Below are 57,671 nucleotides of genomic sequence, written 5' to 3' on the forward strand. Positions count from 1 at the left end.
CTTTGTTTATCTAAAAAAATTGGAAGAAATAGCCCGGCTGGATATCGTAGCGATGTATTGCGATGAGGATCCTGTAACACCCGAATCAAATACCTTGCATGTGATTGGCCGTACGTTCGGCTTTCCCCATAAGTATTTTTATCGCAGGTATGCCCAGCAGATGTGGACACCCTGGGAATCTGTAGACGCCCAGATTGATGGCGATCATATAGTTGTAGTAATGTGGCGAGGACGATTGCATATTTTGTGGGTAACATTTATTGAAAAAATGGATGCCACCGGCGGCCCTAATGCCGGATCATCTTCTGCTACAAAACTGAGCGACTGGCAGGTAGGCAGTGCTTTAAGTACAATTACCAGCGGCGCACAGCTAAAAACAATGGAAGCACATTTGCATTGGACCGATTATTACCAGGGCCAATGGAGCGAAAAAAAATCAGGAGGCCTCGACAATCCAATCTCCGCGCAAGTGTCGGTATCCTACCAATCAAGCTATGTTGATATTATTGTTACCAAAGAGACAAATATTGATGATAGCCTTGATGGTGCGCTTCATATCAGCCTGAGCGGATTGAATCAGGCGTTCCGCCTGGTAAACAAAAACAGTCCGCCCGAAATAATTGCATCAGAGAGCTTTCCCGCCTGGAAATTCACATCTAATTATTATGTTATCAATCGTTTAAATGTAGACAGGAATAACCTGGCGGTTAGTTACCCTCATAGTGTTACCACATTAAACGGAACTGTTCAGAATTTACAATCTGATCCGCAAACTATTTTAGGCAAAACGCCGGGCCGGTTTAACCTTGTTCCCTGTAGCCAACCGGTTACTATGGGTGGCGCCGAATTTGGCCCTTTGATCACCCCGTTTTTCTATCAGGATAATTGGTACACCTTCTACGTGGAACCCACCTTATCCGAAACTCAAACCATTAATGAATGGGATGAATGGGTAGGCGGCCCGCCGGTAATTTACGAACCACCTAAAATTGACTGGTCAACCATTCCCATCCAACCTTATTATCCATGGCCTAAAAACGTACCGGTGCCAAAAGTTGGCGATCCAGGACACATTGACATTGGCGACACCCGTATAAAGGTTCAGCCCCAAACGAGGGCAGACTGGACCACAAACCCCAATGTTTACATCAAATATGATCAACGTGTTATAGGCAAGGATACCGGAATGAATGTATTTCTCAATAAAACCAACAGTAAATCACCCGTATTGGTTAAGGAAAGTGATCAGCTAAATAGTGTGTTACATGGTTCAGGTACCGCTGGCAGCGTCATACTTGTTCCAACAAGTGGAGGCACTAAAATTTCGGATTCAGTGATAACCAATACACCCGTACTAACAAATACTCCTGTGCTAACTAATACCGGTGTAATTACTAACGCACCAAGTAATACGGTACTCGCAAATACCGGCATTACAAGTGTTTTGGGGCCTGGTTCGGGAACTGTGTTAGTAGGTGGCGGCGGTATTTCCGGAATACAAAAGACCATCCCCTCTCAGCACCTGGGCGGCATTTTTGCAGAAAACATCATAAAACGTTAACAGTTCTAAAAACTATAAGTCATGGCAACTCAATATAAATCTTTTCACGATTCATATATTAATTCGCTTTATTATAAACCATTTGTAAATAATTTACCGCAAGGACCAACCTCCATCCATTATACCCAGATAATAAAGGAGCGGCGCTTGAGCTATGCTTTTACCCCCCATTTTCACCCCTATGTATCGGCCTTGCTTAACCGGTTAATACAGCGGTCTGTCCCAGGGTTGCAGGCTGCAGACACTGAATACAAAACCAACGCGGATGGTTCTCCGGCTCTTTTTGATGCAGCTTATGATGATGTAAACAAACGTGGTAAAAGGATACCGGTTTTGCATGAGGATTTTTTCAAATCAACTTATACGCCTAATGCTGATAATATTCCTGATTTTGTGGCATCCCCTCTACCCGTAAAAGAGCTGGACTTCTCCTCACACGGGGCATACTCTGTATTCAATTGGGAACTATTTTTTCATGTTCCCTTAACAATAGCCATGAACCTAAGTAAAAACGGGCGTTACGAAGAGGCAAGGCAATGGTTCCATTATATTTTTGATCCTACCGACGACAGTGATGGGCCTACTCCCGAACGTTTTTGGAAAGTACAGCCTTTTCAAACCACACATATCAAATCTATTGAGGAGATCATGATCAACTTGTCTACCGGGGATGATGAACAATTACGCCAGGATACTATCAATAGCATGATGGCCTGGAAAAACAACCCATTCCGCCCACACGTTGTGGCCAGGTACAGACAGTCCTCATACATGTATAAAACTGTTTTTGCCTATATCGATAATCTGATTGCCTGGGGCGATGCCGATTTCAGAAATGATCAGCCCGAGGATGTAGACGCCGCTTTATTAAAATATGTGCTTGCAGCAAACATACTGGGCCCCCGCCCGCAAGAAGTGCCATCAAAAGGCAGCGTAAGGCCGCAAACTTATGCTAACTTAAAAAAGGATCTTGACGCTATGGGCAATGCGTTAAGGCCGCTTGAAACAGATATACTTTTCAACGTTGCTCCCCCAGCCACTGATGACAGTGATGACGATAAGCTTAGCCTGATCCATAGTCTGGGGAATACATTATATTTTTCAGTTCCGCGCAACGAAAAATTATTGTCGTACTGGGATACTGTTGCCGACAGGTTGTTTAAAATACGCAACAGTCTTAATTTACAGGGAATTTTCAGACAGCTACCCCTGTTTGCCCCTCCTATTGATCCCGCCCTGCTTGCAAAAGCTGCTGCTGCCGGACTTGATATATCAGCAGTGGTTGCTGGCTTGAACGCACCTTTACCCATCGTACGTTTTCAGTTACTCATTCAAAAAGCCACCGAAATATGCCAGGAGGTAAAATCACTGGGAAATAACTTGCTCTCGGCTATTGAAAAGCAAGATAATGAATCTTTATCCGTGCTGCGGGCACATCATGAAAGCCTTATCCTCAGCATGTCCGAAAGCGTTAAATATGCGCAGCTACAGGATACTATTAAATCGAGAGAAAGCTTACTGGTATCATTAAATAGCGCAGCTGAGCAATACATTTATTATGAACGTCAGTTAGGAAAGGAAACCAGTGATATTAAGCTGCCTGAGTTAAGTGAGCTTGATCGCGACGGGCTTATTAACATGAAGGCGATGATGCAGGAGCCTACTGTTAGTTTGCGGGATGTGGATATAGACATTTCAAAGGATTTAGGTGCGTCGTTAGGCAAGATCGTAAACAGTTTTGAGGCCGAAGAGTTAAACAAATTAAGCTCGGCCCGTGATATGCAGGATGCTGTTCATGGATTACGAATAGCAGCCCAGGCAGTGGCCCTTATACCCGAGTTTGGTATTGACCTGCACTTTTGGGGAATGGGTGGCCATGTTGAATTTGGCGGAAAGGAACTTTCTAAACTGGCCCAGTTTACAGCCGATGTAACCTCAGCAATAGCCGATCATACCACCTACGAGGCCGGAAATGCTTCAAAGATCGGCAACTACACGCGCAGGCAACAGGACTGGGCCTTTCAAAGCAATGTCATTTCGGGCCAGATCAACCAGATATTTAAACAGATTCGCAGCGCGCAAATAAGGGAGGCTATTGCCGAAAAAGAATGGAAAAACCATCAACAGCAAATAAAAAATGCAGAGGAAATTGAAAACTTCCTTACTGATGAAAAAGTAGGTAAAAAAACGAGTCAGGCCTTTTATGCCTACATGAACGGTGCCGTTAAAGATCTTTATAATCAGTGCTTTCAGTTTGCTTTTGATCTGGCAAAAAAGGCGGAACGCAGCCTGCAGCAGGAACTTGGCGACAACACGCTAAGCTTTGTACAAACAGGTTATACAAGTGGGAAGGAAGGGTTGCTGGCCGGCGAAAAATTATACATGGACTTGAAGCGCATGGAAATGTCATACATGGAATTAAACCAGCGCGAATACGAAATTACCAAGCATATCAGCTTGATGCAGTTAAACCCAACGGCTTTACTGGCGCTTCGCACCACCGGTCGTTGTACCATAAAACTGCCCGAAGAGTTTTTTGATATAGACGGTCCTGGTCATTACTTCCGGCGTATAAAACATGTATCGATAAGTATTCCGTGCATCGTAGGTCCATATACCAGCGTTAATTGCACGCTTACGTTAACCAAAAGTACTATACGTACCAAACCTGTGTTGAGCAATGGCGCATACGCTTCTACCGGCGATAATGATGATCGTTTTGATATACACTTTGGTTCTATGCAGTCTATTGTTACCAGCAACGCTCAGGATGACAGCGGCATGTTTGAAACAAACATGCGCGACGAACGAAAACTACCATTTGAGTATTCGGGAGTAGAAAGCGAATGGCAGATATCGTTACCTGGCCGGTTAAACGAGATCCACCAATTTAATTACGATACCATAACCGATGTAATTATTCACATGCGCTACACTGCAAGGGAAGGCGGTGAATTATTGCGTGCTGCGGCAATGAAAAACTTAAAGGCCCAGATTGATTCGTCTGAAGCCGCAGGTACTGTAAGGTTGTTTTCTGTGAGGCAGGAATTTCCTAATGAGTGGGAAAAATTCAAATCGGTAAAACTTGGTACTAATGCACCATTTGCCGGGCTAACCTTGCCTCTGAAGGAAGAACATTATCCGTTTTGGAGTAAAGGATCAGTAGCAGCCATAAAGCAAGTAAATGTATATGCCAGGTCTGCCAAAAATAATATTACGATGCGTCCTTCGGCTGCAGATAATACTAAGGAAGATGCTTTGACCAATGCCGACAAATCATTCGGCAACTTAGTAAGTGGTAAATTATCAAAAATACCTTTACCCGCTCCTGTTGGCAATTTCACCTTGTTTTTTAATGATAATACGATGAGCGATTTGTGGATAACCGCAAGCTGGGGAAAATAAAACTTCAGCCGGTAACAATTATTGAAGTTGCAGTAGAGCATCTGCTTTACTGTAGCTGTGTCAAACACGAATCTATTATAAAGTTATTGTAAACCTTGCAATATTACTCATGAAGACATCTGATAACAACGGCGCGAATGATAAAAAAACCGGTGGCGACAACAAGCTTCAAATTCCGTCAATAAGTCTCCCTAAAGGCGGGGGTGCCTTAAAAAACATTGACGAAAAGTTCCAGGTTAATGCGGTTAATGGTACAGCCTCATTTTCAATTGCGTTGCCATTTTCAAAAACGCGTGGCGAGTTCATTCCTGCTATATCGCTTAATTATAATTCGGGAAGCGGAAACGGCCCCTATGGCCAGGGTTGGCATCTTGATTACGCCAGCATTCAGCGAAAAACTGATCAAATGCTGCCAAATTACCAGGATGCTGATGATGGCGATGTTTTCATGTTCAGCGGCGCGGAAGATCTGGTTCCCGAATTAAAACAAGATGCATCCGGCAACTGGGTATCTACCGCGTTTACATCGTCGGATGGCTATCAGATAAAAACATACAGACCACGTATTGAAAGCGGATTTAGCCGTATTGAACAGATCAGACCTGCCGGTTCAACCGCTTTTTACTGGAAGGTTACCAGCCGCAATAATATTGCAACCTTTTATGGGCGATCTGCCGCGGCCCGTATTGCCGATCCCGCCAATCCGGACAGAATATTTTCATGGCTGCCCGAAATAAGTTATGACGATAAGGGAAATTGCATTGAATGGGGCTATATAAACGAAGATTTTAAGAATGTACCGGATGCCATATTTGAGACTAACCGCTTAAATAATAAAGCTCCATGCACCAGCACCTATATTAAGCGCATAAAATATGGCAATAAATTGCCTTACTATCCCGCACCAGATCAGCCTTATGATCCCCCTGCCCCTGCCGATCTTCAATATTTTTTTGAGACAGTTTTCGACTATGGTGATCATAATGTTGCCGCTCCGGCGCCGGCCGTACAACAAAATTGGCCGTGTCGCACCGAGCCTTTTTCTAATTATAAACCGGGTTTCGAGATCAGGACTTACAGGCTATGTCAGCGTGTTCTGTTTTTTCATAATTTTAAAGAATTGGGCGATGGAGTTATCCCTTCCCCCTGCCTTGTACGTTCTATTGACTTTAGTTATCGCATATTTGGCAATGCCGCTGTCACATCTTCTGATCAACTCAATTCGGAGGTGGATTATATTATCTCGATTGCTCAGACAGGGTATTTAAAAAACAGTGCCGGTGGTTATGATAAAAAAAGCATGCCCCCTGTTGCCTTTGATTACCAGGAGTTAAATTGGAATACTCAATTGCAATCAATAGATCCGGACAATATTGTTAACGCGCCTGCTGGCATTACGGGAACCTATCAATGGGTTGACCTATGGAACGAAGGCGTGGCAGGCATATTATTGGAACAATCTGACGGCTGGTATTATAAAAGCAATTTAGGCGACGGAAAATTTACCGTTATGCAACAGGCTATCAGTAAACCCTCATTCAACGGGCTTTCAGATGGCAGCCTTCAATTGCAGGACCTGGATGCCGACGGGCGAAAATTTGCGGTAAGCAAGCGAGGCGCGGTGAAGGGTTATTTTGAATTGGCCGATACCAACGCCTGGGAACCATTTCAGCCATTCACCTCATATCCAAATATTAACTTTAATGATCCATCTACCAGATTGATCGATCTTAACGGAGATGGCATTCCCGAGGTGGTAATTTCAGATGAAAATGTATTCACCTGGTATCCAAATTATGGCACCAAAGGCTACCAGCAGGCGCAAACATCTTCCAAACTCTATGACCAGGAAGATGGAACATCCATTATGTTTCGAGATCCTGATCAATGCCTTTTTTTAGCCGATATGAGCGGAGACGGAATGACCGACGTGGTAAGGATAAGAAACGGCGAGGTATGTTACTGGCCAAATTTGGGATATGGAAGGTTCGGGGCAAAAGTGTCGATGGCCGGCGCCCCTACCTTTGATCACCAGGATACTTTTAATCCAGTTTATTTGCAATTGGCAGATATTAACGGGACAGGAACTACAGACATTATATACCGGGGCAGGGATCATGTCAAAATATGGCTGAACAGATCTGGCAATGCGTTAACAGAACCTGTTGTAATTAACGCCTTACCTGCGATAGAAAACCCTGACAGTTTATCTGTAATTGACCTGCTTGGCAACGGAACAGCTTGCCTGGTATGGTCGTCGCCGCTGGCCGGCAACATTAATGCGCCCCTGAAATACATTGATCTGATGGGTGGCAACAAACCCTACATCATGAAGGGATACAAAAACAATTTCGGTAAACAGGTTAGCTGGAATTATAAGAGCTCGACATATTATTACCTCGCCGATAAAAAAGCCGGAACTCCCTGGGTTACAAGACTGCCGTTCCCGGTACAATGCATAAGCGACACCACCACCAGCGACGATATCACCCAAACAAAACAAACCTGCAAATATGCCTACCATCATGGTTTTTATGATCACCAGGAAAAGGAGTTCCGCGGCTTTGGAATGGTTGAGCAGGCTGATGCGGATAGCTTTGAGGATTATATTTTAGGCCAGGGCAATCTTGTTACCGAAAAAACCTTGTTCCAGATGCCCGTGCTTACTAAAACGTGGTATCATCCCGGGGCCTTTGCTGCAGAAAACAGTATTCTCACTAAGTTTTCTGCTGAATATTTTCAGAATCCGGATTTTGCCGAGCATCATGTTTTAGAGCCGATCATTCCATCTGGACTGACACTACAGGCAAACAGGGAAGCTTACAGAGCTTGTAAGGGTAACATTTTAAGGCAGGAAGTATATGGGCTCGACGATTCAGCGTTGGCAACCATTCCCTATTCGGTAGCTGAGCATAATATCCAGATACGATTGTTACAGGAGGTTAATGATAACCGAAATGCTACGTTTCTCGTAATTGAAGGGGAGGCGATTACTTATCATTATGAACGGAATACAAGCGACCCAAGAGTCACTCATTCTCTCACTTTAGATACCGACGAGTTGGGTAATACTCTGCAGGTAGCCTCAATAGCCTACCCAAGGCAGGTACAGGATCCATCGTTGCCGGCGGCTGTCGCTGCCGGGCAGCAAAAGCAATACATTATATATTCGGTTAGTCAATTTTCTAATGATTGTTTCGATCCGGCTTATTACCGCTTGAGGATATGTACCGATGCGCAGTCATATGAACTAACAGGCATAAAACCCGCTAAAGGATATTTTACTGTAGATGAACTAAAAACTGGTTTTGCTAACGCGGCGATCATTCCTTACGAAGCAGTTGCGACAGAATCCATTCAGAAAAGACTGATCGGACATCAACGACAATTATTTTTAGCTAACAATACTACAACGCCGCTTCCTTTGGGGAAGATCGAATCTTTGGGATTGCTTTTTGAAGCGTACCGTAAGGCATTTACACCATCGTTGCTTACTTCGCTGTACGGCAACCTGGCTACACCTGCAGAACTTACCGGCTATCTTACCAAGGGTCATTACCTGCTATCCGACAAATACAAACAAAACTCGTTATATCCCCAAACTGATGCAAATGGCGAATGGTGGATACCTTCAGGCAAAACTGGTTTCAACGCCGATCCACGCGCTTCCTTTTATCTTCCGGTTAAGTTTTTTGATCCGGTCGGCAACAATATATCGGTAACTTACTATGAGGACTATAACCTGCTTATATCTAAAACTACCGACGGGGTTGAAAACACAATAAGTGTCGATCAGTTCGATTGGCGCGTTCTTTCTCCTCAAATAATCAGGGATAGTAATAACAATAAGTCGGCAGTGCGGTTTGACATTTTAGGCTACATCGCCGGATCGGCTATTATGGGTAAAGGAGATGAAGCAGACGACTTCGAAAACTTCAGTACTAATATCAGCGACCCGGAAACCCTCGCTTTTTTTACTGATCCTGAAACAAACGGTCCCGGTTTGTTAAAAAATGCAAGCAGCCGCTTTGTATATGACTTTTCTGTAACACCTGTACGTGTAGGCACCATAGTGCGCGAAACACACGCCAAACAAGCCATAAGTGATGCTAAACCCTCACCACTGCAATATAGCTTTGAATACTCTGATGGCGAAGGTCGTGTAGTGCTTAAAAAAATACAGGCCGAACCTGGGGAAGCAAAACAGTTAAATGCGGCCAACGAGGTAACAACTGTTCAAACCGGGCAAAAACTTCGCTGGATAGGTAATGGCAGAGCCGTACTGAATAATAAAGGCAAGCCCATAAAACAATTTCAGCCATACTTTAGTGTAACACCGGCCTACGAAAATGATAATCAGTTAGTTGCTATTGGAACCAGTCCTGTTTTATATTATGACCCTCCGGGCAGATTGATCAAATCTGAATTTCCAAATGGTACTTTTTCAAAGACAAAGTGGGATGCCTGGCAGCAATTAAGCTACGACCCTAATGATACGGTTGAAAACTCTGATTGGTATGCTGAGAGAACTACAGGGAGCCTGAAAGCAAACCTGCTTGAAAATGGAGCAGCTCAAAAAGCTGACATGCATCATGATACACCGGTCCAGGTTTATCTCGATTCTTTAGGCCGTTCTTTTTATGCCACTGCTCATAACCGGTTTAAAGATCATAAAACCGGCCAGATAGTTAACGAGTTTTATGATACGCACACAGTGTTGGATGCACAAGGGCACGAATTATTAGTTATTGATGCACGTGGAAACAATGTGGTTGGCTATAAATACGATATGTCAGGATGCAAAGCCACTCTGAACAGTATGGATTCGTCATCCAGATGGGTACTTAATAACTGCATGGGCAAACCACTTTACGCCTGGGATAGCAAAGGCCAGCAATTTGAAACCGAATATGATGCTATTCACCGCCCCAAACAGTCTACAGTAAAAAAGGACGGCCAGGCAATTATTGTTTTCGAGAAATTCGTTTACGGAGAAGGTCAGGCCAATGATCTTGTAAACAATTTACGCGGGCAATTGTACCAGCACTTTGACCAGGCAGGACTTACTACCAGCCAACAAGTTGATTTTAAGGGCAATTTGCTTATCCGTACGCTGCAACTGACCCAGGAATTTAAAACTGCAATTAACTGGGGTTCAAACCCTGCCCTTCAACCAGACATATACACTTCTCAAACCTTCTTTGATGCTTTAAATCGCCCGGTGAAGCAGATCACGCCTCATAAAGACCCTGCGCTTGCAAATACAATGGTTCCCGTGTACGGAGAGTCAGGTATGGTGAGGGCAGTGAATGTTTTTTTAAAAGGATCGGCCCAAGCGGCAACTTTCGTAAAGAATATAGCGTACGATGAAAAGGGGCAGCGGATTCATATTCAATACGGAAATGATACAGTTACCAATTATACTTATGACGAGCACTCATTCAGGATCACCCGGTTGGTAACTACCCGTAAGAGCGGCGCTGATATTTTACAGGACCTGAATTACACTTATGACCCGGTAGGTAATATTACCCATCTGCAGGATAATGCGCAGGACACATTCTTCTTCGCCAATAAAAAGGTAGATCCGGATGGCGACTATACCTATGATGCTGTTTACCGACTTACAGAAGCACTCGGACGGGAACAAATGGCTCAGCAACTGACGCCCGATCCTTACGATTCGTTCAGAACCAATTTCATTCAACCGGGTGATGGTAACGGGATGCAGACCTATAAACAGCAACTCACTTACGACCCTGTAGGTAATTTGCTCCAGATGAACAATGTTGGCGGCTGGAACCGGCAATATACTTATGCTGCCAACAGTAACCGGTTATTGACCGCCCCATCAAGCAACCCGGCAGTTGCTCAATCGCCTTTTAATTATGATGAGCACGGCAATATGCTCAATATGCCCCATCTGCCGCAAATAGACTGGAATTTTAAGGATCAGCTGTCACATCTGAATATTTTAGCCTCAGCCGAAAATAACCAGTCACAGCAATGCTGGTATGTTTACAATGCCGAAGGGCAAAGGATACGGAAAGTCGTAGTTAAAAACAATATAACTGAAGAAAGGCTATACCTGGGGGAAATTGAAATATTCACCCAAACCGTTAATAATACGGTAGCACTGGAACGGGAAACAATGCATTTGATGGACGGAACCAGACGTGTAGCCCTGGTAGACACGCTGATCTCCGATGCCGCCAATAGCCCTAAAACTCCACTAATCCGGTATCAGCTCTCCAACCACCTCGGTACAGCTTGTCTTGAACTGGATGCCGCTGCAAATATTATTTCTTATGAAGAATATTATCCCTTTGGCAGCTCCAGCTACGTAGCTACGGGAAATAGTGTGGAAGTACCTGCTAAGCGTTACCGTTACACCGGCAAAGAAAGGGATGGGGAAAGCGGTTTATACTATCACGGTTCCAGGTACTATGCACCATGGCTTGCCCGATGGACGGCGGCTGATCCAACGGGCACGAGTGACGGAGTGAACGTTTATATTTACGCTAAAAACAACCCGATATTATTTTTAGACCCAACCGGGAATAGCTCATCAGGGGATGACGAAAAACCGAGTCAGGTGTTAGATCTCCTGAGTAAATTTGGCGTTGGGACCGATAAGGGAAGTGATGACAGTCCGGGGTTTTTCCAAAGCATTTTAGATACTTTCAGCGAAATTGGCAAAGGCATAGCGAATGCTGTAAGCAGTGCGGCCAATTGGATAGCTGGCGCTGCCAGCACAGCCTGGAACTGGATAAAAGGGGCAGTTACCACTGCCGGAGAATGGGTAAAAGAAGCAGCAGTCACCGCCTGGAATTGGGCTAAGGGTGCAGTAAACACCGCCTGGAACTGGATAAAAGGCGCTGCCGTTACAGCCTGGAACGCAACAACATCAGCAATAAGTACCGCCTGGAACTGGGTTACCGGAGCAATAAGTACCGCCTGGAACTGGATAAAAGGTGCCGCCAGTACCGCCTGGAATTGGATAAAAGGCGCTGCCAGTACAGTGTGGCAAGGCATTAAAGCAGCCGCGAGATTTACCTGGAACTGGATCATAGCCCCTGTTATCAGGACAATTAGCAACACCCTTGTAGGAGCCGCGCTCGGGTTTTTGATTGGAGGATTACCCGGCGCTATTGCAGGTGGTGCCGTAGGTATGGTTTCCGGAGCTATACACGGATGGGCAATGGCCAGCGCGCATTCATATGATTGGTCGAGCGCGGGCGGCTGGGCGAGTTTTATTCTGGATAATACGTGGAGTGCCCCAAATTCGTTTATAGGTTCATTATGGGCTTCCATCAATATATTCAGAAGCCCTATTGATAAGAAAAGCAAGGATTCAAATGCGTTGGTATTTACAAATGGCTTGATTCCTGGTTACGCCACTACGTTTGGGAATGTCATAGCCGGTACTAATCCTTTAGATCATGAATTAAGTCATACCCTTCAAGCCAGGATATTCGGCCCCACATTTTATCCTTTAATGGCTGCGCATTACGTCATAAATACTGTTCTTCCATATTGGCTTTTGTATCATAAAAAACAATATCCTACCAAGCCAATTACCAGCTTCGGCCAATACTTTTCACGGGGGGTTTATCCGCACACCTGGGCCGAAGAATGGGGTTACAGTATTGAAGGGGAGCCACAATAAAAGTGACGGAATTATGGAGCCGGCTCATTTTAAAGCGGCCAATAATAAGTTCAAGTGGAACGAAAAGCTATCATTTAAACTCAAACCCACCTATTTCCTAAAAATAGGTGGGTTTGAGTTTCTTTAACAATCAATTCGAATACCGTATAAGTTATTATGCGGCCAGCGACGGTAATAATCCAAGATATAGTTTATCCTGACCTAACATTCAGTTAAAGATGTAGGTTTAAGTTTGCCACATGATAAATGGCAGGTTTATTTCCGATGTTGATTTACTAAGCCAAATTCAATCTGATGATGAACAGGCTTTGCTGGTATTGATGCAGAAATATGACCGCAGTCTTTTTCGCTATATCCGTTCTAAAACAAACTCACTTGAAAGTGCTGAGGAAGCTGTGCAGGATATTTTTATATCACTCTGGAATAATCGCCACAGTATAGTGATCAATGATAGTCTGTCCCCATATTTGTTCAAATCGGCAAAGCATAAAGTAATTGATTTTTATATCGCCAACAGTAAAAACATCACTTGTCATGATATTTTGTTGCCGGAATATGATCACCTCACTGTCCCTTCTGCAGAAAACCTGATTATTGATTTAGAGCTTAACGACTGGCTGTCGGGCGAAGTAAATAAAATGCCTGACAATATCCGGAATGTATTTCGCCTAAGCCGCATCGAACAGCTACCGGTAAAAGAAATTGCCAGTAAACTATCCCTGTCTGAACAAACCGTTAAAAACAATCTCTCTATTGCACTGAAGCGTTTGCATGCCCGCTTACAACGAATGGAAAGCATTAGTATGTTGTTGGTAGCTTTTAAGATTTTTTTTTATTTTAAATAGTTCAGGTATCCATCCTATAATTAGATAACCATTAATTTAATAAACAATTGATAATTATTTAACGGTACTAATTTCAATAAACGCCGATTATAGGTGCAGATGAACACAAACAAATCTGCAACTATTAAATTATTATTGCAAAAGTACAAGGCAGGCCAGTGTACGCCAGATGAGCAAGCCCGCGTTGAAGCCTGGCTGCAACGGTTGGGCGACGAAAGCCAGACAAACGTAACCGATATTCAGGAACAACGCGTACTGCGCAGGATCCGGAAAGGGGTTTTAAGTAATATTAAACCATCCGCCAAGCCGGTAAGGTTAGGCTTATTGCAGTACATTAAAATAGCAGCCGCGTTGCTATTAATCCCAATTGGTATTGTGCTTTACTCAAAATACAATAAGCCAAATCAACAGGCGCTGCAGCAATATTCTACCGCCCGGGGCGAAAGAAAAACGCTCATTCTGCCCGATAGTACCATCGTTGTGCTTAATTCTTCGTCTGTTTTAACCATCGGCAATGAATTTAACCAAACTATCCGTAATGTGTCATTAACAGGTGAGGGTTATTTTCACGTTAAGCATAATGCCTCAAAACCTTTTATTGTAACCACCGGGAAGTTGCAAACCCGTGTACTGGGTACCCAATTCAATGTGCATGCATACGCTAACGAGGATGATTATAAAATTGCAGTTGTTGACGGCCGTGTAAGGGTAAGCGAAAGTCGTTCTTCCCAAAATATTATTCCTTTAGGAAAAGTACTTACCCGTAATTTTATGCTTACCTACAGCCAAAAAACGCATAAGCATATCATTACAACGGCCAATGCCGATAAGCTCAGTGCCTGGCAGCGCGGCGAACTTTATTTTGAAGACGCGTCCATATCGGAGATTGCATTTACGCTTTCCAGGACTTACAATATCAATGTACAACTTGCCAGCAAGCCCGGCCATGAATACAGATATACTATAGGTTTTAACCGGCAGCCAATAGAAAAAGTGCTGCGTGTACTCAGTGAACTTACCAGTATTACCTATCAATTAAACCCCAATCAAGTCATTATTAACTCAAAAAATTGTCATTAACCTATGCAATAACCCCTAAACAAAAAACAGGCAGGTGCGCTAACACCCGGCCTGCTCAATGGCTGCTGAAGCAGCAGACCATGTCATTTCATCGATTCTTTTTATCACAGTAAAATAACTCTATAAAAATGGGAAATCTATATCATATATTTTCTTTAAAAAAACATATAAAATGGCTTGCAACCTACTGCATTACGGTATTGGTTATTATGCTTTGCAATATGCCGTCATTTTCGGCATCGGCACAAACCATGAATACAGTACGTATCAGTCTAACAGCCAAAAACTTAAGCATCAAAAATGTTTTCAGGCTGATCGAAGAAAAAACCTCTTTTAAAATAGGTTACAACTCCACCAGTTTTGATGCAAACAAAGAAATTTCTATATCGGCCAACAATGAGCTGTTGATCGATGTGTTGAAAGAACTCATCAAAGGTTACAAAGGCAATATCAGGCAGGTTGATGAAGAGCATATATTATTACAGGTTGAAAAACAACAGCCGGTAGTAAAAACCAAACAAAAAGAGCTGGTGGTAAAGGCCATCACCGTTACAGGCAAGGTAACCGACGAAAGAGGCGAAGCCCTGATAGGAGTCAGCGTTGCTGTAAAAGGAACAGGAACAGGCACCATGACCGATGCTGAAGGTAAATACTCCCTGAGTACCGACGAGAGCTCGATAATGGTTTTTAAATATATTGGTTATGACAGCCAGGAGATCGCGGTAAAGGGTCAGCAGAATATTGACGTTGTTTTAAAAGCCAACAGCCAGTCGTTAAAAGAAGTGGTAGTAGTAGGGTACGGTACGCAAACCCGTTCTTCCATAACAGGAGCCGTATCAAGCGTTGGTTTGGATAAAGTGAGTTCACGCTCATTCAATAACCTGCAGGAAGCCTTACAGGGTAAAGCAGCTGGTGTGGTAGTGAATAATAATGGCGGCGACCCAACCGATGTACCCCAGGTAAATATCCGCGGTCTGGGTGGTATCAATGGCGAACAGCCCCTGTATGTTATCGATGGTTCGGTTTTTTACCCGGGCACGCCTGTGGTTAATCCTAATGATGTAGAATCTATTTCGGTATTGAAAGATGCTTCGGCAGCTATTTATGGTGCCCGTGCATCTGGCGGTGTTATCCTCATCACTACTAAAAAAGGTACCAAAGGCAAAATGAATATCTCTTTTGATGCCAAACAAGGTTTCGCGAATGCCTGGAGAAAACTGGAGGCATTGGATGCCAAAGAGTATGCTGATGTATACAATACTGCTGCTGATAATGCTGGCAAGCCACGCCTCCCGGCTTTTGATGCTACCAAATATCCCGACGGACAAATAACCCGTACCAACTGGGTTGATGCCGTATTTAGAACAGGGCATACCCAGGATTATAATGTGAACTTGAACGGTGGTAACGATAAATCCAACTACTTTATGAGTTTTAATTATCGCAAAGGAACGGGTACATTATTGAATACCTATTCTGAGCGCTACGCTTATCGTATCAATTCTACCCATCAGTTGAATAACTGGTTAAAAGTTGGCGAAAATTTATCTTACACTTATTCTGATGGCCGTGGCACCAATACTTTCAGCGGTTATACCGGCGCTATCCAGGCTGCTATATTTTATCCGCCAAGCATTGCGGTGCGTACACCATCGGGCGCTTACTCAGGTTTGCCTATTGACTACGCCGGTTCATATGGCGACGTCGTAAACCCGGTTGCCAACCTGGAACGTATTGACACCAGTAACCCGGTAAATACCATTATTGCTAACCCATATTTTGAAGCCAGTATTATTCCCGGCCTTAAATTCAGGTCGAACTATTCGGTTACCAAAAGCTTCTATTATTTTAAAAGGTTTACACCCATAGTGCCCGAGGTTGGTAAACCCAGTTTTACCAATACCCTGGATGAAACATCAGCACAGGACAACCGTTTCCTGATGGAGCAAACCTTAAACTATAAAAAATCACTTGGCAAGAACAACCTGGATGTACTGGCAGGTTATACTTATCAGAAAAACAGCAGCACGGGACTGTCGGCTTCACTTTCAGGTTTTAGCAATGAAGATCCCCTGTTCCGCTATTTTGTTAATGGTACTGGCACTCCGGTTAGGCCCGACGATAGTGAGGCGCAAATCGGTAATATCCCCAACATTGCCCGTGAAGAAGCTTTGATCTCATACCTTGCCCGTGTTAATTATGATTACGATGGTAAATACCTGTTATCATTTACCGGTCGCAGGGACGGTTCATCGTTGGTGGCATCTCAGAACAAGTTCAAAAACTACGGTTCGGTGTCGGCCGGGTGGGTAGTAAGCCGCGAGGATTTTATGCAAAAACTAACCTGGCTGAGCAATTTAAAGATCAGAGGAAGCTATGGCGTGCTGGGTAATTTATCAACTGTTAAAAATACGGCTGTGAGTCCTCCACTTAACGTAGGTAATATCTATTTAGGCTCGGACCCCGCCCTGTTACCTGGCTATTATGCTTATGACAGAGCCAACCCTGATTTGACCTGGGCTCAATCCAAACAAACCGATATAGGTTTGGATCTGGGTTTCCTGAACGAACGGATCACCTTAACTGCCGACTACTTTGTTAAAAAAACTGAAAAGATGCTCATGTCCATACCTGCAGGTATAGGATTAGGTAATATATGGGTTAATGGCGGTGATGCACAGGATAAGGGTATTGAAGTGAGCCTGGGTTATAACAGCGATCCCCAAAAGGCATTCCGTTATGGTATCAACGCCAACGTTAGCACACTCACCAATAAATTACTGTCTTTACCTAATGGCAATACCACCATCCCTGGTGTAAGCCCGAGTGTGCGTGGTTTGCTGGCTCCTGCCTGGGTGCAGGTTGGTCAGCCCTTGTATTCTTACTACTCCATCAAAACCAACGGTTTGTTCCAGAGTCAGGCAGAGGTGGATGCTTATAAAGACCCGAACGGACAGCTTATTCAACCCAATGCCAAGCCAGGCGATATTCGTTTTGTTGATGCCAATGGCGATGGTAAAATTAATGATAGCGACCGTCAATTCCTGGGTAGCGCGTACCCTAAATTTACCTATGGCCTGAGCCTGAACGCCAGCTACAAAGGTTTTGATTTGAACATTTTCCTGCAAGGCGTACAGGGCAACAAGCTGTACAATGCCTTAAAATACACCAGTTTAAACGCCGGTGGTCTTGGCCAGAACTACAACCTGCTGAAAGATGTGCTGAATGCCTGGACTCCGCAGCATACCAATACTACTATTCCGCGTGTAACGGCCAGCGATGCCAACGGTAACTTTGGTACCAACTCCGATTTTTATATCGAGAACGGCTCATACCTGCGCTTTAAGAACGTAACCCTGGGTTATACCTTCTCGCCATCGGTGTTAACCCGTGCCGGTATCAGCAGCCTGCGTGTATATGCTACATCAAACAACCTGTTCACCGTAACCAAATACAAAGGTTTTGATCCGGAAGTTGGCTTTGATAACTACGGTATCGATGTGGGCCGTTACCCGCAATCGCGCTCATTTATTTTCGGTATCAATTTAAATCTGTAAGTAAAGCAATCATGAAAAAGATCAGCAATATTATATTAGCAATATCGGCAAGCGTGCTTTTGGGCGCCTGCTCCAAAAACCTGGATATTAAGCCAAAAGGCGCCGTATCTGAAAATAATTTCTGGCAAACCGCCGACGATGCCCTATTGGGCGTGAACGGTATGTATGAGCCTTTTGACGGCGAGGAATTTTATGGTCGTGGTTATATGTGGTTTATCAACGCCAGCGACGATATGGTTACCGGCCGTATCAATACTAATGCCGATGCCATCAAAAATTTCAGTCCAACTTATTACTCTGGTGGTTACACGGTTGACCAATGGGATATGCGCTATCAGGTAATCAGGCGCGCCAATGACGTGATCAACAAAGTACCTGCCATTAGCATGGATGCCACCCTAAAAAACCGTTACCTGGGCGAGGCCTATTTTTTAAGCGGATTGATGTATTTTCAAATGGCTTATAACTATGGCGACGATCGGGCCGGGTTGCCTATCATTACCCGTGCCAATAACAACGATCCGAACCCTACGCCAAGAGCAGCTAACGTTAACGAAAACTACACTTACATTGAAGGTGAACTGAAAAAAGCAGCCAACCTGCTGCCATATTTCGACCAACTGAGTCCTGCCGATCAAGGCCGGCCGCATAAGGTGGCTGCATGGGGTTATCTGGCAAAAATGTACCTGTACAAGAAGGATTACCCTAATGCCCAAAAATATGCCGACTCGGTGATCAACCAGGGTAAGCGTGCCTTATTGCCCAACTATGCCGATGTATTTAAAGCGGCCAATAACTTTAGCACAGAATACATCTGGTCGGCGGTGAGCACGGCAAAAGGTTCTGCAGGCTGGGGTAGTATTTTACCGGGCGTAATGCTCGAGAACAAAGGCTGGGGATTATATAACGGCTGGGGCTACTATCAGCCAACCAAAGAGTTGTATGACGCTTTTGAAGCAGGCGACAAACGCCGTGAAGTTACCATCCTAAAGCCAGGTGATGTGTTTCCTTTCTTTGGCACTCAAAGGACTTACTCTTCGGTGAACAGTCTTTCCGGTTACCAGTTCAATAAATATATGGAGCCGTTCTCTTATGCCAACCCGGTGGGTGGTTCTATCAGTCCTAATGGCGATCATCCTACTACCAATCTAAACGTTCCATTGATGCGTTTTGCCGAGATTATCCTGATCAAAGCCGAAGCTGAACTTATGCAGGGAAAAAATGCAGATGCTGAGATCAATATGATTCGTCAGCGTGCCGGCCTGAAAGCTATTCAGAACGCCACGTTGGCCGAACTTAAAAATCAAAGACGTTGTGAACTTGCTGGTGAATGGGCCGACCGTCACCGTGATCTGGTACGCTGGGGGGATGCTGCTTCCTCTTATGCCAAACCATTACATGGCTTTGACGGTAAAGTGATATGGCCGGCCAGAAGCTTTAACCCGGCTGTTCACAGCGTTTGGGCTGTTCCACAAAAAGAAATTGACCGGAGTAACGGCACCATTAAACAAAACGGCGGCTGGTAATTAGCTGTAATATAAGGCCACAGGAATAATCCTGTGGCCTTTTTAAATCTAAGAATTCCTTGGCATTCCCTGCTTCATCCACCCCTTACAATCAGTTAACTTACTGTCTCATAGGCCAATCAGATTCATGACTCTGCTGCCCAATCTGGCCCGGATGGCCTACTTTCCGATACAGTAAAAGAACACTTACTATCAAATACTTACATAATTTGAGATACAAATCAGTAACAAAAGATTTGAGTTATTTTCCAAATTAGGAATTTAGAAAACCTTTATCAAATTAACGAAAAATGGTTTGCTAAACCCAAATACAGTCATCTCATCTCCTTTTGCCACCCAGTAAAGTAAGCAATTATCATAGCTTCATGCAAATACATATCGGTATAACTTACTAATTCAATAGCCCCCCAACAAATAAGCACAGCATTTGGGCAAATCAAAATTTAATTACAAATGAATTATTTTGGAATAGATGACCGACATTTGGCAACCGAGGCAAACGTCCATCCTGTATCGATGCGAGCACTGCAATATGTGCAGGACGGAAATGAAATTTAAATTATAGTACGCTTAAAACCTTTATCACGATCATTTCTATGGCTGCTGCTACGCTTTCCTTGCGTGCGCAGACGATCAATGTGGCTTATGCCAAAGCCTTACAGCAAAAATACCCTTCAGTCAAAAGCGACCTTTGCACGGCCTGCAAGCTATGGGTCACCCCTATTTTAAGAGTGTTGCGGACACGGTTGAACACCGGCCGCTGGTGACCTACTATATTTTATGCGCAAGTCCACCGGTTATTGCTGGAACAGTCCGATCTGCCGCGTACGGGCACCCACGCGGCCTGGAGGCCTGGGTATGGTCAGCCAAATGAAACGGCGGTCTATAAGCAAGCGAATCAGGAATCGCCGGATATGATCGCCAAAGGTCATTGTCAGCCCTGGATCTTACTGGCCTGTGTACGGATGCATGATCCTGTCGGATACCTATACTTTTAATGCTGCAATGGAATACCAGGGGCAGAATATAGGAACGGAACTGGCCAGTGAGGAGCTATGCCGGGAACTGGTCAACATGTTTATCCTGCAGCATTCTCCGGTATCTCCCCCCGGCTGCATACGATTCAAATCCTTTGCCTACCTAAACTTTCCGCTTCCAACGTTAAGCTATCCCCTGTCCTTCATAGCCGGCAAAAGCAATACAGTTAAGAAAAATACGACGCTGCAAGTTCCGTAAACATGTCGTTTTTGAACATCCGTTAACAAGATCAACACATTTTTAGCCTTATTTAACCATCGTAAACCGTTACCGGAAGCGATCCTTCCGGGCATAAATAAAACAAATAGTTAAGGCCAATTTTGACGAATCAGAAAGCAAATATCAATACGTCGCGGAATAACCAGGGTTATATACCTGATCAGGTCAATTTTCGTGCAGACGATCTGATTTTTGGCATACCCGTTCCGATTGTAAGTAATCCACCAGGACATATTCATATGCAAGCAATGCGCAATCGCTGATTTTAATAAATATGAAAATTTGTATCATATTTATTACACAAGAACAATATATCAGTTCATCATATGAAATACAAGCACAAAAATGAACTACAACAACTATATATAATATTTAATAATATTAATTATTGTTTATTTTAAAATAAATGAACTATATTTCGTAAACATTAAGGAATACCTATCCAATAAGCTATTCCCATATTAAAACCTAAATAAACAACCTTTTTAACCCTTTGAAATGAATCTGAACATTCATCCTTCCGTGGGTGTTGCCAGGCTTGGCAACAGTACCGGAGTACAATTCTGTCTGTCGCCCGACGCTATTGGCGGTTTGCCGTATGATGCGGATCTTTACGGCAATAAATTAGGGCCAATTGTAAATTTTAAAGACGAAGCCGGCGCCATTAAGCGTCAGGGGCAGGTTTTTAGCATTTACGATGAGTACAATAATGAAATAACGCTGTCCACACCCGGTGTAACTTCCATTCAGTGGTATGTACACCTGGCCAATAAAAAGGCCGCCTGGTACGATTTCAGTGAACTGGATGGAAACCTCCTGTTCCCAAACAACAGTTACCAGGACAAACAAACACCGCTGCGAAATGCAGCAGAGCCCAACCGGCAAACGCTGATCGTCGATCCTGGCTGGAGAACGATTTCCGGTGCAAACCAAACGATAGGGTTCGACCAGGCCAATGTACCTCCGGGATACCCGGCCCAGTTTCCGCCAAGTACTGTTACCTACGGATTACCGGTCACCACGCTTGGCGACCTGAAAACCGATGCATTGGGCAGGCTTATCGTTTTGGGTGGTTACGGAAACGCCGGCGGCGATCTGCCGTTGCAAAGCTACGGGGGTGCGGATACCTGGCGCGATGATATTTCTGACGGCCCGGTATACTGTACTGTCACTTATGAGGGGCAGGATCCTGTTACGTTACAGGCCTGGGTTATTGTCGGCTCTCCGGATTACGCACCTGAAATTGTCAATATTTCGGCTCTAAGTGACACTATGTTCGATGTTGGCGTCCGTTATTTTGATCTTGTACCGGAATTGTTCAGCGGAGGGGCGTATCAGGAATCCTTTGTAGCAAACTTTCAAAGGGACATCCTCCCCATTATAAGCCGCATGGCTAATTACCAATGGGTATCCAATGTTCAGCCCATGACGGCGCTTACTTCGGCTTTTTTTGATTTTACAGACCCGGGCGAAGCAAACCTGCAAAACAGGCTGACATATTTTTCTTATTTCAGGGCACCTAACCTAACCAATGATGCATCCCCGCTGCAGCCGTCACAGGACCTGTTTCAAGATGCCCTTACGTTAAACTTCCCTATGCTACCTGTTAATTCCGGCAGTAATTCGGTCAGTAATGATGATATCGTTAAATTCCTGTCACTGAACCTTACCCAATATTTCCTTCTAAGCCAATGGGCTAACGGATCATTTGTAAACGATCCAAACTACCTGCCGTACGCAGGTGTGAACGGTATGGATACAGCCAGCGTTGGTAATTGTGTTGGCCTGCCAATGTGCCCCGGGATTGAAGTGACCTGGAGCATGCAGAATCCGGCCGTATACAGCGCGCCTTTTACAATTTCAAATAACGCGGCTTATAATGCCTACGATACCACCGGCCTCGACCCCAGTCGAGACGAGTGTGAGGGCGGTGGCTGTCAGCCGGGAGATTTAACCAAACGCATGGCCTGCCCGTGGCAAGCGGATTTCTTCCAGTGCACTTTCCAAAATGTGAACTTTACAGACCCTTACAGTAATAAATCGGGAAACCCACTGGGCCCTACACCACCTACCTATTATGCTTACTGGTGGCCGCCGCAAGCTCCATGGGATGTTATTGCCGGCGAGGATACAGCGGCGGGGCAGGCTGCCGCCAATGTGGTATTAGGCCAGCAATTTAACTATGCACGTGGTATAAACCAGTTTGCACAAATGGTTGAACACTGGTATTCACTTGCTTTTATAAAAAATAAAAATGCAGGAGCCGCCGGGTTCCCATTCTTTACGGAAACTGAGCGCAACAACCAGCTTTTCAGTTACCAGGCTATCCCGGTAAGCACCATCAGTGGTAACAAAAACGATGACCAGACAGAAATACCGGTTTGGTATATTCCGGATGATAACCCGGGCGGCGCACCACTGCATTTGCAGGCAAAAGCGGCCAGCAGTGCCAAAGCCGGCAAAATGGTAGCCTTTCTGGAGGCGAGGGCCTTTAAACATATCAAAACAGCTCCGGGCGGCCTCGGAACGCCAAGATCAGGTTCCAAAATCCGCCGCTAAACTTCATGAGTCATATAAAAACAGATGTACTGATCATTGGCGGAGGCCCTGCGGGAACCTCCGCCGCGATCAGTGTTTTAAAATATGGCCGGGATATATCGGTCATGCTTGTGGAACAATCTGACCTTGATCAAATCAGAGTCGGTGAACATGTGTCCTCTTCGATATTCGAGTTATTAAAATACCTGAGCCTGGAACCCGGAGATTTTGAGAATGGCTGCTTTTTAACCAACCACGGAACAACATCTTATTGGGGATCAGGTATCCCCATGACCCGGGATGCTATTTTCTCTGCAGAAAGACCAGCCTGCCAGCTTGACCGCAAGATCTTTGACCTTACTTTATTGAAGCAGGTTGCCGACCTCGGCGGTATAGTACTGCCAAGGACCAGGTGCCTGGGATATGACCAGCTCGAAGACCATAACTGGCAGGTAAAATTACATCATGCCGAACAGGGGGCGATATCCGTTCATGCAAAGTTTTTGATAGATGCATCCGGCAGGCAAAGGAGCGCTTCCAGGCTACTTAATATCCCGTCGGATAAGCATGATACGCTTTTCGGTATCGGTGCATTCCTTGCAATAAACGGGCGGGATCTGCCCAGTGACCAAATGATGGAATCGACCGAGTTGGGCTGGTGGTATAGCGCAACACTTCAAGATAATTATGCAACCACTATCTTTTTTACCGACTCAGATATCGTTTCGGAATACGAACTCAGTAAACCTGCTAATTGGTACAGGCAATTACAGCAAACCAAGTTTATAAAGAAAAGGATTACCGGCTTCGACCCTGCAGCGATAAACCTTTGGAGCAGAAGCGCGCACACCCATATCTCGAACATTTCCAACAGCCGTAATTTCATCGCAATCGGAGACGCAATGGCATCTTTTGACCCTATTTCATCTATGGGGATAGGATTTGCAATTTCGTCGGCTTGCAATGCTGCTGCTATAGCGTTGCTTGAGCTGAATGAATCCGACGCTAACAGGATCGCAGTCTATCAAGCCGATGTAAGCAGGATCTTTAACAATTATCTGCAGCAGCAGAAAAAAGTTTATCAACAGGAAAAACGGTGGCCCGAATCCAGTTTCTGGAAACGGAGAACCTGGGTTGGTATATAAGTTCAACTGCTCAATCCATGTTATGTATCTTACTGCCCGCTTTGAAGTAAATAGTCCTTCTATTCAAAAAATGGGATCGGCAACAGTAGTAGGCTTAAGAAGCATTTTATCCAGGCTCCGGAAGAGTTTGAAATAACGGCAGTATGTAACGAAGAGATTTAATGGCTGGCAGGTGTGAATGACGGCACTTTACCAGTCCAATAACAGCCTGTCTGTTTTATTTTTTAAACTTCAGTTTTTCCAGGAGGTCCAGGAAATATTGCGGGGCCCAGATCTTTAAACCTGAATCGTCCGGGATAAACCTGACCACGTCGTCCCTGATGCTATCGAAATTTACAGCAGTTATTTTTTGCCGGAGAAGTTCCAGTAATTGCTCTTCGGAGATCGTCTCTTCATTCCACACGCCGGTATCCCTGGCGCGCAGGAGAAAATGATGCAGGTCGAGCGGGATACCCTTCCTGATATACCATTCCAGCTCATACCAGTCCCGTCCTTTTACCCTGTTTTTCCATTTCCGGAATAAAAGGGCATGCATTTTTCCAGCGAACAGGCTCGGCTGCGTAAACGTCTTGACATAGAACGAAAAGGGGCGGGTCAACAGTTTTTCTTCCGTATTGAACCCTAAAGGCGGTACCGTATCCACTTCTATTTTTATTTTCATGTGTGGCATCAGTTTAACGCCGTTTTGCGGAACAATGCCTTCCAGCACCAGTTCTTTCCAGACCGTATCGGATTTCAGGAAGGCGGATTCAACGCTGGATTCGATGGCCTTATCTTTTTCATTGATGCTGACCGTGATGCCCAGCGATGCAAATTCGTTGACAATCGCCTCGAAATACGGTTCGAGTGAAAAGTCCGGGTCCGGTCTCCGTAAGGAAAAGTCCAGGTCTTCGGAATACCGGTTCAACCCGTAAAAAATGCGCAACGCGGTGCCCCCATAAAATGCGGCCTGCTCGAAAAAACCTGTCCTGCTGAGCCCCGCCAACGCTATTTCCTGCATGATCTCCCGCATGGCATCAAAGGCCTGTTGCTGGTTTTTCGGGTTATATTCTTTCAGCCATTCTTCTATCATAGCGTGTTCAGCGTTGTAATCAACATATTTAAACTGGACCGCTTCGGCGCATCGGTGATCCAGGTATTCATCATTTTTGTATCGATTTCCCGCAATTTGTCTTTTTCGATACGCAGGTCTTCGATCAGCAGGGTAAGTACCTGTGGCACGCTCCTTAGGTGAACGCCTGCGGTCATAGCGATTTTATCAAAGAGTGCTTTTTCCGGGGAAGCAATCAGGACCGTTTGCCGGGAAGAAAGCCGGGTACTCTTAATGCCAAAGGAATAATAAGGCAAAGGGGCGTGCCGGTACGTAAACCTGCCTGCACTGGTCCTGTATGCCTTGGATATCTTTACTGTAACAGAACTGATCTCGTAGACCCGCTCGGGGATAAAGCCCCAATAAGAAAGCGCGGTCTCGAAGGAGATATAACTCGGCCCCCAAAGGTGGTTGGCGATCAGGAATGGCTCGGGACCGGAAACCTTGCTTGCAGGACCGGGGACATAGAGGCCGTTTTTGATCGTCGCCAATGCGCCCGCCTTTACTAGTTCAGCTATTTTATCATTTGGCCGCTTGTACCCGTTCAGCAAGGGCAGTATGACCTGCCGGGTCAGGGGTTCCTCCGCATAAGCCGCTAACGCATCGTCAAAATTCATATGTAAAAATACAGTTATTAAATCGGAACAATTCCGATTTAATAAAAATAATTCAACATAAATATGTAATAAAAACAATCAATAATCGGAAAATTTCCGATTATTGATTAATAATTTCACACAACAACACAGACTGCGAAGGGCGTTAGTAACAGGCTTTCATATGGGAACAGCTATCCGTAACTATGGGTACAGCCTGATCTACGTACGAAACTCATCCGGACCTGCGCTGTAAGAAGGCCTCTACAACTGCTAACACTTCTGTTTCAAATTCTTCCTGTTTCTTCCTGCCTTTTATAGTGCTGCCAAAGGAGTGACTAATGGTATAGCTTTTGCCGTATTTATTTTTTTTGTGTGAAATGGCATAGTGCAGCAAGCCATCTGCCTCCACAGGCAGCAGGTGCATATCTTCAAAGTCCATTAGTTTGCGGGTATATAAACCCGGCAATTTGCGGTAAATGGTTTTGGCATACTGATCAAACTCATAAGTAACATTTACCCTGAACAAAAAATCATAAATGGCGTAAAGCGCTGGCACAATGCCTAATGAAAGCGCCCCCCATGTGGTTTCATGACCTAAGTTTAGCATGGGTACTATGATAAATACGGCTGTCGCTGCCGTGGCAGAAATAATGATATTGATCCGGTAGTTGCGCATCGGCTGAAAACTCAGCCTGCCTCCCATAATTTTTAAATTATAGCGTTCCATTTTATGTTTTTTGTATTGAAGTTTTTAATCCCGCCTAAAATCTTTTAAAGTACCATCGCTGTTGAATTGTATGGAGTATCGCTCGCGGTTGCCATTGATCGTGGTTGGGTACCAGCGCATCACTTTATCCCAAACCACCATGTAGGCGCTCGTTGTTGGCTTAGCGCCTTCAATCTGCGCCGCCTTTTGGTTGTATAGGCGGGTAATGTTGGCTATACTGGTAAAGTCTACCTCGTCCAGGGAAACTGACCTGTTGTCTATATCAGCATTTACAGACAGCTGTTCGGGTTTGGGTTTTGACCAGAAGCCATTCTGGTACTCATAGCTATCTACATAATCAGGATTTTCGGGATGGCGGAGCATAATACTGATGCTCCCGTTATCATAAAAATGCGCCGACTGGTAAATGAAGATCTCTTTGCCCCGGTATTGCGGGAGATTTCTTAAAGTCATTTCTGCGTTTCTCAGCGCTGCGGTGTTAATTAAAAAGTTTATATTCTTTTTGTGTACGGTCTTAGTCGTATGTGTAGTCATATGAACTTTTGACAGTGCCGTAGTTAGTTGCTGTTGTATCTGGATTATGGCCTGATTAGTTGAACTGTCAATTATCGATTGCACCTGCACAGGCTTGCTTAACACGGGTGTGTTTGGTTTAGGTTTAAACGTATCCTTCACACTTTTGACAATCTGTTTGCAGCCCGAGAAACCAAAGCTGCAAACTGCGAGTGTGATCATAAAGGCGTTTAATGCTTTCATAAGTTTAACTTATTTCATTTAAATCGCTGGTAAAAGCTATCTTTCGGGGGTCTTCTTTCAGATAAAAAATATCGGCCGTTTTCTGCCTCGTACTATCCAGATCCAGCAGGCTTACAATTTTTTTGATACTGGCCCTGTGTGTATGATTTTGATAATCCACAAATTCCAGTTCGAAGTTTACCATCGGTTGCTCGTTAATATAGGTGCCGGTAAGGTTTGCTGAGATCTGTTTAGCCGTTGTTCTGACCCCTTTAAATTTAATTAAGGGAGCATCATCAGGAACACCGCTTAGCTTACCAGTGATAAAACCAAGTAGGACACGATAAAACAACAGCACAGCCGGGCAAATCAACAAAGGATGCCCAAAGCTCATAAAACGCCAACCCATCCCCTCGCTTTCAGTTTGGTAAGAATATATGTAATAGCCAACCACAACGGTCAAAAGCGTCAGCCAGCCCAGGTTTATCAGCGCGATCACTCCTTTACGGATACTGCCCTCACTATTTTCAAAAATAAAATACGGGATATGTTTCATCTCCTTGTCAATTAGCAATCCTACCCTTTTATCCACTTCAAAACGGCGCTCACAGGGCTTCATATCATTTATACCTGCCTTTTGTATGATCTCGGTATTAGCCAGATTTTTAAAACTCAGGCTAAGCTCATAGGTATTGTACCCGGCATTGGGCTTTGTTAGATTAACTGATTCCAGTATCCTGGCCTCGCGCCGCACCCCATTTTTTTTAAGGCTCTCCATATTACGTTTGGCCGAAAACACCTGCAAAACCCATTTACGATAATATCCTGCCAACAAGATGATCCAAAACACCATCGACAAAGCCACCAAACCCAATGAAAGCCAGGGGTTCGATCCTTCAATATCAAGCGGTTCTTCGCTCTTGATGTTATAATACAGGAGCATCGGAAACGGGATAGCGAAAAACAACATGTAAAGCATCCAGAATATGGAAAAACCGCGTTTCATTGTCGATTAATTTTAATTTAAAGCCGGTTATATACCTGATCCTATTTAGGCAAGCCCATAATATCGCTCAGTTCATCTGTAAAGTTTTGAAGGGGCTTGGTAACAAAAAAGCCTTGTCGTACCAGTATCCGCTTTTCTTTGCCGTTCTTATTAAAGATCATGGTAGCTGATACATTAAGAGTGATGCCGATATTGGTCATTTTGGAGATCAGGAAATGATCAAAATCATCAAAGCTGTATTCCTTTTCGGGAGTAAAGAAAAATGTTTTAAAAGTCATTCTCCTGGCAGCTGTGTTAAAGCTTATTTTGGCAGTGGTGCACAAAATCCCTATCGTACCCAAAATCCCCAGGCATGCCGCAAAAAAATAGGCGCCTTTGCTGCTTCCATAAATCAAAGTAGCAACCATACCTCCGAATGAGGGCAAGGAAAGAAAATAGAACATACCCTTCTGTATTTTCACGCGATAGGTATTCCCTTCTTGTTCAAAATATTTTAGTGGTTGCATTGATGTATATTTTTGAATAATTAACCAATAAAAGCGAAACTATTCTCGAACGCTTTACCAAAAACCGGAACAGGTTTGAGTGCTTTGTTGGCCGCGTTGATCATACCCAGTATCCAGAATACGATAATTACCCAACCAACTATGCCCAGGAAAGCAAGCGAAGGCACCAGCGATACAATAAAATTTAAAATAACATTGAGAGCAATACTCACAATAGCCAGGCCCAATGACTGTTTTAAATGATACCTGAGCAAAGCATCGGCTTTATCTTTTCCTGAAAAATAAGCGATCAGCCACCCGATAAGGGTGATGTACGATACGATGGATAATGTTTTGTTATTCATGATAATTTAGATTTTCGTCCGGCGATATTGCCACGACAAATTTGCGGAGAACAAGCACGGGATGCCTAATTTCAGCATGCTACAAAGCGTCTACTCAACTACAGAAAAGCGTCTACAATACATCTACAACAATTATAACACATTGATTATATTAATATTACAAATAAAACACAGCTACTATTTCAAGTATTTTCACACCAACCCTCATCAACTTATAGTAATTTGGCTGATAACTTTTTTTGCTGTATAACCTATTATCGGGGCTTGTATTATGGGGGTATCAGTTGGTGCCTCCACGTAAAATACCTTATCAGATAGTTTGCGATCGGTTATTGGTAATGTGGCATTCAATGAAAAAGAAAAACCCGCCTTGCTCAACCAGCGGACTGAAGCAAAACAGGCTCAATATAAAATGAGGTGGGGTTTAAAAGTTAATATCATCGGCCACATTGCCGCCTTGAGCATCGGCAAATAATTGTTGATACTTTGTTCGGTAAGCATCCTGAGTTTGATTATATATTTCAAAATCGGCCTGAATGGCTTTATCTGCATTTGCAAACTTCCACATCAGCAAATTAGGATCAGGCGTTATTGATTCAATAATTTCTATAAAAAGGTAAAGCCATATTTACTAAGGTTATAATACTGATGATAACTAATTAAAAATGTATTGCTTTACTTTTTTAGTTTCTTTTAAAAAAAGAGAAAAGCCCACCCGATTTCCATTCCCGTTTTCTTTGCAGGGCTTTCTCATTTTCGGGTGCCACTTTCAGAATATTACTCACGGTATCTATCGCTGCATCATTTTCCCCGGCCATTTTACAGCCGTCCGCGTACTGCAGCGCAGCCTTTATCCATGTTTTATCCCATTTCCATCCGTTTCTGTCGTAACAGGCTACCGCTGCCAATGAAAAGTCCATGCATTCATCCCATTGTTGTAAAGCATAACTGCATTGCGCCAGGCTTATATTGGTGTCGCAAATGATGCTTTTGTCACTTTCATTTCCCTGCTGGCAATTATCAAGCAGGATATGCAGATTTTCTTTCGCCGTAACATAATCTCCAAGGTACAGGTATGACATACCCCGCACGTAATACACCTTTTGAATTGATTCCATGGTAATGGCGTCGCCTTTTACCGACTGATAATTATTGGCACAGGCAATACACTGATTATAATCCTTCAGTTGATAGTAATTTTGCATCAGCATGTACCATGAGGAGTTGTCATCAGGATTTTTATCGAGTTGATCTTTCCAGGTTTCGGTAGCCTCTTCCAGGCTTGCCTCCCCTAACAAGTCCTGACGTATATTTTGAACTACAATATATCTTTGGCTCAATACAAACAATTCCTGCTCGGTAAGATCGTTCCGAGAGGTTTTAATAAAGCTATTGTACTCCTCTTCTATCGAGGTTAAAAGTTCCCTGGCCTCATCCTTGCGACCCAGACCATAAATGGCTGTCAGCTGCTTACCTCTTAGATCAATATAATCTTCAAATCCTAAATACTCACTGCTATAAGCGGTGGCTTGCTCCAGCACCTCAATAGCCTCTTCATATCTTTGGAGAGCTATCAGCGCAGTTCCCAGACTATACAATTGCTCCCAGAAAGGCGATAAAGTATAACCCAGTTTATGCACTTCCACAGCCTTATCATATTCTCCTAATTCCCGTAAGGCTATGCCATAGTTATTACAGCACATCGCGAAAATATGCGGCTCATTGGCAGCTCCATTCCCCTTATCGTTATAGAAATAGTCATAAAAGCCCTCGTATGATATTTTATAAAAATTCACCCTCATCTGCAACAAATCCCGGGCGATAGTTACGTTACTGATTTCACTTTCTGATTCGTAGAAAAAGCTTACTCCGGCATTGTAATACATAACAGCAGAATCTTCCGGCCATTTTTCTATTGTTGGCAGTTGCCCGTTTATCCGGTACGATACTTCAATGAAGCGTTGCAAACCAAGGGCTAGTCCTCCTAATTCTACACTCTTTTGCAAGTATGGGAGTGCCTCACTATAGCTTTTCGCTTCGTATAACACAGCTCCGGCATAATGGTAAGGAATAATCCAGTCGGGATATATCTTGATATAATGCTGCGCGAAATTCAACAATCCAACCATATCACATTCTAAACGCTCGGGGTATATCTTAAGCGCGATGAACATGGCATATATGATGGGTTTGTTGATGACACCTTGCCTGCTCAACTCCTTCAGCCTGTAATACAATGTAATTAAATTTTCATCGGTATCAGCATCAGCGCTGCCCGAAAACAAAGCTATCCGGGCCATGTCTCCACCCAATTCATAGTCCTCACTCTCGAGCGCAAGATTAGCGATCAGGCAATAAATGTTCACATCCTTATATCGGTGAACTAGCCCTTCCTTAAAGGTTTCCAAGGCTTTAGCAGGGTCATTTTTATGCTCCAGATAAAGGTTAGCTTTTTTAGCGTACAACCGGCCTTGCTCGTGATCTGCGAAACTGCGGTTTTCAATTGTGTGCGCCTTGTTTAGCTTTATTAACAGATCCAGATCCTTCAATGCGCTGTCTACATCATCTGTTTGATAATAGGCTTCCTGACGGTACGTGATCGCCTTAATCCTAGTACTCAACTGGACAGATGCTGCCAACTCATTACAGTACTCTATGGATTCCGGTAAATTTATACCCGTTATGAAAATGTTGATATAGGCCAAATACAACATGGCCTCTTCATGAGCAGGGATTAATTTCAACAGCTCTTCAAAACTGTTAATGGCTACAGCTAAGAGGTCATCCGCATTTTCATTATTATAAGATAGCTGGTATGCACACTTCGCTTTAAGCAACAAACCCTCCGGATCCTGGGGGTTAAAAATCAGGAAAAGATCTGTGCCTTCGAGGCATTCCGGGTAATTGCCTTCATTATAAATTGATTGTAACTGTTCAATGTCTACTATGCTTTGTTGTTGTGGCATATCATTTTTTTTTGAATATGAGATGAAAAACAGCTGAACTTATCGTTTTCCATTCGGCAACACTGTCACAACAAAATTGCAGGCAACTACAACAGAATACCTAATTTCGGCATGCTACAAAGTGTCTACCCATCTACACAAATGCGTCTACAATACATCTACATATTTTACAACAAGCTGATTATATTTTAGTTATAAATTTACGCCATCTACAAATTCATGGGTTTTTGAATTAACTATCGGCTATTTATAGTAATTTGGCTGGATGACGTATTTGCGGTATAAACTACTTATAGGTGCCTGCTTTATCGGGCTATCATTTGCAGCCCGGGCACAAACTACAGTATCAGACAGCTTACGATCAGTTATTGATAACGTGGCACTAAACGAGAAAGAAAAGCCTGCTTTACTTAACCAACTGGCCGAAGCAAACAGGATCAATAAAAATTATGATACAGCCATAGCCAACGCAAAACAATGCATCGCCTTATCGTTGAAACATAAAAACTTTACCGAAGCGGTAAAAGCGTATACACTGCTGGCCAATATTAAAGCAACCACACAACAGTTTGCCAGCTTAAAACAAACATGCGATACCGCACTAACCATGGCACAGCAAGCTAATGACCCTATCGCTATGGCCTATGCCTATTATTCGCGGGTATGGCTGTATAAATCGCTGGGCGATGCGGAAAATGTGGTGAAATACTCCCAGCTGGGCTTAAAGGAACTGGAAAAAAAGGCCGACCCTTTTATAGCCTCCAAGATATATTACCGGCTTTACGTAGTAAATTCCGACTGGAACAACGAATCCAAAGTGAATTTTTATGCCCGTAAAGCCACTGAAAACGCCTTGCAAGCTAAAGATTACAACCTGCTCAGTAATTGCTATACCGCATTATCGGTAGCCCATGAATACAACTACAATAAATCAAAAACCAAAACCGAGCTCGACAGTACCTTATTTTACCTGAACCGATCAGAAATGCTTTACCGGCAATATCCTGGCCAGGTGGCTGATAATACTTATGCTATCGCCTGTATTAATATTGCCGACGCCTATTTGAAATATTTTCCCGCAACAGATAAAAATGCCCGGGACCTGGCTATCCGTTATGCCGGCAGTGCCCGGTCTGTATTAAAAAATGCAGGTAACAGCCAGGAAATTATAGCCAGCAGTTTGGGCATACTAAGCGAATATGCCCGCCGCGATGGTAACAGTCTCCAGCAGGAAAATTATTTGCAGGAAGCTTACCGCGTCATGAAAACCGAGCAGCCCCCATATTACTATACCATGATCAATGTGGTGCAGGCTTTGTCAGATTTTTATGAAAAAAAAGGTGACTATCAGCAAGGGCTGAGTTTTCAAAAAGAGGTAACGGAATATACCAGGAAAAACTTTAACCAGCAACAAGCCCTTAATGCTCAAAAGCTGGAAATACAATACGAGACTGAAAAAAAAAACAGTGAAATGCAAGTATTAAAGGAACAGGAGAAAAGTCGCAGGCTGCAAAATTATCTGTATGGTTATATCGCGCTCGCCTCTCTCCTGGGCTTGTTATTTATGTTCCGGTCCTATCATTTTAAATTACGGTACTCCCTGCAACGGGAAAAACAATTGCAATTGGAAAATCAAGAATCAGAATTGCAGGTAAAGTTGGAAAAAGAAGAACAAGCCAGGCTTAGGGCAGAACAGCAATTACTGGAAACACAACAGCAGCAACTAAAATTAGAAGTGATGGCCAATACCCTTCAACTGGAACATAAGAACCGGATGCTACACAATATAAAAGACAAACTAACCGAGGGCGATCCTATAAATATGCAGCGAATATTAAAAGAAGAAATGATGCTGGATAATGACTTTGAACATGCAACATTGCAGATACAACATGTGCATCCCGATTTTTTTCATCTTCTTAATGATAAGGCAAAAAAAAAACTCACCCTGCTCGACCTAAAACTTTGCGCATACCTGTATCTTAAAATGGATACCAGGCAAATTTCCCAGCTCATGCACATTGAAGCTAAAAGTGTAAGAATGAGCCGTTACAGAATAAAACAAAAGTTAGGCCTGGAAAAAGAAGAGGATCTGAACATTTTTCTACAGCAATTGGGAACTTAACAAAGTTTTTTTTATAATCTGCCTCATAAAAGGTGGATAACGGTGCAGAATCTGCACCATTTTGTGGAAGAATTGATCGACATAGGCGATTTTTCAAAAATTCTTGATCGAGATGATGCTTCTAACGAAAAATCTTAAAGTTGATTAGTAAGATAAATTAAGTTCAATCAGGTTTATCTATAGTAGAAAACTTTGATAGTTCTCTACTATGGTGTTTATAATATAACTCTCCCTACTAGTTATTTTAGATAATACATTGTCGCTTATGTTAGAGATCCCGTTTGGATATTCTGAGGCCATTGCCCGCCTTATTCCGAATTATCAAACCAATAGTTCCGAAACACATTGATCGAGCTGATAATCTCACATATTAACTGTTTAATGATTCAACTTACATAACTGAATAAGCTTTCGGCACAGAATCGCAGGGTCAAGCCTCCCGGAATATCCACCTTATATTGCGTACCAGCGGATTTAGTTTATAGGCTTTCTCAATTCAGTATTGATAATTATTATATCCTCCTCTGCAAAATTTGAGTTCATCAACTGTTCAAGCCCACCAGCCATTTAATATACCCCATATAGAATAGATCAAACAAAGACAAAACAAACTGAATTTATTGCGAAAAAGCTTCAATTATTGAACATTTTAGACCAATTTTTAAACCTCAGGATAGGGTTATGTTAATATGTTTGCTCAACCAACTGTAGATCTGTTCCTCTGAAAAGTTTTTTTTCCCCTATCCAATATTTCATGGGCCAGCTATTTGCTGATGAACATATACCCGACATAACATGCATCTTAAAGAACTGAACTTATTAGCAATTTTATTATTTTGCCTATGCTTAGAAGCAAACGGGCAAAAAAACACCGCCGTTTATTCCTGGCACCATTTGCCAACAGCCGAATTACCATCCTTTAAAACCGACACCTTTAGCATTGAAAAATTTGGTGCCAAAGCAAACGGATTCACGCTTAATACGCAAAGCATCAACACCGCTATTAACGCGTGCAGCGAGCACGGTGGCGGCGTTGTACTTATCCCTCCCGGATTTTGGTTAACCGGTCCTATTGTGATGAAAAACAATGTCAATCTTCATCTCAGCCAAGCTGCTGTATTACAGTTTACATCTGATAAAAGCAGTTTCGGCCTTATTGAAGGGAACTTTGAAGGACACAAGTCCATCCGAAATCAGTCTCCGATCTCGGGTAAGGATCTGCAGAACATCGCCATTACCGGCGAGGGTATTGTTGACGGGTATGGAGAGGTTTGGCGCGCAATGGGTAAAGACAATGTTACCGACCGCGATTGGAAAGCACTCATCGCTTCGGGCGGTGAGCTTAGCGATGATGGCCGTACCTGGTACCCTTCGGCCAGCTATGCTAAAGGTGCCCGCATCCGGAATGCAGGCTATATACAAACCGTCAAAAAGCTGGGCGATTACCAGGATATAAAAGATTTTTTTCGCCCCAACCTCATCGTATTCAGTAACTGTAAAAAGGTGCTGATACAGGGTACAACCTTTCAAAACTCCGCAGCTTGGTGCCTTCATATGCTGCAATGTGAAGACCTGACATTTGATGGCGTGCATGTCCGCAATCCGTCAAATGCGCAGAACGGTGACGGTATGGATATTGAATCCTGCTCAAATGTGCTGGTGGTTAATTGCACTATTGATGCCGGAGATGACGGGATCTGTATCAAGTCGGGAAAAGATGAAGAAGGCAGAAAAGTTGGCAAACCTTGTCAAAACATTTTGATCCAAAACAATGTGGTATACAGCGCCCACGGTGGCTTCGTTATCGGCAGCGAAATGTCAGGAGGCGCACATGATATTTTTGTTTCAGACTGCAGTTTTTTTGGCACCGACAACGGCTTGCGTTTTAAAACAGTAAGAGGGCGTGGCGGTGTGGTTAAAAATATCTATATCCGTAATATTTCCATGCGCAATATTGTGCACGATGCGATCCTGTTTGATATGTATTATTTTACTAAGGCACCTTCATTGGCTCAAACCGGCGGTGACGAAGAAAAGCCACCTGTTGACGCAGGAACCCCTCAATTCCGTAATTTTTATATTAATAATGTAGTATGCGATGGCGCCAACCGGGCCATGCTCATCCGCGGCCTGCCTGAAATGAGCATCAATAACATCCACCTGGAAAATATTTCGATCAAGGCGGATCATGGAGCCGAAATTATTGATGCCAGCGACGTTAGCCTGACCAAAGTAATGCTGCTATGCAAAACCACCCAACCGTTGGTTCATATAGAGAACAGTAACAAAATCACGATCGATAACCTTGCATCAGCGGCAAAGCCCTATCTGTTGTTGAGTATCAATGGCAAGTATATGGGGCAGGTTGACTTATTGCACACAGATATCAGCTCGGCCGGCCAGGTGGCAGAATTTAAATATGGAGCGGATAAATCTGCATTAACAATAAGAAAATAATCCGACAAGATAAATGATGAAACATTTGCTTTTCAAATTGACCGTACTGGCATTAATGATCTTTTCAGCCAGTACACAGGCGCAAACCTTTATGGAGATATGGCCACATGGTCATATCCCAAACTCTAAAAACCTGCGGCTTACCGACAGCGTAGCCAATGAACGCATCTACAGGGTAATGCTACCAGGCGTGTACGCGTTCTTTCCCGGAAAACAGGAAAATAAGGGTGCCGCAGTAGTTATTTGTCCGGGCGGCGGCTATGAGCGGCTTGCCTATATAATTAGTGGGCTGCAACTGGCTAAATGGTTCAACACCATGGGCGTTTCGGCATTTGTGCTTAACTACCGCCTGCCTAACTCTCCAGACTTGCAGCAACGTGAAATCGGCCCGTTGATGGATGCACAGCGAGCCATTCGCTACATCAGGATCAACGCAGCAAAATGGGGTGTCGATCCTGATAAGATCGGCATCATGGGTACATCGTCAGGCGGGCATCTTGCTGCTACCACAATTACCCAAACCACCGATGTCAGTGCAATTAAGGATAGCCTCGACCGTGTTTCGTTCAGTCCGGATTTCGCTATTCTCGTTTCGCCGGTGATTGACCTCAGTACATCTTATGCACATGCGGGTAGTGTTAAAAATTTACTCGGCCCCAACCCTACCGAAGTTCTGAAGAGGCATTTTTCGGCCCAGCTTAACGTAAGCAGGTCCACGCCCCCATGTTTTATTGCCGATGCCGTTAATGATAAAGCAGTAAATCCAATGAACAGCCTGATGTTTTACCAGGCGCTGTTGCAAAACAATGTGCCGGTAAGTTTTCACGCATTTCCGCAAGGCGCTCACGCCATAGCGCTACGCAATAATCCCGGGTCGACAGAGTTGTGGACCAAACTGTGTGAAATGTGGCTGATCGAAATGAAAATTATCCCCGAAAAACTGCCAACTAAATAACTATAACATCATTATGAAAAAACCACGTCAAAGTAAAATATATCGGTTTAGCCTGGCAATTATTATGCTGGGCGGCATAACATTAAGCTTTATCCCGCCCAAAAAAAAGTTAACCATTTTTTTAGCAGGTGATTCAACAATGGCAGATAAAAAGGTAAGTGCATATCCCGAGACCGGATGGGGCATGAGTTTCAAAAATTTTTTAGACTCAACCGTAGTCATAATCAACAAAGCTCAAAATGGCCGCAGCACCCGTACTTTCATCACTGACGGCCTTTGGAAACAAATCACCGATAATTTGAATGCAGAAGATTATGTGCTGATACAATTTGGTCATAACGATGAGGTGCCTACCAAAAAATCGGCAACTAGAGAAACAGAATTCAAAAACAACTTAATCCTTTATATTGATCAAACGCGGAGCAAAAAGGCAATACCTGTACTGATCACTCCGGTAACACGCCGCAGCTTTGACAGCACAGGCACAGTAACGGACACCCACGCCCGTTATGCCCGGATTGTACGCGATGTAGCTCTAGAAAAGCATGTACAGTTGATAGATCTTGACCAGGAAAGTATGGAGTTGGTACAGCGCTTTGGCCCTGAAGGGTCTAAATGCTTATACAATTACCTGGAGCCTGGCGAAAATCCCAATTACCCCGACGGAAAAAAAGACGATACCCATTTTAACGAACTGGGTGCCCGCAAAATGGCCGAAATTGTACTGACAGACCTGCGCAGGCTGTCACCAGAAATTAACAGCCGTGTGGTAGGATCTGATCGGGTATTAACTAGGTTGCATTATGAAAAATAAAACCCTTCTATTGGGCTTAGCTTTAGGCCTTCTTGCACTTACAAAAGTTTCCGCTCAATCTAAAGCATGGCTGACCACGGCCCCGGATACCTCTTTTTCCATCACCAGCGATTTTAAAAACAATGTAAAGAAATACCCGTTCATTAAAATCGTTCCCGATAGCCCCTCAAAAGCAGTAGTTGAAGCACGTAACCTGGTTTATGGCAAGGTGGGCAGCCGTGAGCTGCACATTGATGCCTTTACGCCATCGGCTACTAAGCAAAAGCCTGTACCCGCAATCATTATCGTACACGGCGGCGGCTGGCGTTCGGGTAACCGTGCGCAGCATATTCCGCTGGCACAACATTTGGCCGCCCTGGGTTATGCAAGCTTTACTGTAGAATATCGCCTATCTACCGAAGCGCTTTACCCGGCGGCGGTGAATGATGTCAAATCGGCAATACAATGGCTGCACGCTAATGCTAAAAGATTTAATATCAATACAAATAAGATCGCTGTTTTGGGCTTTTCGGCTGGCGGGCAATTGGCCGCATTAGTAGGAATGACTTCGGGTTTGGATAAATTCGATGCGCTGGATGCTAATAAAGGGTATTCGAGTTCGGTACAGGCCGTGATCGATATTGATGGTACGCTCACATTTGTCGCGCCCGACGCCTGGGAAACTCAAAATCAGCAAACGGTTGCAGCCTCAACTATGTGGATAGGTTATAAACGGACCGAAAACCTTGATATCTGGACAGAGGCCAGCCCGCTTACTTATGCCGAACGTAATAAGCTACCCTTTTTATTCCTGAATAGCGCGGTTGACAGAATGCATGCCGGTCGTGATGTATTTAAAGACATGATGGATAAAAAAGGCGTATATGTACGGATTGATAGTTTTAAAGATACGCCGCACACCTTCTGTTTATATCAGCCCTGGTTTGACCTTATGGTAAATGACATTGACCAGTTTCTAACTAAAATATTTAAATAAACACTCATGATAAAAAGCTTTTTACGCCTGCAAGTACTTGGTTTTATATTATTAACGCCATGGGCAGTTCAAACGGTCAGTGCACAATCAGGCAGGCCTTATTCACAGCAAATGGCCCAAACGGTGATGACTATCTGGAAAGACAGCCTGCCCACAGGCAACAAATGGACCTATGACCAGGGCGTTATATTGAAGGGAATAGAAAACATCTGGCGTCAAACCAGCGACAGACAGTATTTCGATTTTATAAAACACTGTATGGATAAATTCGTGCAGCCCGATGGCAGCATCCGTACCTATAACCTGTCCGACCATAACCTTGATTTTATTCTCTGCGGCCGCAATGTGCTGATGCTTTACCAGCAAACACACGAAGATAAGTACCTGAAAGCCGTGCAAACATTGCGCGAACAATTGCGTACACAACCCCGTACATTTGACGGTGGTTTCTGGCATAAAAAACGTTACCCGAACCAAATGTGGCTGGATGGTTTGTACATGGCCGAGCCGTTTTACGCTGAATATGCGGCCACTTTTCACGAGGATACAGCTTTCAATGACATTGCCCGGCAGTTTATATTAATGGAAAAACATTCGCGGGATGAAAAAACAGGATTGCTGTACCATGCCTGGGACGCATCAAAGAAAGAGCGCTGGGCCAATCCGAAAACCGGCCGTTCGCCAAACTTTTGGGGTCGGGCCATGGGCTGGTACGGTATGGCGCTGGTTGACGCGCTGGATCAATTTCCGGCTAATCATCCCAGACGTAAGCAACTGCTGGCCATCCTGCAGCGTTATGCCGCAGCAGTAGGGCGCTGGCAGGATAAACCTACCGGGCTTTGGTACCAAGTGCTGGATAAAGGCACTGAAAAAGGTAATTATGAGGAAGCATCGGTATCATGTATGTTTGTATATACGCTGGCTAAGGCTGTACGTCAAAAATATTTGCCGGCCAGCTATACATCTGCAGCACAGAAAGGGTATGCAGGCATTATAAAAAAATTTATCCGTACCGATGACAGGGGCCTTTTAGTGTTGAATGGCACTGTTCAGGTAGGTGGCCTTGGCGGAAAGCCTTACCGTGATGGCAGCTACGCTTATTACCTGAGTGAAAAGGTAATTACTAATGATGCCAAAGGTGTGGGCGCTTTTATACTCGCAGCTACAGAAATTGAATGGTTGCAAGGGAAAAAATAATGTAATATGAAAAAGATCATACTTAGCTTGTTGCTGCCGGCGGCAGTTGCTGTTTGCCAGGCGCAGCCTGTTACTAAGGCTTATAAAGAAATAACAGTAGCGCAGGATGGCAGCGGCGATTTTAAAACCATACAGGAAGCAGTAAACGCTGTTCGTGATCTGGGTGCTATACAGGTGCCTATCCGCATCAAAAAGGGTATCTATCACGAAAAGCTGGTAATACCATCGTGGAAAACACATATTTCACTTATTGGAGAAGATAATAAAAATACCATTATCACTAATGATGACTATTCGGGTAAATCTGTTCCTGGTGGCAAGGATGGCTTTGGGCGGGATAAATTTTCAACTTACACCTCTTACACTGTACTGATTGCCGGCAATAATTTCATGGCAGAAAACCTCACCATTATCAATTCGGCCGGCCGGGTAGGACAAGCCGTGGCGCTGCATGTAGAAGCCGACCGCTGCATTGTGCGTAACTGTAAGCTGCTGGGCAACCAGGATACACTGTATACTGCCACCGCTACATCGCGCGAGCTATTTCAGGATTGTTATATTGAAGGCACTACAGACTTCCTGTTTGGCGAAGCTACCGTTGTTTTCCAACGCTGCATTATTAAAAGCCTGGTCAACTCGTACATTACAGCTGCTGCCACAACCTCTTTGCAAAAATATGGCTACGTGCTGATGAACTGTAAGCTGATAGCTGATGAATCGGTAAACAAGGAATACCTGGGCAGGCCATGGAGATCATACGCCAAAACGGTATTTCTGAATACCGAAATGGGTACGCACATCATTCCCCAGGGATGGGACCCGTGGAAAGGGGACAGCATGTTCCCGGATAAGGAAAAGACAGCCTATTATGCCGAATATAATAGTACCGGACCGGGCGCCAACCCTAAAAACAGGGTACAGTGGGCGCACAAACTAACAGATCAGGAGGCAAAACAGTATACAATTAAGAATATCCTTGGCGGCAGTGATAACTGGGACCCGGAAGTTAAATAATTATGAAAAACACCATCTGCATACTAGCTTTTACTGCCGTTGTACCTTTTGCAAACGCACAGGTAAAACCTGTAACAAAAAGCAACTATATATCTAAAGTATGGGTTGCCGACCAGGGCAATGGCACCTATAAAAACCCGGTGCTCAATGCCGATTATTCCGATCCGGACGCCATACGTGTAGGAGATGACTTTTATCTCGTTTCATCCAGTTTTGAGGATATACCGGGGTTGCCCATATTGCATTCAAAAGATCTGGTGAACTGGCATATCATTGGCCACGCCCTGGTACGTCAGCAGCCATTTGATCATTTCGATATTCCCCGTCACGGTGATGGCGTTTGGGCACCCGCACTACGTTATTACAAAGGTGAGTTTTACCTGTATTATCCTGATCCCGATTATGGCATTTACCTTATAAAAGCCAAAAATGCGGCCGGGCCATGGAGCATCCCCGTTATGGTTTACGCAGGCAAAGGATTGATTGACCCCTGTCCGCTGTTGGATGACGATGGCCAGATGTACCTGGTGCATGGTTTTGCCGGCAGCCGTGCCGGTATTAAAAGTGTTATCGCTGTTAATAAGCTGAATGCGGATGGCACCAAAGTAACTGATGCAGGCGTAATAGTTTATGATGGCCACGAAACCGACCCAACCATTGAGGGGCCTAAATTTTACAAGCGGAATGGTTATTACTACATTTTTGCACCGGCGGGCGGGGTGCCTACCGGATGGCAGTTGGTATTAAGGTCAAAAAACATTTATGGCCCCTACGAGCGTAAAGTAGTGATGGATCAGGGTAAAACAACTGTTAATGGCCCGCATCAGGGTGCCTGGATAACTACCCAAACCGGCGAGGATTGGTTCTTGCACTTTCAGGATAAAGAACAGTACGGCCGTGTGGTACACCTGCAGCCTATGGTTTGGAAAAATAACTGGCCGGTAATAGGTGCCGACAAAGATGGCGATGGCAAAGGCGAACCTGTACTGGTTTACAAAAAGCCAAATGTTGGTAAAACTTACCCTATCGAAACACCGGTTGAAAGCGATGAGTTTAATGGAACTACCCTCGGCCTGCAATGGCAGTGGATGGCCAACGCACAGGCCGGCTGGTATTATCTGAACCCGGGCAAAGGTGCGCTAAGGCTTTATTCGGATAAGATGCCTGAGGGTGCTAAAAACCTTTGGGGAGCCGGTAATGTGCTACTGCAGAAATTTATGGCCGACGAGTTTGAGACTACAACCAAAATGACCTTTACACCCAATGTTAAACTGGAAGAAAAAGCTGGTTTAACCATCATGGGTTTCAGCTATGCCAGTATAGCGGTTAAAAATAAAAAAGATGGCGTATACCTGGTGTTTGATCATTGCAAAGATGCAGATAAAGGCAACGCCGAAGAAGAGAAAACCATTGCTAAACTGGATAAGCTAACTGTGTGGCTGCGCGTAAAAGTAAGCGCCGGGGCAAAGTGCGATTTTAGCTACAGTACAGATGGGCAAACGTTTATCAATGCTGGTGAAACATTCCAAGCCGAAGTGGGGCGATGGATAGGCGCGAAGGTTGGCATATTCTGTACGCGCGATACGCAGATCAATGATTCGGGCTATGCTGATTTTGACTGGTTTAGGGTTACGCCTATTGACAGATAACTATGGGGTAATAGATATGTGGTGGTGCAGTGAAAATTCAGAAATATGATAAGCAAAATAAAATTTATAGATTTAACGGTATGTGGCAATCGCCAGTATAGCCTAATTGTAAGTCAATGTTTTTAGTGAGGTAGAAATTATATGAAATTCAGGTGTTTTTTGTGCATGTTTTTGCTTTGGTTATTAACCGGAGCTGCATTTTGCCAAATGCATTGCATAACAGAACATTACTCAACCGAAGACGGCTTATCTCATGATGTTATTACATCAATATTCAAAGACCGGCAAGGATATATGTGGTTTGGCACCTGGGATGGCCTTAACCGCTTTGATGGGCGTAAATTTACCGTCTTCAAATCTTTAGCAGGCGATTCGTCGCAAATCAATAATAATCGTATTGATCAGATTACCGAAGACAATTACGATCATCTTTGGATCAAAGCTTATGATTCCCAGATCTATCGTTTCGATAAAAAAACAGGTCGTTTCCTCTCACTTGCCATTATCCTCAACCTGAAAGAGAAGATCAATTTTGATAAGATCTTATGTTTAGATCAGGACGCTTTATGGATTAGTACATTAGTTAACGGAATTATTTGCGTAAAAGGGATCAATACTGAGAGGATAAGCTACAGGCATTATATTAAAAACGCCATAACACCCTCGGGGCCACCCTCAAAAAAGTTTAAATTTTTTTATGGAGATAGCGATGGAAACAAGTGGATAGGGACAGAACACGGCGTTATATGCCTTGAAAAACGGCAAGGAAACGGCAGTTACGAAATAGCTGATTTAGATAAACATCCCGAAGAAGCATTTACCTGTGTTGCCGAAAGCAAATCGCAGCTGTTTTTTGGCACAAAAAGCGGCACCTTGTATCTATATGATAAACAAGAAAAGCAGTTTTCAAAACAGAGAATAAGTACTGCATCTATAAATGGGGTACTGGTTAACCGCAGCCATACAAAAGCTTATTTAACAACTGGCAACGGCGAGTTGATATCATTTACCATAGGGATCGGCCTGTTATCGCGAACGGTTTATCATGCGGGCGAACCATTACATACAATTTTTGAAGATCATTCGGGTGGTCTTTGGATTGAACCGGGCACAAAAGGAGCGATCCGCTTTGATCTGCTAACTCAAAAATTTACAACGTTCATCCAAAAAAATGATGCCCAAAAAACCAATTTCGCCAATCACTTCAAGGTGATAGAAGATAAAAATGGTGTTGTTTGGTGTGTGCTCAGAGATGGTGGTTTTGGCTATTATGATAACGTTTCGGAACAGTTTAACTATTTTTACAATGAGCCCGGTTCAAATAGCCGTCGTTTTTCAAACCTTGTAACTACCGTATATTATGATCCTGCCGGTATCTTTTGGCTCCACACAGATGAACACGGCCTGGAAAAAATAATTTTCCCGCCAAACGTTTTTCAAACCAGTTTACTAAATGAGCATGCTGACTTTCAATCGGATAATGAGGTGAGAGGAATTTGTGCCGACCGGCAAAACAGGCTATGGTTTGGGTTAAAAAACGGACAGGTTTTAGTTTACAAAAACGGGCAACGGCTACCGGTAACTTTCACAAATTTTGTTGGGGAGAATATTGGCGCGGTTTATTGTATTACCCAAGACCATAACGGAGTTATCTGGATGGGTACTAAAACCAAAGGCTTATACCAGGCTACGCCTACCGATCCTTCAGAACTTCATTACCGGCTGGTAAACTATCGCTATAACCCCTCCGATCCGGCATCCATTAACAGCGACGAAATTTATTCGATAAAAGAAGACAAGGAAGGGCGCATTTGGATAGGTACGTTTGATAACGGGCTTTGTTTGCTCAATAGGAACAATGGTAACATTTCATTTACAAGGCTTTCTGAAAACGGAACCGGCTACCCGCAAACCTGTCTTAAAATAAGGCATTTAGCAACGGATGTTAAAGGGCGTTTATGGATAGCAACCACAGGCGGCCTGGTAATTTTGAATTATAAAAATGGTAAACTTTTATACGAAACTTACAAGAAAATACCCGGCGATCCTGAAAGCCTGGGCAATAACGATATCCAGCATATTTATCGCGATAGCAAAAACCAGATGTGGCTTGTAACATCTGGCGGCGGGTTAAACCTGGCTGTTGACGACCCGCAAACCGGCTTGCAAAAGTTTAAAGCATACACTTCAAAACAAGGTTTAGCTAATGATTATGTAATGAGTTGTATCGGCGATGGATATCATCACTTATGGCTGGCTACTAAGGCCGGTTTATCCATGTTTGATTTGAATACGCGAAAGTTTAAAAATTTCAATTCTTATGACGGCATTCCTAAAAAAGGTTTTTCTGAAAGTTCATGCCAGGCAACAAAAGATGGTAAATTGGTGTTTGGTGCAGTAAGAGGCTATATGGTTTTCGATCCGAGCCAGGTTAAGAACGACGCAATTAATGCAAATTTGGTACTAACCAACCTGCAGGTGAACAATAGAGATGTGGCGATCAAAGATAGCACCCGGATCCTTAATCGTGATATTAATTATTCGGATGGTGTCAGATTAAAGTATGATCAAAATATTTTCAGCCTGGATTATGCTGTTTTGGATTACCGATCGGGTAATCACTTAACCATCGCTTATCGTTTAAAGGGGTTTGATAACGAATGGCATGAGGACAGTGACCAACAGCGGGCCACTTATACTAATCTACCCGCCGGTAGCTATACTTTCGAAATAAAATGTGATGATCCCGACAGGTTTATAAACGTCCCTTATAAAAGCCTGGCCATTACGGTGCTTGCTGCGCCGTGGGCAACCTGGTGGGCATACATTATTTATGCTATTATCATTTATGCAATCCTGGCTGCTATCAGGCAAAATGCTTTAACTATGCTCAAGTTAAAGCAGAAGGTAGCCGTTGAGCAGAAAATGACCGAATTAAAGCTGAGTTTTTTCACCAATATTTCGCACGAGCTACGTACCCCGCTTACGCTTATTATCAATCCCATTAATGAGCTTGTGCAAAGAGCTTACCTTAGTAGGGACGATCGTCAATACCTGACAATTATTCAGCGCAATGCAAACCGTATGGTTCGTTTTGTAAACCAATTGTTGGATTTCAGGAAGGTGCAAAGCGGTAAAGCAAAATTAAATCTTTCGGCTATCAATATGGTAGAACTTATTACTGATGTGGCCGGCTATTTTGAAGAGATGCGGCAGCTGAAAAATATTGAATTTGCCTTTAAAACGGATGTGGATACGGCCATGGTTTGGCTGGATCCTGAAAAAATAGAAACCGTATTATATAACCTGATCGCCAACGCCTATAAGTTTACCCCCGAAAGAAAAAAAATCACAGTGCACTTGCAGATGAAGGACACCGGCGATATGATAATTGATGTTACTGATGAAGGGTGCGGTGTACTGCCATCTGAAATTGATAGCTTGTTTGATCTTTATACCGAAGGCTCGCACCCTAATACCGGCCATTTAAAGGGTACTGGTATTGGGCTGGCCTTATCGAAAGAATTGGTTGAACTGCACCGGGGAACTATCTGCGCGCAGAACAGGGAGCCCGGAGGCCTTTGGGTACGGATAACCTTGCCAGTAAACACTGTTAAAACCATTCCTCCGGTTGATGCAGCAGTGCCTGAAGACAAACAAAGCTCAGTATTGCTACAGCCAACCAATACCGGCCTTAAGAATGAACAAACCATTTATGCCGGGCTAAATAATGAACCTTTACTGGTATTGGTAGAAGATAACCAGGATATGCGCGAATTGATTAGGATGCAGCTAAGTGGCAAGTACCGTATTGAAACTGCTGATGATGGAGTTGAAGGCTGGGAAAAAATATTAAAACTACAGCCTGATGTGATTTTAAGTGATGTAATGATGCCGCGGATGGATGGATTGGAACTATTGGGTAAGATAAGGAATGATGCCGCCACCAGCCATATACCGGTAGTATTACTTACCGCTAAAACTGCTGTTGAAAGCCAGATAGCGGGCTTAAATTATGGAGCCGATTATTACATTACAAAGCCCTTTGATACCGCCTTTTTGCTAACAACCCTTAAAAACATTATAGAACGCCGGAGCAGACTGGTCAATGAAATGATGACCGGCAAGGCAGTAGTGAGCTTAAATCCGGGGGATATTATAGTAACATCAAAAGATGAAATATTTTTGAAAAAGGTGTTAGAACAGATTGACGCGGGTATGGACAACCCTGATTTTAATATCGAGTCGGTTGCCGAAGTGATCAACATGTCAAGGCAAACATTTTATCGCAAACTGAAAAGCCTTACCCAGTTCAGCCCTGTTGAATTTGTTCGCGATCACAGGCTTTTACGGGCGCAGCAATTACTGGATGCCGGCAGCGATAATATCTCCCAAATTGCTTATGCTGTAGGGTTTAACAGTCCTAAATATTTTGCTACCTGTTTTAAAGCAAAGTTCAATATTTCCCCTTCCGATTATCAAAAGACATCAAAGTCTTCTTCAGGGCTCATCCAGTAGCCTCAAAGCAGCTCTTCAATTCCGGATACCAGGAGGAATATTATCGTTGATATGCTTTCTTAAAGATAATATGAAACTACAATATAAATTGATACCTAAACCGTAGTATTCTGTGTATCCATCCATGTATTTTAATTCAATTTATTTTATGCACGGAGTTCTCTATGCCGGAACCCACGCGAAGACTACCAGCTAAAAACACAAAAGCGTGTCCAGCAACAATTCCCCAAAGTCCATTTAAAAATTGGACGCGTAATAAGGTTTAAAAGTTGGCACCAATTAACGGTCAATTGCCCTTTTAGGCACAAAATACACTCTCGTTGAACTAATTTTAAACCTTTTTGGCCAAATTTCAACCCTGTTGCGGGGTATATTTATATAGGTTTGTTTTTAACACAACCGATTACCTGGTTTATCCGGGCATCGATGCTGATCACTAATTATAACCACTATTAACCTTGCCGGCAAACAACCAATAGTCGGCGCTTTTAACTTTTTGCTATGAGAAAAATTTTACTTGTTTTTTTAACAATTATTGCGCAGCGCTTTATTAATGTGCAATCACAACAGCCACCTAATCTTCGGTTCGGCTAAAAATATAAACCGGAGAAATGCAGCCACTACAGCTTAAACTTATTGCAAAGGCGTAACCGGCACTTCTTTACTGATAAGAAACCGGCAGATCGATGTTCGCTTCGCCTGCATTGTTCAATTCAGTCCCATCTAATTTATAAACCAATTATCAAACCAATTTAATAATGAATTTACCTGAACAATTATTATTCAATGCCGGGCCCGATCGGCAAAAAATCCGGCTTCTTAACCGAAGCTTTGTGCTCAGTATCTTTCTTTTGCTGGCGATGACTTGCCGGCTGTTTGCCCAGGCAGACAAAACAGTGAGTGGTACCGTCAAGGACGAGCATGACCGGTCATTACCGGGCGTAAGTATAACCTTTAAAGGTACATCAACCGGCACAACTACCGATGCTAACGGCCATTACAGCTTAAAAGTTAAAACCGGCCAGAATATACTGGTGTTTTCCTTTATTGGCTATGCTTCGATCGAAGAAACCATCAACAATCGTACAATCATTAACATATCACTGGCCGGAAGCCAAAAAGACCTGAATGAAATTGTGGTTATAGGTTACGGTACGGTTAAAAGGCGCGATTTAACGGGCGCTGTAGCTTCGGTTAGCGGAAAAGACATTGCGGCTACACCGGTTCCTAACGTGGCACAGGCCATGCAAGGTAAGTTACCAGGGGTAAACATTACATCGCAGGATGGTCGCCCGGGTGCAGGTATTAACATCCGCGTACGTGGCGGAACTTCCATATCACAAAGCAACCAGGCATTGGTACTTATTGATGGTGTCCCGGGCAATTTAAATGATATCCCCGGCGATCAGGTAGAAAGTATTGACGTGTTAAAAGATGCCTCATCGGCAGCTATCTATGGTTCTCGCGGTGCCAATGGTGTAGTACTTGTTACCACCAAATCGGCCAAAGCAGGTAAAACTAACGTAAGCTATAATGGCTATGTTAAAATTAATACGCCAAACAAATATTTACAAGCCTTAAGCCCTTACGATTATCTGCAATATGTGTGGGCTAATGCGGCTGCAAACGGTACTGCTTACCAAACACCTTTTGAACAATTATATGGCCTGGGAGCAAATGCTGGCAGCAACGCAGGCGGAATAGAGAGTTACCGGAACCTTCCAACAGATGATATCCAAAAGCAAGCCTATAAACAGTCAATATCGTGGAACCACGCCCTTACGATATCAGGCGGTACCGACAAAACAAAGGTGCTGTTCTCGGCCACCTATAGTGATGATGAAGGTATGAAACTGCAATCATATCAGCGTCGGGCTACAGCAGCATTTAAACTTACCCAAAAAATATTTGACAATGTTACGTTTGACTTAAACACTCGTTACGCGAATACGCCAACGCTTGGCGATGAGGGCATTACAAGCGGAAGCGGCTCAATATTATCTTCTGCTTATCGTTTTCGCCCAATTGCCACTAACCATATTTTAGGCAGTGTGCCTGCATTAACAGCAAGCAATAATATATCGCAATATGGTAAAAACGCTTTGTGGGATAACTATAGTCCTGTGGCGCGTATCAGTGATTACGACCCGCTTAGCCTTTCGTCAAATTTTGTTGGAATAGCCTCATTGAACTGGGGGATTATTAAAGGTTTAACCTATCATACCGATTTTAGCGGAAACGGTACCTGGACACAGCGTAAATACTGGTCGGGCGCTACTTATAATGGCTATATGGACGATGCAACCGGTAATAAATTGTATGCCGGTAATGCCGACTATCGTAAAAACGACAGTTGGGGCTTGCGCTGGGCAAATACATTGGGCTATGAGTTTAATATTAATAAGGATAATAAGATTAGCTTATTGGCAGGAACGGAGTTTTTCAATTCGGGGGGTACCGGTATTTCGATACAGGCAAATTACTTTCCATCAAACTTTACAGAGCAAACTGCCTTTGCCCAGATCAACCAATATGACAGGACAAAAAATTCATTCGCATTTTCATCCAGCGTAAATACCCCCGACCGTCTTAATTCATACTTTGGCCGTGCCATGTATAACTTCATGGATAAGTATTTATTGACACTTACATTCCGTGCTGATGGTTCTTCCAGGTTTGCCGGCAATAACCGCTGGGGATATTTCCCGGGCGGCGCGTTTGCATGGAGGATATCGCAGGAACCTTTCATGAAAAATGTTAACTGGGTCGACAACTTGAAACTTCGCGCATCTTACGGTGCCGTTGGTAATAATAATATCCCTACAGGGCTTAACACGCAGTCATGGGGTTCTGTAACTGATCCAAGAAATCAGTACGACATCAACCACACTACCCTCGCCGCGTATTCGTTAAGCAACCCTACTGTTTTATCTAATCCGGATTTAAAATGGGAAACTACCATTACCCGCGATATTGGAACTGATTTTAGTTTGTTTGGTGACAGATTATCGGGTACTGTTGATGTATATTGGAATACCACTAAAGACGTACTTACCCAAACCAGTATACCCGGTGTTACCGGCTTTACTTACACCTATGCCAATATCGGGCAAATAAGTAACAGAGGTATAGAACTATCGCTTTTAGGCACAGTGTTCAAAAATAAAGATTGGAGGGTTGCCGCAGGTGGTAATATTACTTTCAATAAGAATAAGGTAGACAAGCTTGCCAGTAACGTAACCGGGCTTTATGGTACAAACTGGGCAAGCAGTGCAACTTACCCGGCATCTGATTACCAGCTTGTAGTAGGCCGGCCTGTTGGCCTGGTGCGTGGCTTAACTTATGATGGTTTTTATACCCCTAACGATTTTACCTACAGCAATGGCATGTATACGCTAAAAAGCGGTGTGCCCGACCTTACCAGTGTTTCTGGTGGTGTAGTGCACGGAGTTACCACTGGTGCAGATCGTCCGACTGGCCAGATCGCTTACCCGGGAGTGCCTAAGTATAAAGATTTGAATAACGATGGTAAGATAGACGATAAAGATCTTGCTGTTATTGGCAATACCACTCCGAAGTTTACAGGCGGCTTTAATATTAGTGTTGCGTATAAAAATATCGACCTGGGGCTAAACTTCAATTACAGCGTTGGTAACGATATTTACAATGCCAATAAACTGGCATCGTTGTATGGCCCTAAGGAAGCAGGCGTTTATGAAAACAAACTGGCTATCATGACCAACGCCTACAAAATTTACAATGTTGTTAACGGGCAACTTGTTAGGTTAAAAACACCTGATGAGTTTAACGCGGCAAACGCCAATGCCGCTTTGCCTTTGGCGTACAGCGAAACGGGAGTTACATCAACCCTGGGTATCGAAAAAGGTTCGTTCCTTCGTCTTAATACGCTTACTTTGGGATACACTGTGCCTAAATCTGCACTGAAAAAAATTGGCGTAGGCAGCTTGCGTGTATATGGTAGCGTTTATAACTTACTTACCATCACCGGCTATAGCGGGCTGGACCCGGAAGTAGGTGTTAATGATAATGCGAATAGTTCGCCATACCCAACCACTGGCTTTGACTTTGGCTCTTATCCCCGTGCACGGTCATTTGTTGTAGGTGTAAACCTTAATTTCTAACAGTTTAAAGACAAAACATGAAAACATATATAAAATATATAGCTGCCGTTGCCTTGTGTCTATCTTTTACGCAATGTAAAAAAAGTTACCTGGATGTAGCATCGCCCTCCAGTGTAGATGATAATTTTGTTACAACAACAACGACAGAAACTTTCAAATCACTTTCCTGGTGTTATGCGAATTACCGTCAAAATTGCATTATGGGTGTTTACCGCTGGAACGATCCTGTTGGATCGGACGCGGAATATTATCCGGAAGATGGGTCTACAAATAATCTGAACGCTATTGGCCGTTCCGACCAGTTAGGGGTTGACGCCGTTGCAGGCGGGTTTAACTCACTTTATCAAACGCTTGCCCTGGCCAGCAGGTTAGCTAATGTCATTGCTGCTAAAGATGCTTATAAAGCTGATGTAGCGGCGGGTAAAACAACCGATTGGACACAACTGTATGGTGAAGCGATGACCATGAGGGCGTTCTGTTATTTTCAATTGACATTGCATTTTGGCGACGTGCCGTACGGCTATGAAAATACAAGTGCTGATGATTATTCATTAACCTCACGCTTTGATATTTATGACAGTTTGATAGATGGCCTTAAAAAGGCAGAGCCGTTGATGTACAACATTGGCCAGGGTAATATCAACCAGGAGCGCATGTCGCGTACATTTTGCGATGCTTTGATGGGGCAGATAGCGCTTTTTGCAGGGGGATATCAAACCATACGTACCGATGTAAGCGGTTTGTACGGAAGCGTTACCTTTACCAAGAAGGGCACCGAAGCCAACAAATGCGTATACGCACGCCGTACCGACTACCTCACTTATTATCAAACAGCTAAAACTTACTTGCAAAAAGCTATTGATAACAAAGGAACCGCTGCTTTGATAACCACCGATAGCAGGGGCGGGAGCATCAACAACCCGTTCCAGCGTCACTTTCAGTATTTTAATGATTTGACAGTAAGCCCTGAATCAATATTTGAAATAGGCAACATACAAGGCGGTACGCTGACAACCACCAGCGAGTATCCATACGCTTTTGGCCGCCCGTCTGATGGTGGCTCATCTGTTGCTGCCCCCACAAAAACGTTCGGTGCACTGCGTATTATTCCTACTGTTTATTATGGCGAATATGAAAATGCCGATCACCGCAGAGACGCCAGCGCCACTGTTACAGCAAGCAATGGAGATGGAAATGAAAAGATGATCTCCTTTACACCGGGTAGTAAGAGCCTCGGCGGTATAGCTACCAATAAATGGGACGATAACCGCATGGCCACTCCAAACGTAGCCTCTCAGCGGTCCTCGGGCATAAACTGGCCTGTTTTAAGAATGGCAGATGTTATATTAATGCTGGCTGAAGTTAAAGCCGAATTGGGAGAAAATGATGCTGTTGCCTTAGTTAACCAGATAAGGCAACGGGCTTTTGGCAATGCACTGCATAACATCAGCGTTGCAGGCCAGGCATTAAAGGATGCTATATTAGAGGAGCGTAAACTTGAGCTGCTTGGCGAGGGGACACGCCGCTGGGATATGATCCGTTCGGGCACTTACGCGGAAAGGGCGATAGCCGTTCAACAGGAAATGGCTGCATCCATCAATGATATAAAAACGCTTGGATACCACCACTTTGCTAATGGTAACGATTTCCCGGCTTTTATCTGGATCAGGAAGGTTGCATTAACCAATCCGCTAACTTATGATTGCCCTACAACAGATACCTTGATTAACCCGGCTGCTTACCCGGCATGGAGAGGGCAGTACAATTATAGTGCAAATGCAACTGTTGCCAGTAAGGTAGTTGGTACAACTCACAATATAGCGATACAGGGTTTATTCCGCTATATTGACCCGGCCGGTGCAGAAGCTGCTGCATTACAAGCTGCGGGCTATACTAAAACTAATTGGGGTATTGATTTGGCTAACGCTGTTACCGTATACCAAAGAAACATTCTCTCAGGCACAACATCTGCCGGTGACCCGCCGCGGATTTACTGGCCTATCCCTTCTGAAACGATCAGCAAATCCAAAGGGAAGGTAACCAATGGCTACGGATTAGCGCAGCAATAATTATTTGTTTTGGCAATTGATGCGTCTTTGTATAATGTAATCATTGAGCTATATCTGTAAAGCAAAGAGGGCTGTGTAAAAATGAAGTGCACCCCAAAAGTTAGACAAACCCAATTTAATTATTCATAAGATGAGCTCGGTATTTTACCGGGCTCATTCCTTACAAAACGCAGGCAATTCAAAGTTGACCTACTCATTGCTAACAGCTGCCTTGTAAATGCATACATAAGGTCTCTAATGTGATCATAAGGTCAATCAAATATAAAAAACATATTCAATGCGTAGTCACTTCAGTTTTTTTCTCTTGATTTGAAATCGGCAAATTCTGCCATGGTATCACCGACTACCTTTTTCATTGCCTTGAGGTCGGGCCAGGCCTCCTGCAATCCACGATGAAAGTCTTTTTCTATATCACGTAATATTGCTGCGTTTTATATTTTGTTGCCGCACGAGTGTGTTTTTTAATTCGCTAATACCTTACTTGCCTCCTCTGTAAAACTTAGGCCACCATTTCCTGAATTTGTGCAAGCACCGCTTGCACAATTGCACTGGTACCACCATATCACCTTGTTGGATAAAGTCAAAGAAACTAATGAAAGATTATTTTATATCAGAGAGGCAGTACAAAACGGCTGGAGCCGGAATATGCTGACTTAAAATGAGGATCTAAAAAAATCAAAGAGGCAAAAGGAATAGACCATGTCGTTACATCTTATGTAGCACGACACTCATTTGCCACTAATTTGAAGCATAAAAAGGTTGACGTAAGTCTCATTCAGGAAGCCATGGGTCATGAAACAGAAGAAGTCACCAGGATCTATTTGGAAGAATATGATGATGAATTAGTAGCCAGCAGTATTGAAGAGGCGTTGAATTAAAACTGTATTTTTTTAGTAAGTTGGAGAACAGAATCGCTTTTACAGAATAAAAAAAATCAACACCGACAAACTGGAGTTAATTTTTGAATTATTACAATAGCTAATCTTTGCTTTTCGGAAGTTGAGCTTCAGGCTTGCCTTCTATTTCCTGGTTAACTAAATGTGCAAGAAATTTAGCAAAAGGCTCTATATTCTGTTGAGTACTGGCTTTTTCAAGGGCCGCCATATATTCGGCTCTTTTTTCTACCGGGATAACCGTCCAAGGATAACCTCCTGAAGCCAGCATTGCATTCATTAAAAAGCGGCCCATACGGCCATTTCCATCCATATAAGGATGGATAAAAACAAATATGAAATGTCCGAGTACTGCCCGCACACTTGCCTCGGGTTCTTCGGCTAACAATTCGAATAAAACTGGCATAGTATCCCGCATAGCATCAACACTCAGCGGGGTGTGTTTGGAACTGGTGATGTAGACCTGATTGCTCCGGTATCCGGCTAAATCAGATATTTTCAATAAACCAGCAGCAACGTTAGGGCCAAATAATTCCCGGTACCAACCCGGATGATCTCCATCTGCCAGTTCTCCCGCATTTTTACCTGCAATGATCCCTGCAACGGTATCTTTCACTTTTTGAAATGCCTGCCAATAACCTCTGGCAGCCATGGCATCCTTTTGTTTCCTGTCATCGGCATTGGCATTTATATCCCAGGCACCACTACTTACCCGTTCAATTAATTCGGGTGTTACCCGATAGCGTTCGATGGACAAAGAATGATAGGCATCCGTCACAAATATATCATCTATATGATGTAAATAGGCTTCCTTATCCTTCGGTAATCCTGGCGAAGCAGGAAAATACTTGATCACGGTTTGTCTCATCATTTGCCACATTAACCGCATTCTATTGACATATGGAGAACGTTCCCTTGGCGATAATTTTATTTCAATTTTTTCCGTGAAAGGGTCAGTTTCACGAACATCATAATCAGCACTTTTCATTGCTGCGAGAATATCATCTGCGATACGTTCCCGACCGATATTCCGGAATGCCCCCGCTAATCTGCCGGCAATCGTCGTATGGCCATTTTCTAATAATAAAGGTAACACTTCTGACGCATCCCGGATCATAGAAACTGCGGTTCGCGCATCGATCGGATTGCGGGCAAAGGTGTTTGCCGATGCATATGCTAATGCCCCCGTTAAAGTGTACATACGGATTCCGTTTTGCACCATTCTTAATTCCTCTGGGGGTAACTCCGCTTTAAGATTGAATATAGTAGCAGCAAATAGTAAATTGGTCGGTGTATTATTTGCCAACGGCGATCTGACGATAAGCTGGGAAGGCACTGTGTAATTACCCGCGTGCAGCAGGAGCGATTGTTCGGCTGAGATACACCATTTTTCTCCGAACTTTTGTTCGAGAAATTTTGCACAGAAATCCCAATAGGATGTGTACCAGGATGTACTGTCGCCGGGTCGTTCATTAGGATCGGAAGGAATATACCACCCCTTAACTACCTCTTTAATAAATCCTTTTTTTACCAGCAATGTGCGCATGGTTGCTTTAGGAATTTCCTTATAATTTATTGCTACTACATCTTTGTCCTGAAGGTCTTTTAGAACTTTCAATGCTTCTACAAATCGTTCTCTTGGTGTTGCCATAAACTGTGCTAAAACAATTATTAGCAAATGTACTAAAACAATTATTAAAAATGTGCTGAAGCAATTATTTACAATTGTAATGAAACACTTATAAATGCTTGTGCTAAAACAATTGTTCCTGATTTTACTGTTGGATATATGGATTAGATTAAGCTAAATGATATAACTATTTTTAGAGATCAATATTTAATTTAATCACTTGCCGATACAGAAAGTAACTTAACTATGATTATCAATTAGTTACATGATTTGAGGTACAAAATAGATACAAAAAGCAAAAATTTACCCTAAATTCAACTGATATCGTATCGACTTATCTGTTCCTTTTCAAGTATTTCTTTTAAATAATTTAAACCTGCGGACCTTCCCCAATCCGCATTCTATCGATAAGCGGTATTTATGCAAACACAGAGCAGAAAAACGGCGGGCAATGAGTTTCAGCATCAGATTTTCGGACGTCGTTGCGCATTACATAACTGACTCTTTCGGGTAGTGATCATATCAAATCGTTTCACAAGCCGGGAGATTTAGAAAATGTTAACCGACCACAAGTAATCTTTTAGAAATCAAATAATTATCATTGAATTCGCTAACTTAATCTTCTCATCATGAATGATTTCAAAAAATTTATCTATGGTATCCTGGGTATATAGCT

Annotated in this window: 33 protein-coding genes (1 of these 33 cut by a window edge); 23 read left to right on the plus strand and 10 right to left on the minus strand. The window is 43.5% G+C overall.

Annotated elements, in window-relative coordinates:
• The 10 genes from SNE25_RS26105 to lodB form a co-directional block, all read left to right on the plus strand.
• Positions 1-1,561: the end of a neuraminidase-like domain-containing protein gene (locus tag SNE25_RS26105; protein ID WP_321561962.1), read on the plus strand. The gene continues 5,438 nt to the left of window position 1, outside the view; only the last 1,561 of its 6,999 coding nucleotides appear in the window; the start codon falls outside the window, past its left edge; its stop codon occupies positions 1,559-1,561.
• 21 nt (positions 1,562-1,582) lie between these two features.
• A complete protein-coding gene (locus tag SNE25_RS26110; RefSeq protein ID WP_321561963.1) occupies positions 1,583-4,966 on the plus strand; it encodes a Tc toxin subunit A-related protein in 3,384 nt (1,127 codons plus the stop codon).
• 109 nt (positions 4,967-5,075) lie between these two features.
• A complete protein-coding gene (locus tag SNE25_RS26115; protein ID WP_321561964.1) occupies positions 5,076-12,635 on the plus strand; it encodes a SpvB/TcaC N-terminal domain-containing protein in 7,560 nt (2,519 codons plus the stop codon).
• 239 nt (positions 12,636-12,874) lie between these two features.
• Positions 12,875-13,480, plus strand: coding sequence for an RNA polymerase sigma factor (locus SNE25_RS26120; protein ID WP_321561965.1), 606 nt, complete (start codon positions 12,875-12,877; stop codon positions 13,478-13,480).
• Between the two features lie 99 nt (positions 13,481-13,579).
• Positions 13,580-14,560, plus strand: a complete 981-nt coding sequence (locus tag SNE25_RS26125) for a FecR family protein (RefSeq protein WP_321561966.1) — start codon at positions 13,580-13,582, stop codon at positions 14,558-14,560.
• Positions 14,561-14,688: 128 nt separating this feature from the next.
• On the plus strand, positions 14,689-18,117 hold the full coding sequence (locus tag SNE25_RS26130; protein WP_321561967.1) for a SusC/RagA family TonB-linked outer membrane protein: 3,429 nt from the start codon (positions 14,689-14,691) through the stop codon (positions 18,115-18,117).
• Positions 18,118-18,128: 11 nt separating this feature from the next.
• Positions 18,129-19,643, plus strand: a complete 1,515-nt coding sequence (locus tag SNE25_RS26135; RefSeq protein WP_321561968.1) for a RagB/SusD family nutrient uptake outer membrane protein — start codon at positions 18,129-18,131, stop codon at positions 19,641-19,643.
• Between the two features lie 969 nt (positions 19,644-20,612).
• Positions 20,613-20,879 carry a hypothetical protein gene (locus SNE25_RS26140; RefSeq protein ID WP_321561969.1) on the plus strand — a complete coding sequence of 89 codons (267 nt, stop codon included), beginning with the start codon at positions 20,613-20,615 and terminating at the stop codon, positions 20,877-20,879.
• Positions 20,880-21,398: 519 nt separating this feature from the next.
• Positions 21,399-23,459, plus strand: a complete 2,061-nt coding sequence (gene lodA, locus SNE25_RS26145) for a CTQ-dependent lysine 6-oxidase LodA (protein WP_321561970.1) — start codon at positions 21,399-21,401, stop codon at positions 23,457-23,459.
• A gap of 5 nt (positions 23,460-23,464) precedes the next feature.
• Positions 23,465-24,583 (plus strand): lysine-epsilon-oxidase maturase LodB, encoded by a 1,119-nt coding sequence (lodB, locus tag SNE25_RS26150; protein ID WP_321561971.1) that lies wholly within the window; start codon positions 23,465-23,467, stop codon positions 24,581-24,583.
• A gap of 217 nt (positions 24,584-24,800) precedes the next feature.
• Here the strand turns inward: lodB and SNE25_RS26155 are convergent, their stop codons facing one another.
• The 9 genes from SNE25_RS26155 to SNE25_RS26195 all read right to left on the minus strand — a co-directional run bounded on the left by SNE25_RS26155 (position 24,801) and on the right by SNE25_RS26195 (position 32,556).
• Positions 24,801-25,655, minus strand: a complete 855-nt coding sequence (locus tag SNE25_RS26155) for a nucleotidyl transferase AbiEii/AbiGii toxin family protein (protein ID WP_321561972.1) — start codon at positions 25,653-25,655, stop codon at positions 24,801-24,803.
• Complete coding sequence (locus tag SNE25_RS26160) at positions 25,652-26,290, minus strand: type IV toxin-antitoxin system AbiEi family antitoxin domain-containing protein (RefSeq protein ID WP_321561973.1); 639 nt, start codon at positions 26,288-26,290, stop codon at positions 25,652-25,654. Before SNE25_RS26160 ends, SNE25_RS26155 begins: the two co-directional genes overlap by 4 nt.
• A gap of 214 nt (positions 26,291-26,504) precedes the next feature.
• Positions 26,505-26,999, minus strand: coding sequence for a hypothetical protein (locus SNE25_RS26165; protein WP_321561974.1), 495 nt, complete (start codon positions 26,997-26,999; stop codon positions 26,505-26,507).
• Positions 27,000-27,023: 24 nt separating this feature from the next.
• On the minus strand, positions 27,024-27,755 hold the full coding sequence (locus SNE25_RS26170) for a hypothetical protein (RefSeq protein WP_321561975.1): 732 nt from the start codon (positions 27,753-27,755) through the stop codon (positions 27,024-27,026).
• A gap of 4 nt (positions 27,756-27,759) precedes the next feature.
• Positions 27,760-28,740: a hypothetical protein gene (locus SNE25_RS26175; protein ID WP_321561976.1), complete on the minus strand. Its 981-nt coding sequence runs from the start codon at positions 28,738-28,740 to the stop codon at positions 27,760-27,762.
• 41 nt (positions 28,741-28,781) lie between these two features.
• Positions 28,782-29,246, minus strand: a complete 465-nt coding sequence (locus tag SNE25_RS26180; RefSeq protein WP_321561977.1) for a hypothetical protein — start codon at positions 29,244-29,246, stop codon at positions 28,782-28,784.
• 20 nt (positions 29,247-29,266) lie between these two features.
• The gene (locus tag SNE25_RS26185) at positions 29,267-29,590 is read right to left on the minus strand and encodes a DUF4870 domain-containing protein (protein WP_321561978.1); all 324 of its coding nucleotides are present in this window, start codon (positions 29,588-29,590) and stop codon (positions 29,267-29,269) included.
• A gap of 424 nt (positions 29,591-30,014) precedes the next feature.
• Positions 30,015-30,158, minus strand: coding sequence for a hypothetical protein (locus SNE25_RS26190; RefSeq protein ID WP_321561979.1), 144 nt, complete (start codon positions 30,156-30,158; stop codon positions 30,015-30,017).
• A 115-nt stretch (positions 30,159-30,273) separates the two neighbouring features.
• A complete protein-coding gene (locus SNE25_RS26195) occupies positions 30,274-32,556 on the minus strand; it encodes a tetratricopeptide repeat protein (protein ID WP_321561980.1) in 2,283 nt (760 codons plus the stop codon).
• Between the two features lie 265 nt (positions 32,557-32,821).
• Here SNE25_RS26195 and SNE25_RS26200 point away from each other — a divergent pair, with 265 nt between their 5' ends.
• The 13 genes from SNE25_RS26200 to SNE25_RS26255 all read left to right on the plus strand — a co-directional run bounded on the left by SNE25_RS26200 (position 32,822) and on the right by SNE25_RS26255 (position 55,350).
• On the plus strand, positions 32,822-34,681 hold the full coding sequence (locus SNE25_RS26200) for a hypothetical protein (protein WP_321561981.1): 1,860 nt from the start codon (positions 32,822-32,824) through the stop codon (positions 34,679-34,681).
• Positions 34,682-35,476: 795 nt separating this feature from the next.
• The gene (locus SNE25_RS26205) at positions 35,477-37,138 is read left to right on the plus strand and encodes a glycoside hydrolase family 28 protein (RefSeq protein ID WP_321561982.1); all 1,662 of its coding nucleotides are present in this window, start codon (positions 35,477-35,479) and stop codon (positions 37,136-37,138) included.
• A 13-nt stretch (positions 37,139-37,151) separates the two neighbouring features.
• Complete coding sequence (locus tag SNE25_RS26210; protein WP_321561983.1) at positions 37,152-38,093, plus strand: alpha/beta hydrolase; 942 nt, start codon at positions 37,152-37,154, stop codon at positions 38,091-38,093.
• Between the two features lie 13 nt (positions 38,094-38,106).
• Positions 38,107-38,907, plus strand: coding sequence for a rhamnogalacturonan acetylesterase (locus tag SNE25_RS26215; protein ID WP_321561984.1), 801 nt, complete (start codon positions 38,107-38,109; stop codon positions 38,905-38,907).
• Entirely contained in the window at positions 38,897-39,883 is a 987-nt protein-coding gene (locus SNE25_RS26220) for an alpha/beta hydrolase (RefSeq protein ID WP_321561985.1), read from the plus strand. The genes SNE25_RS26215 and SNE25_RS26220 overlap by 11 nt, the downstream gene beginning before the upstream one ends.
• A 6-nt stretch (positions 39,884-39,889) precedes the next feature.
• Entirely contained in the window at positions 39,890-41,080 is a 1,191-nt protein-coding gene (locus SNE25_RS26225) for a glycoside hydrolase family 88/105 protein (protein WP_321561986.1), read from the plus strand.
• A gap of 6 nt (positions 41,081-41,086) precedes the next feature.
• Entirely contained in the window at positions 41,087-42,094 is a 1,008-nt protein-coding gene (locus SNE25_RS26230; protein WP_321561987.1) for a pectinesterase family protein, read from the plus strand.
• A gap of 2 nt (positions 42,095-42,096) precedes the next feature.
• Positions 42,097-43,743, plus strand: coding sequence for a glycoside hydrolase family 43 protein (locus SNE25_RS26235; RefSeq protein WP_321561988.1), 1,647 nt, complete (start codon positions 42,097-42,099; stop codon positions 43,741-43,743).
• 207 nt (positions 43,744-43,950) lie between these two features.
• Positions 43,951-48,261 (plus strand): hybrid sensor histidine kinase/response regulator transcription factor, encoded by a 4,311-nt coding sequence (locus tag SNE25_RS26240; protein ID WP_321561989.1) that lies wholly within the window; start codon positions 43,951-43,953, stop codon positions 48,259-48,261.
• Positions 48,262-49,019: 758 nt separating this feature from the next.
• The gene (locus SNE25_RS26245) at positions 49,020-52,403 is read left to right on the plus strand and encodes a SusC/RagA family TonB-linked outer membrane protein (RefSeq protein WP_321561990.1); all 3,384 of its coding nucleotides are present in this window, start codon (positions 49,020-49,022) and stop codon (positions 52,401-52,403) included.
• A gap of 17 nt (positions 52,404-52,420) precedes the next feature.
• On the plus strand, positions 52,421-54,472 hold the full coding sequence (locus SNE25_RS26250; protein ID WP_321561991.1) for a RagB/SusD family nutrient uptake outer membrane protein: 2,052 nt from the start codon (positions 52,421-52,423) through the stop codon (positions 54,470-54,472).
• Between the two features lie 522 nt (positions 54,473-54,994).
• The gene (locus SNE25_RS31955) at positions 54,995-55,129 is read left to right on the plus strand and encodes a DUF1016 N-terminal domain-containing protein (RefSeq protein WP_407666954.1); all 135 of its coding nucleotides are present in this window, start codon (positions 54,995-54,997) and stop codon (positions 55,127-55,129) included.
• A gap of 35 nt (positions 55,130-55,164) precedes the next feature.
• Entirely contained in the window at positions 55,165-55,350 is a 186-nt protein-coding gene (locus SNE25_RS26255) for a tyrosine-type recombinase/integrase (RefSeq protein ID WP_407667058.1), read from the plus strand.
• Between the two features lie 100 nt (positions 55,351-55,450).
• Here the strand turns inward: SNE25_RS26255 and SNE25_RS26260 are convergent, their stop codons facing one another.
• Positions 55,451-57,016, minus strand: coding sequence for a Fic family protein (locus SNE25_RS26260; protein WP_321561992.1), 1,566 nt, complete (start codon positions 57,014-57,016; stop codon positions 55,451-55,453).
• Between the last annotated feature and the right edge of the window lie 655 nt (positions 57,017-57,671).

The sequence above is a fragment of the Mucilaginibacter sabulilitoris genome, from assembly GCF_034262375.1.
Classification (GTDB): Bacteria; Bacteroidota; Bacteroidia; order Sphingobacteriales; family Sphingobacteriaceae; genus Mucilaginibacter; species Mucilaginibacter sabulilitoris.

Bases quoted from the DNA above. Each gene is read 5' to 3' on its own strand.
- SNE25_RS26140 (WP_321561969.1), top strand. From the start codon at position 20,613: ATGATCCTGTCGGATACCTATACTTTTAATGCTGCAATGGAATACCAG.
- SNE25_RS26250 (WP_321561991.1), top strand. From the start codon at position 52,421: ATGAAAACATATATAAAATATATAGCTGCCGTTGCCTTGTGTCTATCT.
- SNE25_RS26155 (WP_321561972.1), bottom strand. From the start codon at position 25,655: ATGATAGAAGAATGGCTGAAAGAATATAACCCGAAAAACCAGCAACAG.
- SNE25_RS26185 (WP_321561978.1), bottom strand. From the start codon at position 29,590: ATGAATAACAAAACATTATCCATCGTATCGTACATCACCCTTATCGGG.
- SNE25_RS26225 (WP_321561986.1), top strand. From the start codon at position 39,890: ATGATAAAAAGCTTTTTACGCCTGCAAGTACTTGGTTTTATATTATTA.
- SNE25_RS26220 (WP_321561985.1), top strand. From the start codon at position 38,897: ATGAAAAATAAAACCCTTCTATTGGGCTTAGCTTTAGGCCTTCTTGCA.
- SNE25_RS26215 (WP_321561984.1), top strand. From the start codon at position 38,107: ATGAAAAAACCACGTCAAAGTAAAATATATCGGTTTAGCCTGGCAATT.
- SNE25_RS26125 (WP_321561966.1), top strand. From the start codon at position 13,580: ATGAACACAAACAAATCTGCAACTATTAAATTATTATTGCAAAAGTAC.
- SNE25_RS26210 (WP_321561983.1), top strand. From the start codon at position 37,152: ATGATGAAACATTTGCTTTTCAAATTGACCGTACTGGCATTAATGATC.
- SNE25_RS26120 (WP_321561965.1), top strand. From the start codon at position 12,875: ATGATAAATGGCAGGTTTATTTCCGATGTTGATTTACTAAGCCAAATT.
- lodA (WP_321561970.1), top strand. From the start codon at position 21,399: ATGAATCTGAACATTCATCCTTCCGTGGGTGTTGCCAGGCTTGGCAAC.
- SNE25_RS26235 (WP_321561988.1), top strand. From the start codon at position 42,097: ATGAAAAACACCATCTGCATACTAGCTTTTACTGCCGTTGTACCTTTT.
- SNE25_RS26230 (WP_321561987.1), top strand. From the start codon at position 41,087: ATGAAAAAGATCATACTTAGCTTGTTGCTGCCGGCGGCAGTTGCTGTT.
- SNE25_RS26195 (WP_321561980.1), bottom strand. From the start codon at position 32,556: ATGCCACAACAACAAAGCATAGTAGACATTGAACAGTTACAATCAATT.
- SNE25_RS26135 (WP_321561968.1), top strand. From the start codon at position 18,129: ATGAAAAAGATCAGCAATATTATATTAGCAATATCGGCAAGCGTGCTT.
- SNE25_RS26170 (WP_321561975.1), bottom strand. From the start codon at position 27,755: ATGAAAGCATTAAACGCCTTTATGATCACACTCGCAGTTTGCAGCTTT.
- SNE25_RS26240 (WP_321561989.1), top strand. From the start codon at position 43,951: ATGCATTGCATAACAGAACATTACTCAACCGAAGACGGCTTATCTCAT.
- SNE25_RS26180 (WP_321561977.1), bottom strand. From the start codon at position 29,246: ATGCAACCACTAAAATATTTTGAACAAGAAGGGAATACCTATCGCGTG.
- SNE25_RS26110 (WP_321561963.1), top strand. From the start codon at position 1,583: ATGGCAACTCAATATAAATCTTTTCACGATTCATATATTAATTCGCTT.
- SNE25_RS26245 (WP_321561990.1), top strand. From the start codon at position 49,020: ATGAATTTACCTGAACAATTATTATTCAATGCCGGGCCCGATCGGCAA.
- lodB (WP_321561971.1), top strand. From the start codon at position 23,465: ATGAGTCATATAAAAACAGATGTACTGATCATTGGCGGAGGCCCTGCG.
- SNE25_RS26260 (WP_321561992.1), bottom strand. From the start codon at position 57,016: ATGGCAACACCAAGAGAACGATTTGTAGAAGCATTGAAAGTTCTAAAA.
- SNE25_RS26205 (WP_321561982.1), top strand. From the start codon at position 35,477: ATGCATCTTAAAGAACTGAACTTATTAGCAATTTTATTATTTTGCCTA.
- SNE25_RS26130 (WP_321561967.1), top strand. From the start codon at position 14,689: ATGGGAAATCTATATCATATATTTTCTTTAAAAAAACATATAAAATGG.
- SNE25_RS26115 (WP_321561964.1), top strand. From the start codon at position 5,076: ATGAAGACATCTGATAACAACGGCGCGAATGATAAAAAAACCGGTGGC.
- SNE25_RS26200 (WP_321561981.1), top strand. From the start codon at position 32,822: ATGACGTATTTGCGGTATAAACTACTTATAGGTGCCTGCTTTATCGGG.
- SNE25_RS26160 (WP_321561973.1), bottom strand. From the start codon at position 26,290: ATGAATTTTGACGATGCGTTAGCGGCTTATGCGGAGGAACCCCTGACC.
- SNE25_RS26190 (WP_321561979.1), bottom strand. From the start codon at position 30,158: ATGTGGAAGTTTGCAAATGCAGATAAAGCCATTCAGGCCGATTTTGAA.
- SNE25_RS26165 (WP_321561974.1), bottom strand. From the start codon at position 26,999: ATGGAACGCTATAATTTAAAAATTATGGGAGGCAGGCTGAGTTTTCAG.
- SNE25_RS26175 (WP_321561976.1), bottom strand. From the start codon at position 28,740: ATGAAACGCGGTTTTTCCATATTCTGGATGCTTTACATGTTGTTTTTC.